This window comes from Sphingomonas sp. NFX23, assembly GCF_049887795.1.
Taxonomy (GTDB): Bacteria; Pseudomonadota; Alphaproteobacteria; order Sphingomonadales; family Sphingomonadaceae; genus Sphingomonas.
This window is the reverse complement of sequence record NZ_JAGEKH010000001.1, coordinates 801,299-857,816: the sequence shown is the minus strand read 5'-3', so window position 1 is coordinate 857,816 and position 56,518 is coordinate 801,299. Positions and strand designations below refer to the sequence as shown.

Here is a 56,518-nt window from a genome sequence, read left to right as displayed (position 1 = left end):
GCCCGACGCGACCGAGCTCCGCGATTCAGTGGATCCTGGTCCGTCCGACTCACGGGGGCCGGCCGTCATGCCAATCACGTGCATCCGGCTGGCTGGCTAAGCTCCGCGCTCTATATCGGAGTCCCGCCGACCCATGACGACGATCCGCACGCCGGCTGGCTGACGCTCGGTACGCCCCAGGCGGAACTGTCGCTTGATTTGCCTGCGACCCGATGCATAGAGCCGAAGCCGGGCCGCCTGGTGATCTTTCCGTCAACGATGTGGCATGGAACGCTTCCGGTCGCGTCGGGTGAAAGGCTCACGGTAGCATTCGACGTCAAAGAGCCAGTTTGAACGGACATGATGCAAACGCCTTCTGAATCGTTGACTGATGCGTTCTCCTGCCTCCGGAGCGGCGACCGCCTTGGCGCGCGAACGGCGGCGGAGAGGGCCCTGAGGGAGAATCCCGATGAACCATCCGCACTTGCCTTCATGGGGCTTCTCCTGTGTCAGGAAGGAATCCCGTCCGAGGCGATAGCCCATCTGCGGCGCGCGATCGCGTTGTGGCCGGACGATCTCGCGACCCGGATCAATCTGGCTACCGCGCTGGCCGAGGTAGGCGAACTGGACGAGGTCGAATCCGTCTGTGCCGGCGGTCAGGCCGGCGAGATAAGGTTGCGACGGCTCATGGGCTACGTTCATCAGCAACGCGGAGACCATATCGAGGCATGTGCCGCCTACGAGGCGGTCGTGGCCGCGTTGCCACAGGATTTCGAGAGCTGGAACAATCTCGGGAATGCCCGTGCGGCGCTCGGAAGGCATGATGAGGCGGTCGCGGCCTTTCGGATCGGCATTAGGCTGAGGCGCGACGTCCCCGCATTGCCGATCAACCTTGCCAAGGTGCTGGCGGAGGCGGATCGCGACCCGGAGCGGCGGGACGTACTGCGCGAAGCCGTCCGTCACCTACCAGCGAACGCCGAAATACAGATGGAACTGGGGCTGGCCGAAGCGGCGACGCAGGATAATTCCGCAGCCGAGCGCGCGTTCCGCAACTCCATTTCGCTGACTTCCGGCTTTACTCCGGCGTATCTCGAACTCGGCTTGCTGCTGGAAAACCTCAATCGGATCGATGATTTGAAAGCCCTCGTGGCGGAGGCAGGCCAGCGCGGCGTCGCAGCCGCGGAGATAGGGTTTATCCAAGCGTGGTCTTTACGACGCCAGGGGCGCTTCGCGGAGGCTATGGCGCTCGCCGAGGCCGTCCCTGAGACCATTTCACCATTGAGGAAGGCCCAGCTGATCGCTGAACTGAGCGATCGCCTGGGCCACAGCGATCGGGCGATCAAGTCTTTCGACGATATGAACCGTCTGTCGCTGGAACAGGCCCGGCCGGTTGTGGAACGCTCGAGCTTCGGCGATGACGTTTCGAAGGCGGCAAAGCTGATAACCAAGCGGAACATAGCTAGGTGGCGGAACGTCGAGGTCCGACCGACGCCGCCATCACCGGTTTTCCTCGTCGGCTTCCCTCGCTCTGGAACGACGCTACTCGACACTATGCTCATGAATGTTCCCCAGTTTCACGTGATGGAGGAACTGCCCGTGATGCGGCAGCCCGAGGTGAAACTTGGAGATACGGCGCGACTTGCGACCATCGGAACCGCGGAAGTCAATGCTTTGCGGGCGCACTATTATGAGGCCTTGGCGCATATTTCAGCTCCTCCGCGTAGGGGAATGACGATCATCGACAAGTTTCCACTCCATATGGCCCGCATGCCCTTGATCCATCGGCTGTTCCCGGACGGCAAGGTGGTCATGGTTGAGCGCCATCCGTGTGACGTCGTGCTAAGTTGCTTCATGTCGAACTTCACGCTCAACCGGGCTATGCGACACTTTACGACTCTTGAAGGTGCCGCACGTCTGTACGACACCGTTTTCGACGCCTGGACCCGAGCCGTCGAGAATCTACCGATTTCGGTCCACTACATACGTTACGAGCGAATGGTCGACGATCTCGAATCCGAGATGCGCTCGCTGCTCGAGTTCCTCGAACTTCCTTGGCATCCGTCGGTACTCGACAACCAGAGCAGTGCAGCGAAGCGTGTGCATATTTCGACTGCCAGCTACTCGCAGGTAACCGAACCTCTGTATAGAAGATCGGCCGGCCGTTGGGAACGGTATCGCGAACACCTTGCTCCAGTCTTGCCGATGTTGGAGCCTTGGGCCACACGAATGGGCTACACTATCTGACGTGGCCTACCCGTCGGGATCTCTACGATCAGTTGACGCCTTCGTAGACAGCATGCACGTCCGGCTCCTCGATTGGCGCGGCCGAGAGCTTCACCGCGATGATATACGCTTCCAGCTCCGCGGCCATAGCCTGCGCAGGCGCCGAGATCCTGTTCGAGCGCGGCATCTCTGTGTAGTTTGCCGCCACGCGGATGCCAACGGATTACAGTTGCCAGAGCCCCGCCCGGAGAGTGCGGCAAGATAAAACCAACAATCGCGCAAGAATCGGGAATGCTTGTAACGAAGTGATCATCAATTGAGATGATGCCTTACTGAAAATGGGGTAATCGCGGGAGCGAAGCCCTAGGCAGTGCAACACCCCTTACCGCTATGGCGTCTTTTTCGCCCGCCTCGACGGAATGGTTGTATGGACGCTAGCTAAGTGCCGGCTCTGCCAGATTGCCAAATCGCTCTGCCGCTGCATGAGTAGGCATCGTCATGGGAGACTGTTGCATTCTCAAGCTCGAAACGCCGCCTAAGGTCATCACCTTTGATTGCTACGGCACTCTGGTCCAGTGGCACCGTGCCGTGCGGCAGGCCGCTCACGTGATTCTGAATAGACACATGCCGGCGAGCCCTACGCATGATCAGGTCGTCGCGTTCGCCGATCGCTTGCGCGGCATTGCGGTTGAACATCAGCAGCGCCGCCCGTTCCGCGACTACCAAACGGTGCTGCAAGCCAGCTTGAACCTGGCGCTGTCTGAAGCCGGCCACGTGGCCTCAACGGCGGACCTGCGAACGTTGCTGGCAACCCTGAGCAAGATCGACCCTCATCCCGAGGTGCCCGACGTGCTTGCCCGCCTGCGAGAACGCTACCGGATCGCGATCATCAGCAACACCGGGGACGACCTCATCGCCGGCACGGTGAGCGCGATCGGCACGCCCATCGATTTTGTCATCACGGCCGAACAGGCTCAAGCTTACAAGCCGGATCACCGACTATTCCTTTACGCTTATGCCGCCATGGGCATTTCCAAGGACGAGACGATCCACGTGGGCATGGGGCAGTTTACCGACCTTAGAGTATGTCAGGAACTCGGCATCCAGTCCGTCTGGATTGATCGCGAGGGTGAACCCCTTGATCCTGCCTGGCACCCCGACGCGGTGATGAAAGACCTCTCCGGACTCTCGGACCTGCTGCTTCCTGGGTGAAGATGCCGGCCCGTGTCATCACCGCAGGTCCGAATCGTGAAGGGCAAGCGTAAACGCCGGATTTGTCTCGCATGGGAGCGGCTGGCAAGGAGGCATCGGCGTTCTCGAAATCGACCCGATCTCAGGGAGGCCCAGGATCCGATTAGAGTGGACCTACCGCTTTTGAGAAGGCGGGTGCTCGATAGCTGCGATCGAACAATCGCTGCCTCTACAGAGCGCATGGAGTTTCAGGGTTGCCAGATCCGGCAGGTCAGCGGCAAATCCTGACCTGCTTCTGGTGAACGGGAACTAGAACAGAGTTGGCACTGGACCAGGGACTGCATCGAACAGCTGTTCAGTTGCGGCTGGCATCATCGGTGCCATTCTGGTCTGCTTTGAAAAGCGCTGGAACTGCGGATGATTGCCCGTCAGCGCTGGCCATGGAGCTTCGCCGCGAATGAAACGAGCCCAGGCCGCTGTCATGCGACGTGAAATCCGCCGGTCGACCACAGTGTATGGTCTGTCCGAAGATCGGCTAAGAGTACCGAACACGTAGGGCAGCTCGGCGGAATGGAACGCTCCCCAACGTTGCGCCTCCGCGCCAGGAGGTACGCGCGCGAAGAGGTAGGCGTAAGTCGGCGACAGGCGTCCCTTCGGACGACCGCGCCACCAGTCGAGCACCGCCCTGACGCCGCACCAACGCGCCGCGGCGCGCCTTTGCATCCCGCGTGACCGTAGGGCGGCACCCGCACCGCCGCAGTTCGCTGGCGGAGCGCTTAATCGATCTCCAGGCGTGAACGCAGTAGCCTCGTCCGCATTCATCCCGACCAGCATCGGGACATCGATGGCCGAACCACTTTGCCAAGCTCGCTGTGGAGATACTGGCAGATCCGGCGACAGTCTCAGCCGCGATCCCGTCCCCGTAACGCCTGCCTCCGGCGGCAGACCACTCTGCGCGATCGCTCTGGCGAACAGCCCTTTCGCTGACGGCATGGCGAGCATGGCGTGCACCAGCATCGCCCCCGCCGACTGCCCCGCGATCGTTATCCGCTCGGGGTCGCCACCGAATGCCGCGACATTCCGCCTCACCCACCGCAGCGCGTCGACCACGTCATGCAACCCGACATTCGGCCGCGCACCCTTCCGCGTAGCGAAGCCGTCCTCACCCAAGCGGTAGTTGACCGTCACGACGATGACCCCGCGGCGGGCAAAGGCTGTTCCGTCGTAGACGGGAACCGATCCCGATCCCGCTACGAAGCCCCCGCCGTGTATCCAGAACAGGACCGGAGCGCGTCGGGGCTTCCGTGGTGTCCAGATGTTGAGGAACAGACAGTCCTGAGCCACGATGCCCGACGCAACGAACTCTGGGGTCCAGGGTCCAAAGCCGTGCGGATCGATCCTTTGCGGACAGTTCGGCCCGAACGATCCCCCTTGTCGCGCAATCTTGGTAGAACTGACGCCGGGGACACCCGCCCGACTTCCACCATCAGCAGGCGTCGCGTAGCGAATGCCCAGGTAGCGCACGATCTTCCCGGCTCGCACGCCCGTTACCTTCGCGCCGTCAGTCTCGACCGTCGGAGCGGCGGCGAGAAGCGCGGCAACGAGCGTCAGCAAGGATCGTCACCTCGACGGGAGCATCGATTACGGATGCAGACGCCCCTCAGCCATTTCGAGATTGGCGCTGAGGGCCCGGTCACCGGCGAACCGCGCGATCGTGACGGGGTAGTTTCCTGCCGCTACGTGCCAATCGTTCGCCTTGACGTCGAAATCGGCCAGCAGTCTCGGGTCGATGTCGATACTGACGCGCTGGTTTTCGCCCGGTGCCAGCACCACGCGCTTGAAACCTACCAGACGAGTGCTCCCCCCGTTCCGCTGCCCCGCCTGGACGTATGCCTGCGGCGAGTCCGCGCCCGCGACCTTACCAATATTCGTCACTGTGAAACTGATGCGCGGCGTCGCTCCAGGTTCGATGCGCAGATCGCCGTAGCTGAAGCGGGTGTAGGAGAGGCCGTAACCGAACGGGAATAGCGGCCGGACACCGTGCTTCAGATACGAGCGATAGCCGACATCCGCCCCCTCGGCATAATCCACATCCACAAGCAGCGATCGTTCGACCATGCCGTAGGTGCTTCCCTTCTGCTGCGCCCGATCGGCCTCCTTCATGGCGGATAGCCCTGGAACGACGGGACGTGGTGCCTGCGCCTCGCTGGCGGGGAACGTCATCGGCAACCGGCCGGATGGGTTGGTCGCGCCGAACAGAATGTTGGCGATCGCCTCGCCCCCGCGCTGCCCCGGATACCAGGCCTGAAGCACCGCAGGTATGCGCGCGAGCCAAGGCATCAGCACTGGCCCGCCCGTCTCCAGAACGACCACGGTGCGCCTGTTGGCGCCCGCTACCGCGCCGATCAATGCGTCCTGCCCGTCAGGTAGCGACATCGTTTCGACGTCCTGGGCTTCCGTGCGCCACTGCGAGGCGAATACGATCGCCAGATCCGCCTTTCGGGCGGCCACGGCAGCGGCGGCAGGGTCCGTGCCGTCTACGAAGCTGATGGCGGCGTTCGGCGCCATCCTGCGGATGGCCGCCAGGGGTGACGAAGCATGCCATGTCACGCGCGCGAAGGATGCGGCTGCGCCCTCCTTCAGCGGTATTTCGACGGGGGCGCCTCCGACCGAGCGCACCTGACTCGATCCGCCGCCCGACAGGACGCCGACGTCCGCATGAGAGCCGATCACCACGATCGATTTGACGGTGCGAGCCAGCGGCAGAAGGTTTCCTTCGTTCTTCAGGAGGACGCTACCCTTTTCGGCGACCTCCTGCGCGACGCGGGCATGGGCATCATAGTCGATCGACTGGGGGGCTGTCGGGACCGGATCGTTGATCAGGCCTGTGCTGACGACGCCCCACAGGATGCGCTGGTTCATATCGGTCAGCCGGGCAGACGATACCGTCCCGGCCGCAAGCGCGTCGTCAAGCGGCTTCCCGAAGAAAGGCCCCTTGTCTAATTCGCGACCGGACTGCTGATCCAGGCCGGCGTTGATCGCCTTGACGGTCGAATGAACGGCGCCCCAGTCGCTCATCACCCAGCCCTTGTAGCCCCAGTCCCGCTTGAGGACCTGGTTCAGCAGGACGTCGTTCTCGCATGCCCAGTCGCCGTTGACCTTGTTGTAGGAGCACATGACGGAACCGGGGCGGCCCCGCTCGATGGCGATCTCGAAGGCGAGCAGATCGCTTTCGCGCAACGCAGCCTGGTCGATGCGAGCATTCACGGTCGTTCGCAGCGTCTCCTGAGGATTGAGCGCGAAATGCTTGACCGTGGATACGATGTGGTTGGACTGGACGCCGCGTATGGACTCGCCGGCCATCACGCCGGAAAGCAGGGGGTCTTCACCGAAATATTCAAAAGTGCGCCCGCCCCATGGATCACGGGTCAGGTTCACGCCGCCCGCGAGCAGCACGTTGAACGTCTTGGCCCGTGCTTCGGCGCCGATCATCGCACCGCCCCGATAGGCAAGGTCGGGGTCGAAGCTCGCGGCGATCGCCAGGCTTGCCGGCAGCGCGGTGGCGACATCGCCCTTGCGCTGTTCGATCTGGTTGGCGACGCCAAGCGACGCATCGCTTTCACGCAGCGTCGGCACCCCAAGCCTGGGCACTCCCGGTACATAGCCGGCCGAGGGAATCATGTCCGCGGGACGGTCTTTGCTCATCGGCGGGAAGTAGCCGAAGACATAGGCTTGCCTCTCGGCAGGCGTCATCCGGCTCGCTAGCGCGGCAGCCTGCCGTTCCGCGGAGTTCTGCCGTTCGGGCCCACGTGTCGCTACGCTCGCGTCGGACGGATCCTGCGCGGCTGCGCCTTCAGCCGTGGCGCCTGCCCGCGCTGCAAGGAGAACGGTCATGACGGCGGACGGCGGACGCTTCATGGGATGTCTTCCGATCTTCAGGTTCGCAGCCGGCAGGATGCGAGGAGTGAGGTTCAGCCGGGTTTGAGAATGAGCCCGGCGATCCGTCGGCTTCGCTGCCGTCCGGATCGCACGTCGCGGGGCTCATTCGGAACGAAGAACTCGCCGCATCACTCTGCCAGAGCGCGCAGCGTGGGATCGGCGACGGTCTTCATGACGTCGTAGCCCCGTTTGTTGGGGTGGACGCCGTCATCCGTCAGTTCCCGCTTCATGCCGCCCGTCGGTGTCGCCATCGCGGCATAGTAATCGATGAACGGGACACCTTGGCTCTTCGCATAGTCGCGAAGCCAGCCGTTCATCGCTGCGAGCTGCGTTGCCGGGCGCATCGATGGATTCCACCAGAACGCATCCGCTGGGAGCAGCGACCCGAGCACCACCTTGATCCGGCGCGCACGGGCCAGATCCACCATCGTCCGGATGTTGTTCTGCCAGGACTCCGGGGTGATCAGCCCGGTGTTCCCGGCTATGTCGTTCGCCCCCGTCAGAATGTGAACCGCGCCCGGCTTGAGCGCGACGACATCCTGATAGAAGCGTAGCAGGATCTGCTCGGAAGTCTGGCCGCTGATCCCGCGGCCGAGGACCGAAGACGAGAAGAACGCAGGCTGATCGCGCTTCCAGAACTCCGTGATCGAGTCACCGATGAACACGATACGAGGGGAGGCGGCGACCTTCGTATTCTCGTCGGCGTAGCGACACAGATTGGGCCAGTCGAGCTGGCGTCGTGCGCCGTCCTGCTCAGCCTTGGCCTTCTGACCTACCTGCGCATCGATGCGCGCGCATGCATCCTCCGTCATGGCGGTCTGCGGCTGCGCAGTCGCTGCGGCGAGGGCAATAAGTGTCGCTAACATGACGTTCCTTCGATTGAGGCCTTAGGCGTTTGCGAACGAACCGGCATACCGATCGCGCAGAGCGCTCTTCAGTATCTTGCCGGTTGCGGTGTGCGGGAGCTCGTCGACGAAGACGATCTCGTCAGGGAGCCACCATTTTGCGACATGGCTCTGCAGGTGGTCGCGAACTTCGGCTGCCGACACCTCGCTGGCCGGACGCCGAACGACGAGCAGGATCGGCCGTTCTCCCCATCTGGGATGGATCGCGCCGATCGCCGCGGCTTCTGCGACGCCGGCACAGCCGACGGCGGCGTTTTCCAGATCGACCGAGCTGATCCATTCGCCACCCGACTTGATCATGTCCTTGGCGCGGTCGGTGATCTGCATCGTGCCGTCGAGATGCATGATCGCGACATCGCCGGTGTCGAACCATCCGTCGCTGTCCACCGCATCGGAATTCGCCGCGAAATACCGACGGATCACCCAGGGCCCCCGGACACGTAATCGTCCAGGTGTCACGCCATCATGAGGCAGACGCGCGCCGGCATCGTCGACAAGGGCCAACTCGATGCCGAACGGCGGTTTGCCCTGACGTGACGTGAGCGCAAGCCGCTCGTCCTCGTCCATCGTCGGCCAGGCCGCGGGCCACTGCCCCATCGTGCCGAGGGGCGACGTTTCCGTCATGCCCCAGATGTGGGCAACGCGGACGCCCGCCGCCTCGAACCGCGCGATCATCGACGAAGGCGCCGCGGACCCACCGATGCTGACGTGACGAAGCGCTTGCGGGAAGGTGTCAGTGGTATCCGCATAGGCCAGCAGGCTAAGCCACACCGTCGGCACCCCCGCCGAATGCGTCACGGCTTCGTCAGCCATTACGCGCGCCAGCAGCGCCGGCTCGTTGGTGGGACACAGCACCAGCTTCGCGCCTGCGATGGCGGCCGCAAAGGGCAGCCCCCAGCCGGCCGCATGAAACATCGGCACGATCGGCAGTATCACGGCAGCAGCCGAGAGGTCGAACATGGAGGGGGCAACGGCAGCCATGGCATGGAGCACCGTCGACCGATGGGTATAGAGCACGCCTTTTGGAGCACCCGTCGTGCCGCTGGTGTAGCAGAGCATGCATGGCTCGCGCTCGTCACCCTCGGACCAGTCATACTGCCCGTCCTGAGACTCGAGCAGGTCGGACAGGCTTCCTGATCCCGTGCCGTCGATGCGGATGAAGTGCTCGATCGTCGGCCAGCGGTCGCGTAGGCGATCAACAAGGCCTTCGAAGGCAACGTCATAGAAGAGCACACGGTCGGCCGCATGGTTGACGATGTAGATCAGCTGCTCGTCGAAGAGGCGGGGATTGAGCGTATGAACGATGGCGCCCATCCCGATCGCACCGAACCAAGCGGTGAGATGGGGCGCATGGTTCATCGCGAGGGTCGCGACGCGGTCACCGCGTCCGATGCCCATATGCTCCAATGCCTGTGCCAACCGCCGTGCATCTTCGGCGAACTCCGCCCAGGTGCGGCGCGTGACCGTCATATCCGGCCAGGCCGTCACGATCTCGGTGGTGCCGTGGTGACGCGCTGCGTGCTCGAGCAATTGCGGGACGCGCAGTTGGTGGTCCTGCATCGACGCGATCATCGCCGCGTCCTCATGACGGCGCGCGCCATTTGAACGTTACGGCAGATTGCCCCTTCAAGTGGAAGGTGAAGGCACCGTAGGGCGTCGAGATGATCGGATCATGGTCGGCGCCGTCGGCGTTGTAGGCGAGGAGGGCGACGGTCCCGTCAGGATTGGCGAACGCCACGGACAGGACGTTGTCGACGCGCTCGGTCGAGGCGATCCGCACGGCACCGCGCTGGACGAAGCGGCTGAGATGGCCAAGCGAGTAGTATTGGACGTTGCGGCTGTAGGTGCCGGTGATCGGCTCCACGGTCACGATGCCCGTGCAGGCAAGACAGCCGCCCTTGTGAGGACCGAATGTCGTATCGAGCGCGACGTTGAAGAACGCAACGCCGCGAGCCCAGTTGCGGGTGGTGCCGATGATCAGGTTCTGCATGTCGTAACCGAGGTTCGACGCCCAGTTGATCGCGGTCGCCGATCCGACGCATTCGGTGAAGAACACGTCCTTGAGAGGATACTGATTGTGGACGATCGACTGCTGCGAGACGTCTCCGCCGTAGCAGTGGAATGCGCTGCCGCTGACATACTGCGCCGCGCGCGCGTTCGCGAGCACCTGCAACGCCTGCGGGTTGAGGTCCCAATTGTGATCGAGTTCGAGAAGCTTCGTCTGCGGTGATGCCTCCGCAAGCTGCGGACCGACGTGATCGGCGAACAACGCGGCGCGCTGGTCCGGAGACAGCAGCATGCCGGGATAGTCCGTCGGTGCGAACGCCGGTTCATTCTGGATGCTCATGTAGTCGAGCGGGACGCCGGCCGCGGCATAGGCCTGGGCCGTCTTGGCCAGATACGCGCCGAAGACGTGGAAGCTGTCATCGCGCAGCGTGCCACCGATCAGCGATCCGCTGGTCTTCATCCATCCCGGGGGACTCCACGGGGTGCCCATGACGACGAGGTCGGGATTGAGCGCCTTCGCGGCGCGGACCGTCGGCAGCACGTCGGTGGTGGCGGGCGCGATCGAGAACTGCGCCAGGGCCGGATCCGTCTGTCCGGCTGGGAGATCATCGTAGCTGTAATGCGTCCTGGAGAAGTCGGACGCACCAAGGGTCAGCCGGGTCATGCCGAAATGGTTGCCGCCTGCGCCGAACAGATCATTCATCAGCGCCGCGCGCTGGGTGGGCCCGAGGGCATGCTGGATGAGGTAGGCGGACGCATCGGTGATGCTCGCGCCGAAGCCTTCGATCTTCTGATACCGGACGCTCGGATCGACCACGATCACGTTTCCGGCACCCGTCCCGTTGTAGAAGGGGATGGGCGCCTGGGGTGCGAGCAGCGACTGCTGATCCCCCGTCGTCAGCCACGCCTGGGCGACGAGGCCTGTCTGAGAACCGGCCAGTGCCGCTGGAGTAGGCGCGGGCGTCGGCAGTATGGCCGGTAGCGCACCGGAGACGGCCCCCTGCACGACGGTGACGAGACCTGCGGCGGTCTCATCGTTTGACGCGCCGTAGAGCAACGCGCTTGCGCTGGTTGCAAACAAGAGGCCCACTGAGGCCAAGCCCAAACGCTTAGACATTCTCATCCTAACCTCTCGATTGTTGATGCACTCGGATGGGGTGATGACGGCATCGCGCCGTCATCACCAAGCATCGGACTAGAACTGCGCGGTTACGCCTGCAAAGAAACGACGACCGATGATGTCGCCGAATGAAGCGGCAGGGTATTCGTTCTTGCGATCGAAGAGGTCGTTGACGCCAAGGCGCAAGGCGTATCGATCGGCAATCGTGTATTCGAGCGACACGTCGTGCCGGTAATTGGCGCGAACCTTGTAGAAGCCGTCGGTGGAATTCTCGACGGTTGCACCCTGTCCGGTCAATGAAGGCGAGAGGTAGTTCAGCGCGTAGGTGATGAGCGCCGGACCGATCTTGTATCGCGACTCGAAGTGAACCGACCATTCCGGCAACGCCACCGTTCCGTCGAGCTTCTGCGTCACTCCAAGGTAGACAACCTCTTCCAGACGATTGTGCGTCGCAGACGCCGTCAGTGCGAGCTGGCCCGGCAAGGATGCGGAAATGCTGCTGAGGGAGAAGCGGTAGTCGATGTTGTAGAGGTCTGATTTCAGCCGTGCCGATCCGGCGTTCACGGTCGTGGCGACGCCGCGGTTGATGTCGCCGTTGCTGTCGTAACCAAGAGTTCCGCAATAGACGTCCGACTGCGGCTGCTGGTCAAAGCAGGTCGACGCGAACTCGTTGACGCCGAACAGGGCCAGCGCATTGCCGATCTTCAGATCGAGACGATCTGCGGTGATTGTCAGCCCGCGAAGGAACGTCGGCTGGAACACGAACCCGAATGTCAAAGCGTTCGACACCTCGTTCTGCAGTTCCGGATTGCCCCTGGTCGTCAGCTGCACCTGTGAGGTGCCTGTCCCGACGAAGTTGGCGAGGCGGTTGTCGACCGTCGGTGCGACGCCGGCCGGCAAGCTGTTCAGTCCGTAGTTCGCGTTAGCGGTGAACAAGGCGACGCAGTTCGCCCGCCGCGCCGTCGGGTTGGGACCGCCATTGATCGCCGTGATCGAGCACGGGTTGCCTGCGCCGCTTATCGCCACCGAACCGGGTGCGCTCACCTGATTGATGCTGGGTGCGCGGAAATTGCGGCTGCGGTTGATGCGCGCCGTAAGGCCCGCGCCAATCAGCCAGCGGCCGCCGACGCCCCAAACGGAGTTGTTTCCGGCTAGGGTGCTGTTGACCAGGCGATACGAGCCGTCGAAGTCGAGCGCCTGGACCAAGGGCAGACGAAAATCGCCGCCGACCAGGGGGACTGCGACTTCACCGGCGATCTCGTCGGTGTTGAAGCCCCCACGACCGCCCACGGCCTTGATGCCTGCAAGGTAGATGCCGTCTAGGTCACCCTGCAAAGGATTGAACGACGCGCGCTGATCGCGATGCTCGTAGGTTGCGCTGAACTTCGCCATGCCTCCGGGCAGACGCACCACGTCGCCGCTTATCGTGGCCAGCACGTCGTCCTGCAGGTTCTTCACCGGGCCGAGCGTGCCGGAATCGGTCACGCCGCTCTTGCCGACGGCATAGTTCAGGACGGCCTGACTTGGCCGCTCGGTGCCGAAGATGTTGAACGGGACGCAGGACGCGTCGACGACAGTCGCCTGGTTGATCGCGCAGACGATCTGGCCGGCCGAGTTGCGGACGGCATTCGCCGCATTGCGGAAATTGGGATAGATGGGCGCGTACGCATCGATATCGGTATTCACCTGACCGTGCGAGTAGGACACCTCGTAGTCGAAGCGCCGCTTCCCAAGGTTGAAGTTGCCGTTCAACGCAGCCAGCGCGCGATAGGTCGTGGTCGTGAAGAACTGGTCGCCGCCATTCGGATCGACGTCGAGGAAGTTTTTCGAGAGATAGAGCGGCTGGCCAGCGGCAAAGCCCGGATTGGCCGCTGAAAGCGCTTGGACCGTGCTCTGCGACAGATACGGATTGTTGCGGGTGAAGGGCAGGGGCTGCAGGTCGGAATACGCGAACGACAGCACGGGGATGTACTGCTGAAGCAGTGCGCCTCTCTTCACGAGACGCGACCGCGTCCGGGCAACCAGCAGTTCGGTCGAGAACGTCAGGTTGCTGGTCAGATCGTAATGACCGATGAGCGATCCGATGGCTCGCTCTACGCCAGGAACGAGCGTCCCGTAGTCCTTGAAGGGCCAACGCAGATCGCTTCCCGTCGCGGAGGTGGCAACTCCAGGAACCGGAGTGCCCAGCCCCTTCAAGGCAATGTTGCCGTCTCCGTCGATCGTGACGCCGCGGCCACCCTGCTTCACGACGCCGTTCACGTCGTAGTTGAACGGTCCGGTAACGACGAGGCCGTTTTGATCCACGTACTGCGTGGCGTCGTTGTATGCGGTGGTGAACGGAATGCCATTGGCGCCAGCACCGGGCGTGAGGTTTAGACCGGCTCCCGAAATGAAGCGGTCAGAACGCTGCTTGAACACGAGCGGGTCGGTCTTGGAGTAATCCGCTTCGATGGCGATGTTGCCTCGCCCGCCCGCGAAGTTCCGGCCCGCCGTCAGGCGCACGGTATGGAGCGAATAGTCGCCATCGCCAGTTACGGTATTCTGCGCCTCGAGGCGCACGCCCTGAGCGTTCTTCTTCAGAACGTAGTTCACGACGCCACCGATCGCGCCTGATCCGTAAACGGCGGCGCCGCCGCCCTGGACCACTTCGATCCGGTCCAGCAGTCCGAGCGGGATGATGTTCGTATCGACCGCTTCGTCGCCCAGACCAAGCGAAGTGGAAACCGTGCGGCGCCCATTGACGAGAGTCAGAGTTCGAGCGGGCCCGAGGTTGAACAGGTTCGGAAAGTCGGCACCGGCTACCGCTTGCCCGTTCGAAACGTAGGGCTGCGGATTGCGCTGCGGCGTGTTGGAGGTCAGCTCGTTGAGTGCGTCGCCGGCCTGGTTGAAGCCGCGCTGCTTGAAATTGTCGGCGTCCAAGACTGCGACGGGAGCGGACGCAGTCTCGTCGACGGAACGCCGGATGCGTGACCCGGTGACGACGATCTCGTCCTTTCGAGCCCCGTCCTGTCCGTCGGCCGGGTTTTCTGCCGCATCTGCCGCCGGCGTAGCCTCGACAGGCGCCTGTTGAGCCCATGCTGCACCGCTTCCCGCAAATGCCAGCCATACAGCAGTCATGCACCCAACAGTGTGCCGCCGCGACGAGACCTTACGCATGCTAATCCCCCTCCTAAAGCGCCTCCTTTGCGGAGACAGAGCTGCTCTGCGGCCATCCGCAAGCGCCCGATTGAAAACCAACCTGATTCGGTGTATGAAATGTTATTGTTGTTACCGACAGTAACATTATAAAAATGACGTTGGCAAGCGGGATATGATGGGAGACCGTATGCAAACCGGAATGGGGCCCCATGCCGTCACCGAAGAGGAGTCGCCGTCCTCGTGGCCGCCTTCGCCGGGATCCCGGGTCGCAATGGCCACGCGAGTAGACTACGATGCACGAATGACGCCCGCCAAGGACATCGCAGCCCCGCTCACGAACAAGCCTCGCCGGACCCGCGCACCGGCCCGTACTCAGTCCGAGCGGCGAGAGGCGACCATCCAGGTCATTCTGGACGAGGCCGAAACGCTTTTTGCGTATCATGGTCGAGATGGCGTCACGATCAAGGCGATCGCGTCCGCTGCCGGGGTGACGCCGGCACTCATCAACTATTATTTCGATGGCTTGGAGAATATCTTCGAAGCCGTCTGGTCTCGTCGGGCATCCATTCTGAATCCGATCCGCATTCAGGTTCTGAACGACTACGAGGCACAGAATTCCAGTAAACTGGAAGCCGCCGGAGCGATCGACGCTTTTCTAAGGCCGATCTTCGATCATGTGTTCTCGCTAGGCGAAGGCTGGTCCAATTTCATGTCTCTGATAGGCATGACGAACACCACCCGATTCTGTGGCGCATTCTACATGGACAAGCATTTCGATGACGTCGTTCAGCGCTTCTTGGAAATCATGCGCCAGATAGGAAACGTGCCTGACGAAGAACTGTTCTGGTTTGCGCATCATCTTCTGGGATCCTTGACATTCTCAATGGCCCAGACAGGCAGAATCAACCGGATCTCCAAAGGAAAATGCAGCTCAGGAGATTACGACAACGTGCTGCGTTCGAGCGTTCAGCTGTTTTCCAGTGCTTACGTCGCGCTTGAGGCCAAGTACGCCAAGCCGGAGACGCCATCGATCGTATAGTCGGCGGCTAAGATCGAAGATCGGCTGACTATCAAAATTCTATGTGGAGCGACGCTTGCCACTGACATTTGGCACACCGTTTTTTGCTGACGTGATGACCGGTATACGGTTCGCTTGATGATCCGGCTAGATCCGGTCCAAGCGGGGCCGCTCTAACTTGCCTACTTCCATGCGAGGCTTCCTCTTGTGTTCGTCCAGCGCAGGCAACTCATTCTGCAAGACCAGCATGGAAGTGCCAGCGCCATACCGCGTTGTACCACGGTGCGCCGGACGTCCCCCGGCCGTCAGGTGGGTTCCTGCTCATTACCGAAGCGTCCATGCCCGCCTTCATAATGCCTTGGTCAGGCGTATCCCGATAGTCCGTGGCGGGCCGACGAGATAGGAGAAGTAGCTGGTCGCAGTGGTGTTGCCGGGCGACGTCGTGAATTCCTGGCCAAAGACCGGCACCGCGTCGAACAGGTTGGTGACGAACAGGTCGATTCCCACGCCGCCACGCATCGTCACCCCTGCCGAGGCGTCGACGAGCGTATACGCCGGACGCGGCAGCACCTCGCCTTCGCCGAACCCGCTGTTGGAGCCACCGACGTGACGCGCCGCGGCGAACAGATTGCCGGTCAGTCCTTCTGTGAGTGCGGTCTCGTACTCGCCGCGAACATTCCACAGCCAGCGCGGCACATCGAGCACGCGGGACCCTGCCGGCAGCAGAAGGTTGGGAACGTCGTTGCGGTAGGTCGCGTCGGTGAGCGATCCGCCCGCGTGAAGATCGAGCCCCCGGACCGGCGACACGGAAACCTCAAGCTCGCCGCCACGGCTACGAACCCGGCCGGCATTGACGGTGAAGGCGATGGTCGTCGCATTGTTGATCCCGCACGCCGTCTGGAACGCCTGCTGATAGTCCTTCCAGTCGATCGCATAGGCAGCACCGTTGATCCGCACGCGACCGCCCCAGAGGCTGGTCTTGGCGCCTATCTCGTAATTGTCGGTACGATCGCTGTCGTAGGGCGGCGGTACATCGGGAATGGCTGCCGCGCGACGTTCCGCGGCCGAGCAGATATCATCCGTCACGGGCGCATTGACGCCCCCAGTGCGGAATCCCTGCGAGTAGCTGGCGTAGAGCGTCGCGGCACGGCTTGGCTCATAGCTCAGCGTGAAGCGCGGTGTGACGCCGTTCTCGCGATTGCGCTCTTCATAGTCGTAGGCGAGATCGCCGCCTGCGACGCCACCGATGCCGTAGCGTCGGCTCGCTTCGCGCTGGCGATAGGCAAACACCCGGGCGCCAGCGGCGACCTTCACCTTCGGCACCACGGCATAGGTCAGCTCGCCGAACGCCGCGACCTCGCTCTCACGGAAGCGCACCGTCGTGTCCTGGATGACGGCCGGGCTGCTGGCACCAAGCGGCAGCGGCGTGGTGACGCCGAACAGGTCGGCGACGGTGATCGTGCGACCCGAGTCCTGATGAAGGTCGCGGTAGAGCGCGCCGAACACATATTGCAGCTGCCCCGGGCCATCGGACACCGCGCGCACCTCCTGCGTGAATTGTTTCGTGCGGCCGAAATCCTTGAGCGGCGTTGGGAATAGCTTGCCGCCTGGACCCGGTCCGACGATGTCCTCGACGATCGGAGAATCGAACGCGGTGACGTCGAACGACAGACGGTTGCGCCGGTCGAGCCAGGACGAATTGGACGACAGGGTGAAGCCACCGAGCGCATCGAACCGGTTCTCGATCAGCAGCGAGCCGATGACGAACCGATCCTTGGCATACGTGTCGGCATACCGCGCCTTCAGCCGCGCGCGCTTGCCAAAGGTCACGTCACTATGGGGACGGTCGGCATTGCTGTAGGCGTCCTGCCAGACCAGCGACGGCGTGATTGTCAGGCTCGGCGTGGCGTTCCATCGAAGCGCAGCGCGAACCGTGCCGGTACGCGTCCAGTTGACGTCCTTGCGGACCGCCGACGTTCCCGCATTCTCAGTCAGGTCGCCGGTAGTGGGTCGCAGATCGTCGATCCAGCCGCCCTGCCGGACAAACCCGCCCGAGACGCGCAGCGCCAGGGTGTCGGCGACGATCGGCAGATTGAGCATCGCCTTGGCGTCCCAGCTCGTGCCGCCATCGGTGATGGTCGAAACGCTCGCCTGACCCAGTGCGGCGATCTTGGTGGCATCCGGCTGGTTCGTCACGATGCGGACCAGGCCGCCCATCGATGACGATCCGAACAGCACGCCTTGCGGTCCGCGCAACACTTCGACCCGAGCGACGTCGAACAGCTGCGGGTCGGGTTGTGAAAAGCCGCGGAGCGCGCGGGTCTGAAGCGGGGTTTCGTCGAGATAGACGCCTGTGGTCGGCGACTGGACGAACCCGACCCCGCCGATCCCGCGAATGATGTACTGCGAGTTGCCGGGCCCGGTGGTCGCGAAGGCCAAGCCGGGGACAGAGTCCGCCACGCGGGAGAAGTCCTGCGCGTTGAGGCGGCGAAACAGGTCGGCGGAAAGAATGGTGACGCTTGCCGGCACGTCCTGAAGCGCCTGCGGGCGTTTCAGCGCCGTGACGATGATGTCGCCGGTTTCAGCCGGTCCAATGCCCTGCGCATTGGTGGCTGTTAGCTCGGACTTCGTGATGTGTGCTGCGTCATCCTGAGCGGATACCGAGACGGCGAGCAGGAGGCAGGGCAGGCACGCCCCCGCCAGCAGGTGGGATCGGATCATGTATGGGCCTTTGACCGGCCCCGCGAAAGCACGCGGGCCGTTGACGTGGTTGCTCCTGAAGGAGCGCGCGATCAGGTGGTCAAAGGACGGGCGGGGGGCCTCGAAGCGGAGGCCGAAGATGGCCACGGCGGACCGTTGCCGGTTGGATGGCTGGTGACAGCCCGATCGCCATGACGAAGGCGATCAGGGCGACGAGCTGAACGGGATCGATCGCACCGAGCGATGCGGCTGACAGGCCCGAAAAGGCGCACGGCATTTCAGCTTTGCCGTGGTCCTGCGACCTGCCGTGATCGGGCATGTCGCCGTGCATCTCTGGCATCGCCATCGTCACGGCTCGAGGAGCGACGCCGGAACAGAGCTCTATCGTGATCCGGCCATGCTCGGTACCGATCATGTATCCGGCCGGCACCAGCAGCTTGAGCAACAGCGTTGCCGCGCACACGAGCACGGCGAAGTAGCGTTGCGCTATGAGGCGACGAACGGCTAGCACCGAGACGCGGGTAGCGCAGGCCGGCAGTCCTGTCATCGTCGTATCGGCCTTCGCGGGCAGGACTGTTGACGGGATTCACCCGGGGAACGCGGCACCCGCGGCGTTCGCGGGCGAACTCGAAGAGCAGCGGGCGGGCTTGAGCCCGTCCGCTGCTTCACCCGCGCGCCTGCGCGACAATGATGGTCGGTCCATGGTTGCCGCTGCATGAAAGGCGGGTACACCGGACCATGGTCCGCGTGACCGGTCCGACGGCCGTTGACGCGCTCAATGGATCAAGGAGGGCCGCCGGTCTGCGACCTGGCGCATCGCGTAATCAATCTCCGCGTTGCAGATCGGCATTTTGAGCAACCGACGAGCCTCCTTCAGATCGAACGTGTCAAAGCCCTCCGTGAACTGGCGGTAGACGTCCGACAGGACGGCTCTCCCCTCCGAACCCCGACCGTCCGCTTCGAGGACGACGCAGAGACTCATCGCCGATCTGAGCGCCCAACTTCTCGAGCCCTGAAGGTTCGCCAGATCTAAACCGAGGCGGACCAGTCGTTCCGCCTCTGCAACCCCCGCTGCTCCGGTGCGCTGCAGATGGCGGAGGCCCCGCAGGCGGTAGACCTCCTCGCGGCACCAGATCGCATCGTCCCGATCCGCACGGCGGTCGATCCACGATCCGAAATGCGCCTCATGCGCCGTGCATCCCATCGCGCGGGCATATGGAAGGAACTCCATCTCGCGCGACGCGAACCTGCTCGGCGATTGCGACTCTCCATTCTCGCGCAGCGGCAGCAGCGCGAGTTCGAGGGCGTTCCCCAACATCTTCCAACGCTCCACGCGCAGGCTTTCAGCTTGAGCCTTCAAGATCGCAAGCATCCGATCGGCCATCGCCAGATCGCGCCGCCAGAGCGGCACCAATGCGCCGTTCACGAGGACGTGGCAGAGCGATGCCGGATGTCCGAGTTCCGATGCCTCCGCCAGCGCTCGTTCGACGTCCTCGCGCGCCTGGTCCGGGAATCCGCTGACCCAGTTCGAACGCGCCCGACTCGTCAAGGCGGAGATCCGGGGATCGATTTCGAAGGGCAGGGTTGGCGGCGGACCCACGATGCTGGCGGCACCGCGCAACATGCCATCCGCAACCACCTTGGCCTCAACCGACCGGCCAAGGAAGAACAGCGAGTGGGTCAGGTGCGACTGATGTTGAAGCTCTGCCTGCGGATGGCCTGCCCGTCGCGCCGCCAATCCGACCTGCGCCGCGTACGATGCCGCGACTTCGCACTCGAGATCGGCACCGCGGCTATGGAACAGCCCGAACAGCGCGAATAGCTCCTGCGTGGCGTCGCCCATCTCCCGCGCCAGCGTCAACGCCTGCAGGAGCGACGTCCAGAACAGCGGCGTGACGCCGTTCTCGAGATCCGCCAGCGCCAGGATGTTCGCAAGCCGCATCTGCAGGTTCGGATCCGGTGGGACGATCAGCGCTGCGGCGGCGGCAACGCGTTGCGCCCAGCCATGGAATTCCGAGATCAGCAGAAGGTCGATCCAGGTCGGGGCCGACGCGATGATGAGTTCACAGCTCGTCCTGATGTCGCCATCCGGCGACAAGGCCCATTCCAGGCTGCGACGCACGTCGTCGATGAGATGCCGCGACACGCCTCCGCTTCTCCATTCCGCCCGGTCCGCACCTGTGAGCAACTCGACGAGATGCCTTGCGCTGGACCGGCATAGCTCAGGAAGCTCCCCGGCTTCCTGAGCCTTCGCCATGCCGAACTCGCGGGTGGTCTCGGCCAGGCGGTAGATCGGCAGCGAGCCGCGATGCTCCACCGTCAGAAGGGACTTGGACACCAGACTCGCTACGAGATCCGCGACGTCCAGTTCGTCCGCATCCGGTTCCCCGGCGAGGGCGATGGCCATCTGCAGCGGGAACCAGCCTCTGAGGATCGATAGACGGCGAAGCGCCAGCTGTTCCTGACGATCGAGGAGGCCATAGCTCCATTCCAGCGTCGCCAGCATCGTCTTCTGGCGCGGGCGGGCGTTGCGGCGCCCTTGGGTCAATAGGGCAAGTCCCCGGTCGAGGCGGGCCAGCAAGGTGGTCAGGCCAAGCAGATCGACGCGGGCGGCGGCGAACTCGATCGCGAGCGGCAATCCGTCTAGCCTGCGGCAGATGTTGGTCACGAGCGGGACCTGCGCGTCGTTGAACTCGAAACGGTCGTTGTTCGCTCGGACGACTGCGAGAAACAGCTCGACTGCAGGGTAGGACATGGCGACCTCACAGGACATCGGTCCGTCGCCCGACGGAGCCGCGAGCGGCTCGAGCCTGACGACGCGCTCCCCCGCGGTGCGAAGCGGTTCCCGGCTCGTCGCCAGCACATGAAGCGTTGACACGGCTTGCAGAAGGTCGAGGATCACGTCCGCCGCCCCCGCGATCAGATGCTCGCAATTGTCCAGGACGAGAAGGACGGGTTTCGACCTGAGGTGATCGACGATCGTGGCGAGGGTGTCCGCGCTGTCCGTCTTCAGGCCCAGCACCTGCGCGATCGTCGTGCCTATCAATGCCGGGTCCTGCAGCGGTGCAAGGTCGATGAAGCGGCAACCTCCCTGGAACTCGGTGCTCAGACGTTTCGCGGCGACGAGAGCGACGGACGTCTTGCCGATGCCGCCTGGCCCGACCAGCGTCACGAACCGGTGCTTCAGGACTTTCTCGACGAGCGAGGATACCGCTTCGTCCCGGCCGACAAGCTGGACGAGCGCCGCTGGCGGGTCCAGAGGACGCGGCTCCGAGTGCTCCGCGGATGAAGCGGTGCTCACTTCGGCCACCACCTGAACGGGCGCGATGAAAAGGTAGCCCCGACCCGGCGAATTCGCGATGTAGCGCGTGCCGTCCCGTCCGTCCGAGAGTATCCTGCGCAACGCCGCGACGTGCACCGTGAGATTGCTCTCGATGACCGTGGTCGCCGGCCACGCGAGCTGCATGAGTTCGGCCTTGCCAACCAGCGTTCCCGCCCGCTCCACCAGCGCCAGGAGTATGTCGAACGCGCGGCTTCCCAGCGGCTGCCGCTCCCCGTCACGCGATAGGGTTCGTTCCACGACCGATAGACGGAAGGGCCCGAAGGCGTATGCGTTTCGCACTCTCTTCACCGAATCCCCTTTCCCACCAGAGGGCGACGACGACGAGCGGTCTCATACGCATCGTCCGGCACACCTGCCACAGTGACGTTCCTCAAACCATTTCACATTGCTTTCCTCGTCGAGGATTTGGAAAAGGCCCGTTCCTTGATACGGCGAAGTCCTCGGTTGTGCCGAGCGTCGACGCGCCGACACCTTGATCGATTTCGACCTGTTCGGTCATCAGATTCCCGCTCACCTGAAGCCGGACTGCCGCAGCGGTCCGGCACTGGCCAATCCAGTTGATGGTCGTGACGTTCCCGTTCCGCACTTCGGCGTCATTCTGACGATGCCCGTTTCGCAGATACTAGCCGCTCGCTTCGAGTCCGCCAGCATAGCATTCGTGATCAAGCCATACATCCGCTTCAAGGGTAGCCTGGACGTGCGGCGGTAAAGGCGTCCTCTATCATCGCGCCGCCGCCAGCGAAGCAGCACCCGCCGGACGCTTACAAATACCCGGACCTGAGACAGGGGAAGCCAACGCTTTAAAAGCCGAACAGAACAACCGCTCTTGCCGCAGCAATTGAACGCCCCTTTGCCGGCGAACGGAGGGCCAGCCAATAGCCCAGTTCGGTAGTTTAAGCACACGCTCCGGGAGCAGTCCCACCGCGCCATTAAGCACGTCGGAGCCTCTTAGGGCTATTGCCCATGCCCGCTCGGCGGGCACGATCCGGTCGGGGAAGAATTGCATCCTGTAAAGCGTCGAGTTTTCCGAAAAGCCGGCATCAACCATGGGGTTATTACCAAATTGCGCCTTCCGGATCGAGGCGTTTCCACGCACCATCGGCCCCCGGAGGTAGCCCTCAAAGACCTCCGTCGGTGTTCATCGCCGGTGATGGGGCAAAATGACATTCCATCTAGAGCACTCGCCTCGCTCACTGTTCGTTGTCGTATCGTTCTCGACATTGGTGGATGTTGTCGAGGTTGGCGATGGACCATTCCGCTAACATCCGGAGCGGTTGCGCGAGAGAGCGCCCGAGGTCGGTAAGGGCATATTCAACCTGCGGCGGCGTGCGGGTCACTACGGTTCGGCTGGCGAGGCCGTCGCGTTCCAATGTCTTCAGTGTGCGGGTGAGCATCTGCTGGGATATTCCAGCGACTTGCCGCTTGAGTTCGTTGAATCGACGAGGCTGATCGCGAAGCGCGACGACAACCTGGACGGTCCACTTGTCGCCGACCCTGTTCAGGATTTCGCTGACACCACGGCACCCGGTTCCAGCGGTAGAGACGCCAGTCACATCCATCTGCCTTGGTCCTCAAAATATGCGTTCTTGTCCGTTTCGGGTTTGGCGGATAGCCCCGGTCAACGAAATAGACCAGGCCACCCGAATGTCGATTGACGCGGGTTGGCCGGACGGAGGCCATCATGATCCTGTACTACGTTCCGGGCGCTTGCAGCCTGGCCGACCATATCGCACTGATCGAAACCAAGCTTCCCTATACGCTCGCAGTACTTAGCGGCGGCAAGGGCGACATGCGGACGGCGGATGGCAGCGACTACCGCAGCGTCAACCCGCGCGGCGCCGTTCCCGCGATCCGCCTGGACGACGGCACGGTGCTCACCGAGAACCTTGCCATTCTCGCACATATCGCAGACCGCAGCGGCGCCCTTCTTCCCGATCACGCCCTAGGGCGCGTTCGCGCTCTCGAGGCGCTATCCTATATGGCGACCACCGTTCACGGCAATCTCGGCCCATTCTTCAGAAAAGCTCCCGAGGAGGAACTAGGGAGGGCACGGGAAGCGTTGGAGAAAGCATTCAATTCACTTTCGGAACAGATGGACAGCAACGCCTTCATGCTGGGAAGCGTTATGTCCATCGCCGATTGCTACCTGTACTGGACGCTGCTGGCGGCTTTGCGCTTCAACATATCCTTACCAACGCAGCTACGCAAATTCTTCGATCGGATGAACCATGAGCCATCGGTTATCCAGGCTCTGGCCGAAGAGGGCCTATCCAATGCGGGCGGTTCGTCCCGGTAACGATTAAGGAGTGGAACAGTCGTCGGCCTTGCAAAACCTCGTTGTGATGCGGTCATGATAAGGCTTCTACCATTCGAAGTTCGCGCAGCCAGGAAAAGCGGCTTTGTCGATCATGCGTCTTATCATCCTGCAAGCGTGTCGAGACGTTGTCGCATCTCTGTATCGAATGCGTTGTCTACCGCGGCGACAAGATCTGTTCCGCCCTAAGTATCGCCTTGGCCGCCATCCGCACCATGACGCTGATACCGGGAATGACGATGCGCCGGGTGTTCATCATGAACTTCAACCAGCAGTTCGGCACTTGGACGACGCTCGATACAGCTGGACTCAGCCGTTCATATCCAGGTTCGATGGCCTGGCGACGACTTCCGCCCTTGCTCTGCTTTTCAATATCGCCAGCGAGGAGAGGTGGGCGCGCATGTAGTCAGACGCCTCCTGCCTGCGATCCGTCAGAAGGAGATCCACCATGTGGACGTGCTCACGGCATCGGCCCTTCGCCGTGTCCCGGTCGAGCATCTGCTTGTAGTCTATCAGCCTGCGCAACTGATCGATGCGCCTGAGCGAATCGATGAAGAAGGTGTTGCGGCTGCACCCGGCGATCGCCTGGTGGAGCCCGGTGTTCAGTTCGAACAGCGTGATGTCGCTGACATCGTGAATCGCGCCGTCGATCAGCCACTGCTGCTGCTGGCGGACGACCTGCAGAATCTCCGTGTCGAGCGCGAAGCGCGGCTCGAGGATCGCCGCCGGCTCGATCAGCAATCGAAAACGGTAGCTGTCATCATACGCCTCCAGCGACGTGAGGACGGGTAGGAATTCCCAGCCATTGCCCGGCAGCCGTGCGATCCATCCCTCTTCGACCATTCGTCTGAGGATATGACCGAGCTTGCCGCGCGTGACGGGATAGCGACGCAGGAACTCGCTTTCGGTCAGGCGATCGGGAAGCTTGCCGTTCAGCCGGTCGTCCGCGATCTGAAAATACACCTGCTCATCGTCTGCAGCAGGCGCTGCGATGATCGACTTCGGCATGGCGTCATTCGACGTTGGCGCGATCCGCGTGCTGCCGTCGTCCGCTTCTTCGACGAAGCCCTGCATGCGCAGTACCGACAGCGCTCCGCGCACTGGCGAGCGCGACACCCGCAGCCTCTCCGCCAAACCGCGCTCCGTTACGCGTTCCCCTACCTTCAATATGCCTGATGCGATCAGATCGGTGATCTGCCCCGCAAGCTGCGTCGATAATGCGGTGGTCTTCATCGGATGACCATCGCTGGTATTTTATGCTTGCGCAATACCACGTTCGTTTGTAGGTATAGTTTCGCTACATAATACCAGCCAATAGTATGTGGCCAGGTGCAACTCACTCGAGGATTCCCATGCAGCTCTCGATCAATCCGGCTTCCGGCGACGAACTCGCACGTCTGGAGGACCATGACCCCGCGTTCGTCGAAGCAGCGCTGACGCATGCGGTCGCGGCGCAGAAGGCCTGGCGTCAGGTTGCCATCGAAGACCGGGTCGAGTTGCTGCGTCGCATCGCTCGGGTGCTTCGCGCCGATCTGTCGCGCCATGCGGAACTGATCTCGCTGGAAGTCGGCAAGCCGATCGCCGAGGCCGAAGGTGAAGTCGAGAAGTGCGCGATGAACTGCGACTTCTATGCCGAACACGCGGCGGCCTATCTTGCCGACGAGACCATCGCATCGAGCGCGTCCGAGAGTCTTCTGAGCTATGAACCGCTGGGTGTGGTCCTGGCGATCATGCCCTGGAATTACCCGCTGTGGCAGTTCTTCCGCTTCGCCGCGCCGGCCCTTGCGGCGGGTAACGGCACGATCCTCAAGCATGCCAACAACGTCCCGCAATGCGCGATGCTCATTCAGGACATCCTGGACAAGGCGGAGTGCCCAGACGGACTTGCCAAGGTGCTGCTGCTGCAGCCGGGCGAGGTGGCCGCGCTGATCGCCGATGACCGGATCGCCGCCGTGACGCTGACAGGCTCGACGCACGTGGGAACGATCGTAGCGTCGCAGGCGGGCAAGGCGCTCAAGAAGCAGGTTCTGGAACTGGGCGGTTCGGATCCTTTCATCGTGCTTGCCGATGCGGACATCGCGACGGCCGCGGCGATGGCGGTAAAGGCGCGCTACACCAATGTCGGCCAGAGCTGCGTCAACGCGAAGCGGTTCATCGTCGATGACAGCGTTGCCGATGCGTTCGTCGCCGCGTTCAAGCACAACGTCGAGGCCTTGGTGATCGGCGACCCGAAGGATCGTGCCACGCAGATCGGCCCGATGGCGCGCGCCAACCTTCGCGACGAGTTGGACCGCCAGGTGAAGGACACGCTGGGGCAGGGCGCGACCCTGGTCACCGGCGGTGCCCCGCTCGATCGACCCGGCTTCTACTATGCGCCGACGATCATCGACCACGTCACCGAAGAGATGACGGCAGCCCGAGAGGAGACCTTCGGTCCGGTCGCCGCGATCATCCGGGTGAAGGACGAGAACGAAGCCGTAAGGATCGCCAACGACACCGAGTTCGGGCTCGGCGCATCGATCTGGACAGCCGACGCGGCCAAGGCGCGGACCCTCGCCAAGCGCGTCGATGCAGGAGCGGTGTTCATCAACGGCATCGTCGCCTCCGACCCCCGCCTGCCCTTCGGCGGCATCAAGCGCTCGGGCTATGGCCGTGAGTTGGGCATCATCGGGATGCGCGAGTTCACCAACATCAAGACCGTCTGGATCGGCCCTGCGCAGGGCTGACCTCGAGTCATCAGGAGAATGCCATGACGAATGCAACTCTAGCCAGACCGCTCCTGCTGCGTCCTTCGGAGATCACGCCGAAGGACCGGGGCGGCGGTGTGCGGACCTATCCGCTCGTCCGGTCGGGAATCGGCGCTACCGCCTTCATCAACGGCATCACCGAGTTTGACCCGGGATGCGCGGTGCCGCTGCACTATCACAACTGCGAAGAAAGCGTGATGTTGCTCGAAGGCGAGGCGATCGCGACGATCGATGGGATCGAGCAGCGCGTCGAACCCGGCGACACCACCTTCATTCCCGCGGGCATCCACCACTTCTTCCGCAACACGTCGGCGACCGCGAAGATGCGGATCTTCTGGGTGTATGGCTCCATCGACGCCGATCGCACTATCGTCGCTACGGGCGAGACGCGGCGTATCGACGATGAGCACGGCGGACGATGACCGTGGCTCAGCGCGATGCGTCCCCGGTCGTGGAAGCGGACGCTCTGACCCGTTTCGCAGCGCTCGTCTACGAGCGTGCAGGGATGACGCGCGACGACGCGCATCTGGCAGCGGACACGCTCGTCAAGGCGGATCTGTGGGGTCATCAGACCCACGGCGTCATGCGCCTGCCGTGGTATGTCGGACGGTTGGCGTCACGAGCCGTGATCGCGGACGCGGTTCCGGAGCTCGTGATGGATTCCGGCGCCGTCCTGGTTCTCGATGGCCACGACGCGATGGGTCAGGTCTCGACCGCCCGCGCGACCGAACTCGCGATCGACCGTGCGAAGGCGCACGGCATCGCCGCGGTGGCGGTGCGCAACTCCAACCACTTCGGCACCGCGATGTACTTCACGCTCATGGCAGCCCGGGCCGGATGCGTCGCATTCCTGTCGACCAACGCCAGCCCGGCGATGCCCCCGTGGGGCGGGCGCAGCAAGACCGTGGGCACCAATCCATGGTCATGGGCGGCTCCTGCGGGGGCCCTGCCGCCAATGGTGCTGGATATAGCCAATACGGGCGTGGCGCGCGGCAAGATATATCTGGCGCGGCAGAAGGGCGTTCAGATCCCGCTGGGCTGGGCCCTGGATGCCGACGGACAGCCGACCACCGATCCAGTCGCCGCACTGAGCGGCGTCACGTTGCCGATGGCTGGCCACAAGGGCTACGGAATCGCGGTCATGATGGACATGCTTTCGGGCGTGCTCAGCGGCAGCCAGTTCGGCACCCGCGTCAACGGACCCTATCAGACGGAAAAGCCCGGCGGCGCGGGGCACATGATGATCGCGCTCGATATCGAGGCGTTCCAGACCCAGGGCGAGTTCGCCGAGCGCATGGAGCAGATGATCGCCGAACTGAAGGCCACGCCGCTGGCCGCCGGCCACGACGAGATATTCTACCCCGGCGAACTCGAAGCACGCAGCGAGGTGCGGCTTCTCGAAACTGGTCTGGCACTTCCGCAGGATACGTTGACGGACCTTGCGACGTTGGCGAAGGACTGGGACTGTCTCGACGCGCTGCCTTTCGCGCCATGACGAAATTCCCGCTTTGCGCCCATCTGGGCTACCTGTTCACGGAACATGCGCTGCGCGATCGCTTTGCCGCGGCAGCGCGCTGTGGCTTCAGGTTCGTCGAACACCCGGCGCCCTACGCGCTGGCACCCGACGAAGCCTCTGACCTGTGCAAGCTCAACGGCCTGCACATGGTTCAGATCGCGACGCCGATGGGCGATCCCGGTGAAAAGGGTCTGGCCGCGATGGTCGGGCGCGAAGCCGACTTTCGCGCGAGCGTCGATGAGGCGATCGCCTACGCACTGGTCCTCGGCACCCGGTACATCCACCCGATGTCGGGCGTACCGACGCAGGGTGGAAGCGACGCGGAAAGTTGGGACGTCTACATTCGCAACGTCGCGTATAGCTGCGACCTGGCTGCCCGCGCTGGCCTGACGGTCAACATCGAGCCGATCGGGGCCGGCACGCTCGCCGGCTACTTCATGAACCACCCGGACAAGGCCACCCAAGCGATCGCCGCAGTCGCGAGGGACAACCTGTTCATGACCTTCGACGCCTTCCATGCCGCGCAGAGCGACGTCGATCTCGCGCAGTTCACGCGGGAATGGGGGAGGGCGTTCCGCCACGTACAGATCGCCGACGATCCCGGCCGGCACGAACCGGGCAGCGGCACGATCGACTTCCCCGCCTTTTTCGAGGCCTTGGCGACGGTCGGCTACGCCGGTGTGATCGGCCTTGAATACGTGCCTGCGGCCGGCACTGCCGAAGGCCTGGCCTGGGCCGACAATTATGATCGCATCACGCCACTGGAACCGACCATCGATCGGGAGACCCGCACATGATCCACGAAATCGCGCATATCAGGATCAAGCCTGACTCGAAGCAGGCTTTCGAAGCCGCGGTGAAAGCCGCCGAGTGGCATTTCAAGGTGGCCAAGGGCTGCCGCAGCTTCAGACTCGAGCGAACCATCGAGGACCCGCTCGCCTACCGGTTGGTGGTGGGCTGGGACAGCGTCGAAGATCACATGGTGACCTTCCGCGCGACCGAGGGGTTTGCCGAATGGCGTGCGCTCACCGCACCGCATTTTGCCGAACCCCCGGAAGTCTATCATGTCGAACTGGTGCTGACGGGATTCTGAGCCGGGGCATCTAGCCCCGATCATGCCGAACCGGGCCTGCGCAGACTGCAGGCCGATCCACGACCCTACACGACGATACGTCGACTTCGCATCAAGACGAAGACGGCGATCAGGAGAGCTTTGCCATGAAGATCGCACATTCGAACACGCTTCATCCTGACTTTCCACACCGGCGCGCGCGCCGCCCGCGTGGAGATCTGAAGGCTTTCTGCGGAGTTGCGGCGACGAGCCTCGTCGTCCTGGCTGCCCCCGCCTACGCGCAGAACAACGCCAACGACCGCAACGACCTCCTCGTCGTGGTCCGGGAGCAGAAGGATCTGCTGGCTCGACAGGCAGCAGAGCTCGAGACGATGAAGGCTCGCCTCGATGCAATCGAAGCCAATGCAGTCGAACATGCTGCGACTCGCCAGCAACCTGGACCTGCACCCGCTGCCATGACTGCTCAGGCACGAGTTGCCACGGAAGCTACACCGGCCATGCAGGGCCTGCCGGCCGGATCCGGGCTGGTCCCCTTCGCACCGCAGCTTGTCCCGCCGGGACCCGCCGATGCCTCGGTCGCGATGGCCCGCGCTCTCGCCGCTGCCAATCCGGCCGGGGTCACCACGAAATGGGGTGCAGGCGCGCCGATCTTCAGGTCGGCGGACGGAAGCTTCTCGTTCAAGCCCCGCGGCCGGATAATCGAAGATGTCAGCTCGACGGTCGGCTCGCGCTATGACGGACGCAACATCACGACCACCGGCGCGCGCGCGCTCCGCCTCGGCATCGAGGGCGCCGTCGGTACGCACTTCATCTACCAGTTCGAGATGGACTTCTCGGAGAACACCGCTGACGTCGTCACGGCCTATGTGGGGTGGCGCAACCACCTGTTCGACAAGCTGGACTACGACATCCGTTTCGGTCACCTGGTCAACGACCGCAGCTTCGAAGGCATTACCGGGTCGGACTCCACGCCGTTCCACGATCGCAACGTCGTCGCCAACGCCATCGTACCGCAACGCGGCTACTACGGGTTGGGCGGTCAGGTCAGGATCTTCGGACCCACCTGGCACTTCTCGACGCAGCTTACCGGCGACCGCATCGACGGCGATCAGCGCGTGGCCGATGGACGAACGGTCATCGTGCGTGGCCACTGGAATCCGGTCAAGAACGACGGAAACATCGTCCATGTCGGGGCCTGGATGTTCGACGAGCATCTCTCCTCCGCGCAACGCAACCTGACGCGCGGCACCGTCATCGGTGGCCGGTTCAATGGCGCCCTGCGTGTCCAGACGGGGGCGCTGGACGGTGGCACGGGAACGACGGGGTACGGCGCCGAACTCGGCGGGTATTTGGGTCCGCTCTGGATCATGGGCGAGACTGGCCATCGTACTGCACGGCGCCTGGACGCGCCCTCGTTCCAGACCAGGGCGTCGAGCCTGTCGGGTGGCTATTTTCTCACAGGCGAACTGCCGCCCTACAACCCTCGTACCGGGCAGTTCGATCAGCCCGATGTGAAGCGACCGGTCTTCAACGGCGGCACAGGGGCGATCGAATTGACCGCCCGCTACGAAACGCTGCGCTTCTCCAACATTCCCACCCCCGGCGAGGGGTGGGAAACGACCTTGGGCGTGAACTGGTATCTGAACTCCTTCACTCGGGTCATGTTCAACGCGACGCATTGGAACACCGACAACCAGGGCGGCGCCTACATCGGCCCCGACGACGGCGAGACCTACGCCACGCGCATCTCCGTCAGCTTCTGATGGCCGTGTTTCAGCACGTCCTGCCGACTTCACAGCACAGCATCGAACGGGACGACCCATGATCGAGCTTTGGACCCATATCCACTATGACTTCGCGAACCTCGGATCGGGCGCCGCTCTGGCAGCGTTCGGGCAGGTCATTCTCATCGACGTGATGCTGGCCGCGGACAATGCGATCGTCGTCGGCGCGCTTGCCGCCGGACTACCGCCGACGTCACGCCGAAAGGTCATCATGATCGGCATCGCCGCGGCCCTTGTTCTGCGCATCGTGTTCGCGCTTGCGATCACGCAGCTAATGCAGGTCGTCGGCTTGGTGTTCGCAGGTGGGCTGCTGCTCGTATGGGTGGCGTGGAAGATGTGGCGCGAATTGGCCTCCGCCGGCGGCGCCGCCGAAGACGAAGCCTCGATCAATCAGGACGGCGTTTCCGTTCCGAAGAGCTTCGCAGCCGCCGCATGGTCCGTTGCGATCGCCGATGTGAGCATGAGCCTCGACAACGTGCTGGCTGTCGCGGGCGCTGCCCGCGCGCACCCCGGCATTCTTATAGTCGGGCTGATGCTGTCGGTCGCTCTCATGGGTCTTGCCGCCAACCTGCTGGCGCGCGTGATCGGGCGTTACCGCTGGGTCGCCTACATCGGTCTGTTCGTCATCCTCTATGTCGCGGGCAGGATGATCGTCGATGGCTGGTACGCCCCCATCACCGGTCTCGGCACGCTGTTCTCATGAACGGGATCGGGCTGCTCGGTGGGGCCAAGACACTCAAAACACGCGCTCGGGTCGCAACCGGCCCGATCCGAGGAGATACCTCATGCTGACCGTCCTAGCGTATCTCATGGTGGCTGTTTTCATGGCGGCGATCATGACGAACCGTCTGTCGGCGCTCATCGCGCTGATCGTCATTCCCATTGCCTTCGCGGCGATGGCGGGCTTCACGCCGCAGATCCCGGACATGGCGATCGACGGGCTCAAGACGATCGTGCCCACCGCCGCCCTGATGCTGTTCGCGATCCTGTATTTCGGGTTGATGATCGACGTGGGCCTGTTCGATCCGCTCGTGCGGTTCGTGGTCCGCATCTGTCATGGCGACCCCGTGAGGGTGATCGTAGGTTCGGCGATCCTGGCAATGGTGGTCTCGCTCGATGGCGACGGTTCGACCACCTACATGATCTGCGTCACCGCGATGATGCCGCTGCATCGGCGGCTCGGCATCAATCCGATGATCCTACCGGCGGTGACGATGCTGCCGAACAGCATCCTCAACATCGCCCCGTGGGGTGGTCCGACCGTGCGCGTGATGTCGTCGCTCAAGCTGAGTCCGTCCGATGTGTTCGTACCGCTCGCCCCGACGGTCTTCATCACATGCCTCGCAGCGTTGGGCATAGCGTATTATCTCGGCCTCACCGAGCGACGTCGCCTCGGCCTGGTAGATACCGTGAAAGGCGGCTCTGCCCAGAAAGCCGGTTCCGACGAACTTGAGGACGTTCCGGTGCGTGCGGTCGTCGATCGACCGGTATGGTTGCAGCGCTTCAACCTTGCGCTGACGGTATCGCTGATGGCCGTCCTCGTTCTCGACATCATGCCGCTCGCCTTGCTCTTCATGCTGGCGTTGGCGATCGCGCTGACGGTCAATTTTCCCAAAGTCAGGGATCAGCGGGCGCGTATCGATGCGCATTCGTCCAACGTGATGAATGTCGTGTCGGTCATCTTCGCCGCTGGCGTGTTCACAGGCGTGCTGTCCGGAACGGGCATGACCGACGCCTTGGCAAAGAGCGTCATCTATATAATCCCCGACGGTGGCGGGCGCTTCCTGCCGCTCATGACCGCGTTCCTGAGCATGCCGTTCACCTTCTTCCTGTCGAACGACGCCTTCTACTTCGGGGTCGTCCCGGTCCTCGCGAAGGCAGCTCAAAGCTATGGCATCGGTGCCGATGTGATTGCCCGCGCATCTCTGCTCGGCCAACCGGTTCACCAGCTCAGCCCGCTGGTGGGCGCGCTCTATGTGCTGATCGGCCTGTCGAAAGTCGAGCTCGGCGCGCATCAGCGCTTCAGTCTCAAGTGGAGCGTCCTGTTATGCGCCGTCATGTTTGTATCAGCCGGCATTACCGGGGCCGTGCCTTGGTTCTGAGCGGCGTAGACGGCCGCGGTTATCGGCAGCGCCCACCCCGCTCTTCTCCACACTAGCCAAGCGTGCAGCATCTACAGCGATGCGTGTTTTGCCACCGTCATCTTCTGGCTATGGCAAGTGAACCCCGAGCCTAATTGTCCCCGGTTCGTGACCGCACGCAAAGCGTCGACGAAAACGCGGCTAGCGGGTCTGTTACGATCGTCATACCGTAGAAAGAACTCGATATCACCCAGATCAGGCAGGAAGCTGTCTTCGACCACCATAACATTTGCTGGCGCTTTTTTCATCAGGAGGCCGTTGATAGCGGCAAAACCCCAACCCGAAATGATCCCGGCGAATATAGTGGCCAGGTCTTCGCTCTCCATCGCTATGGCCCACGTCTGGTTTATGCGGCTGAGCGATTCCAGCATCACGTCGCGCAGCATTCCCGGCGCTGGAAATGCGACGAGCGGAACTGGCTTTGTCGGATCCGGAGTGACCGATTCTCTCCCGACCCACAGGATCCTATCCCGGAGCAGGACCTCTCCTTTGGCATTGCCCGGGCGCTGGATCCCCAAGACCACATCAAGCCGCGCCGCATTGAATTTATTGATGAGTACGTCGGTTCGGCCTGTTTCGACTGAGATCTCAATGTTCGGATCGACATCTCTTACGTGACTTAGAACGGTCGCGAGCGCGGAGGACGGGAAACTCGGTGCAAAGCCCACGCGAATTTTATCTGCGAGAGGGACGGTCGAGAACTGCTTTCGCATACGGTCGGAGATGGTCGCGATCTGCCGCGCGTACGCCAACATCACCTCCCCATCCCGCGTCAGTACGATGCCGTGGGCAGTGCGCTCCAGCAGTTGGCGCTGCACCAAGCTCTCCAGGCGCTTTACCTGAGCGCTGATGGCTTGCTGTGTGACGTTCAACCGATCGGCCGCTGCCGTGAACGTGCCTTCTTCGATTATGCATATCAGAACCTGAAGCAAATCGTAATCGATCTTCTTGTTGCTTACCATGTCACGTCATGCCCAGTCGATGATATTGCGCAATGTCATAATTTAGTATTCCCTACCGACATATGTTGGGAGATTATCCGAGCTAGGGAATGGCTTCGCCTGAATTGCCGCTAGTGCATCTAGAGTAAGAACACCTTATGAACGTGCCCGAAACTGGCAAAATAGGGAAATCTATATTATTTAGATCAGTTCTCTCTATTCTGATCGGGCCGCCAATGGCGATTCTCATAGAATTTTGGGTGAGCGCATTAAGCACCCATCGAGATGGTTTATCTTCACGAGGGCGTCGAGTTCGTGCTGATTGGTCGTCAAATATGCCAATCCGCGGCTGTGACGCGGTTCAGAGCTTGATCCCGTTCGGTTTGATCATCCGAAAAGCTCCATGATCCTGAATTTTGGCCGTTATTGAAGAAGATGGCCGAGCGGCGTGGATCGAACCTCCGAAGGCATGGCGTCGGTGCTCTCAGACTGATCCCACTGCTCGGTCGGGCTGATCGTGACGGCAGCGACTTCGACGGCGGCGATGAAAAGCCCGCCTGCCGACGTGGATGGACCGCTACATGTTCGCCGGATTGCGGCCGTCGCGTCGTCTGGGTCTGCAGGTCGCATGGCTGGATCCTCGAATTCGATGCTGGCGCAGTGCCAGCAAAGCCCAGGACACGAGAATTAAGAGATGCTAATTTTGACAAACCCACCGCGGTATCTTCCGCGTAGCCGCTCGCGCCGGACATGGCCGCGCATGGCGGCTTGCCATTCCTGGCGGCATATCGGGCGGTGCCGGCCATCTGTCCCTGGGCAGGTAGTGACCGCTATGCGGTGCACCTTTCGTTTCCTGCCGGCGTCGTCGTCATGCGAGATCATCCGCAAAGGTGGCGAGGGACTGCCGTCTCCGATCGACGATCAGGCGGGTTACGTCCGGTCTTGCATAGTGTCCGGCCAGATCCATGATCTGGCGCTCTTGTAGAACGAGGGAATGATCGAGCGTGGCTACTATGAGATTCTCCTGATCAACCACCGGTTCCACCATCCAGGTCCCGTCCGGCCCGGCAATGCACGAACCGCCGTTGGCGAGCACCTCAGGGCAGGTTTCGAGCATTGCGGCCATAGGTGAATCCAAGGGCACGTCGCTGCGGCGAAGCAGGCTGCAAACGGCCAAAACGAAGCTTCTGCCCTCCAGAGCGAGGAAGCGCGTCGTCCCCTCGGTATTGCGTACATTTCCGGGCCACAGCGCCACGTGCAGATCCTCGCCTTGGGCGTAGAGCGCTGCACGCGAGAGCGGCATCATGTTCTCCTGGCAGTTGAGCCCGCCGACCCGAAACGGCCCGACCGGATGGACCTGCAGCCCGTGTCCGTCGCCTGGTGCCCAACTGAGCCGCTCCTCATGGGTGGGACAGAGCTTGCGATGCACAGAGGCGATGATCCCGTCCTTGCCGATGTGGACTCGCGAACAATAGACGCTGTGTCCGCCGCGATCCTCGGGACGCTCGATGATGCCGACCATGACGGCGATCCCACGATCCGCCGCAATGCTGCAGATCGGATCCAGGTGACCGGCCTCCACCTGTACGGCCTGCTCAAGGTAGTATGCGTGCATGACCTTTTGCGGGAGCGAGTTGAACTTCGCCCCATCGGTGTGCTCGATCCAGAAGGGATATCCCGGGATGAGCGCTTCGGCGAACACGACCAGCCCGCATCCCGCGTCCGCAGCGCGGCCGATCCATTCGACCACCTTCGAGATGGTGGCGTCTCGGTCGAGCCAGACAGGTGCGATCTGGGCCAAACCAACGGTTAGCGAGCCTTGTGGAACCATGTCGCCCTCGGATGTGATGTGCCTTGTCACGGACTAGGGAACATGGGATCGCAAGGATAATTAATATCTCAGAGCGCTACTCATCATGTTTCCTAATGTGACTTTGACGCAGCTTCGCTGCCTCTGCGCCGTTGCCGACGAGGCCAGCTTCACCGCTGCCGCGGACCGCCTGCACCTCACCCAGTCCGCGGTGAGCCAGAACGTCGCGGCTATCGAGAGGGCCTTGGGGACGAAACTCGTACTTCGCACCCGCAGGGAGGTTTCGCTGACGGCGGCTGGAGATCGCGCGCTGGCGGAGGCTCGCTTGGCGCTTGCTGCCGTCGAGCGCCTTGCAGCGACTGTCTGCCCCGCAACGTCGCTACGGGGCGTTCTCCGCCTTGGAGTCGTGCAGAGCGCGGCGATCAAGCTCCTGCCGCGCTGGATTCGCCGTCTGCGGGCCGCCCATCCGGAAGTGACGGTGAAGCTCTACGAGGGGACGGACCCCGAAGTGCTCGACTGGGTTCTTTCCGGCGTCGCGGAGCTCGGCATCGCCAGCCGCAAGCATCCCCGTCTCGATGCGCAGGAGGTGTTCGCAGACGACTACGTGGTCATCGCCCCCGCAGGCCATCCATTCGAGCAGCGCGGATCTGTGGAGCTTCAGGAACTCGATGGCGAACGGATGCTGATGTCAGGAGGCGGTTGCGAGACGCTGATCGAGGAATTGCTCTCGGCGGCGAACTGTCGGCCCGACGTCGTCTGCATGGTGCGCGACAACGCGACCTTGTGCAGCATGGTCCAAGAAGGGCTGGGACTGACCATCATGCCGGAACTCGCCCTACCTGAGGATCGAGTCGGTCTGAGCATCATCCCGTTGCGTCCGCCACTCAGGCGCGTCCTGAACCTGCTCAGCGTTCCTGTAGAGGCCCTCGGGCCGGCAGCGATCGCCTTCGTTGGAATGCTGACCGACACGTCGTGACGGATCGTCGAGCGTTTCTTGTGCCGTCTCGACCTTTTCAGGTCGGTGATGGAAAACCCCCGGATCTCGGTTTCCGCGCAATTGGACAAGCGACACGGTTTGTCGAATATGCCAAGCGTCGTGGGCCGGCGAGAAGCCACCATCGCACGGTCTCGTCGCGGCCTCCCACCGCGTTCCTCCACACCAGCAAGCAAAAGCCCGACCGGCGCCCAGTACGGCGCATGGCGCATGGTGACGCTGCATCCGATGACGAACGACAGCATCGAGCTGATCGCGGCGGCCAGGCGTGGCGCTGAGGAGGCGTGGCGCGACGGCTACGCCTACACGAAGGCCGGCATCATGCCTGACGATCTCCTGCCCGAGGACGAACGGCCAAGCACGTTGTTCGAAGCCGATACGACGAAGCGGGACCGACTGATGGGCACGATCGACGCAATTAACTGAAGGTTCGGCACGTGGACGTCCGTGGCGCACCAATCGGCCGCCCCCCGCACTCTCCTCAAGTCGAAAATGCAACTGTAATGCAGGAGCGCAAACCCGATCAGGCTATTGATCTGAGGTGGGCGATCCGTGGAGATGCCTTGGCGGCAGCGCCTACCGCGAATGGCTTTTTCCCGTTCGAACGATCTTGCCGACACTAAACCCGCTTAGCCACGCGAACCGTTCATCCATAGCTTCATGTACCGTGAAGGGGCAGGCGTTCGGAAAGCCCTTTTCGAGACCGCTCCTCAGACCCGCGTCGTAGGCGGCGCGCAATGGGTCGGGTTCCATAAAGTCATAAACATACGTTAATCAGAAAAGGTGCCGTAAAAAGTGACTTTCGTTAAGCCGCGAAAATGGTCTTCCTCCTGGAGAGAGCATGATAGCGTCTTGCAATGACGATTATACAGCGGGCATTCGAGATCGCACGAAGTGGAAAAGCGCGGTCGGTAACGTAAATTCGCATGCAGTTGCGGCTGGAGGGCTTCGACCATATCCAATCGCATTTCAGCAGCAGCAGCAGCCTTCAAAAGCAGCTGCGCGATCTGATTAAGTCATGTGACGAAACGCGTTCAGCATCCGACTAGCGCTCTGCGTCGTTTGGTCGCGATCAGGGACCGTGTAGGGCGGTGCACGCCGTTTAAGCGGCGGTGAACCTTTTAGTCGCGTTCCCTTCAAGCACACGTCGACGACATTGGTGGATCAATGACGCGAACAGCGATACGCTTCACCGAAGCGGTCCGGGGGCGGGCGCCAACGAGGGTGGCTATGAAGAAACTCGCATCGCTGATGGGACGCTCGTTCCTACTCGTCGCGGTCATCTACTTCGTCACCGTCACTACATCGGCGATCATCTTCGAAATTGCCGAAGGCAAGTATGACGCGGTGGACTCGTTCTGGTGGGCATTCACCACAGCGACCACCACAGGCTATGGGGACATCTACCCCGTCACGAAGACCGGTCGGGCCGTGGCGCTCTTCCTCATGCACTTCGGTCCCGGTTTCGCCTTTCCGATGATGACGGCGATCATGTCGGCCAAGCTGATCGTGGACAGTGATGCATTCACCCACGGTGAGCAGGAGCAGTTGAAGGAAGACATCGCGGCGATCCGGGGAATGATGACGCCGTCCAAGGACGGGAGCTTTGCGGCGGCAGCCCGACTTGAGGCTGACATGCGGCGCTACCTGTACGATGAGGATTCGACCCGTCGCGCCCAATGCCTGGATGAGTTCCGACAGCGGCTGGCTCTGAAGCCTTGGGCGGAAGTTGGAGAACGTCCAGACGGCGATAGAGAAAACGAACTAGCCGACGGGAGGTGACGCATCACGGGACCTGGACGACGAAGCCCGCGTCAGAGTACGTAACCCAAAAGTGAGTTCGCATGCCCCACGCCAGCAATATCGTTCACTGCGACGGGCCCGACAGCCCGCATGCGTTCGACGTCGTGCCCCTTCAACCGCGTAATGGCAGCCTGGATGCCATGTGCCCGGTCTGCAAGGGCCGCGGGCAGTGGAATACCGAGATCGATCTCGTCAGCTTCCGATGCAAGCGAATGGCATGCGACCGATGCCACGGCGCCGGCTGGGTCGAAACGGGATCCGATCCGATCGGCCTGCCTGACATTGAAGTTTCGCCGGAAGGGTATCCCCGTTGGACGATCCGCTTCGAGCCCAGCGACACGGACGTGGAAGTCGATCCGACCCAACCTGGTCTGGCCAAAACCTGAGCCGGACCAAGCTGACCGTGCTTAGATCAATCGAGGCATCGGTGTGCGTGTCGGAAACACCGGCCCCCGTACTGTCATCCGATCCGCCGGATATGGCCGCTGCAGCGCTAGCACGTCGTCGTAGCTGCCGGTCAGCCACCGCTCGTGATCATCGGGGTGCAGGATCGTGATCATGGCTTTCGGATGCACCGGCGCGACGAGTTCGTTCGGGTCGCACGTCAGCATTGCAAACCAGCGCTTCGCACCGAGTTGCTGCCAGACGCCGGCTACCGCAAACACGTCTTGGTCAACCACGTTGAACCACATCTCGCCCTTGATCGGCCTTCCTTCACCCACCTTGAAGCTCTGAGGCGTCCATTCGCAGAACTCGGTCAGCGGGATCAGGCATCGTCCTTCCGGTTTTTCAAGCCGCGGACGCCAGCGCTTCGCGTCGCGGACATTCGTGATAGGGTAGGCTGCGCCATTGCCGAGAAGATCCCAGCTCATGACGTCGAGGCCGTTAGCCTTGCCATCGCGCCGGATCACATACGCCCGGCCGCGGGGTACCAGTTCGACAGGATTGAAGCGGTTGTCCATCGGCTTATCAGCAAGCCATTGCGCACTGAACCGTTCGATGATGGTCTCGGGCTCGCCGTCGAATCGGGCGCGATTACACACTAGAGATTCGCCCGACCGACAACTGCGCCGATTGCGATTACGGAAACAATGATCGCCCAGTCCTCCCAGGTTCGAGGCGACCAGTCGATCCCTACTGTCTTCGGCTGATACCATTCGCGCGGACTGCTCATGATCGTTCCGATACTGGCGAGAATGGTGGAGGTCCATTATCGTGGGGCTGCTTGATCTCGACGAGCAACCATGTTCGGAAAAGAAAAAGGGCCCATCCGGAGCTACGAGGAACGGATGGGCCCAGTGCCATCATCCCGACAATGGAGACCAGTCACGCCTTGAGGCTGCGTTGGTTTGGGCGATGGTCGCCGGCAGCGAAACGGGGGGCCGTGCTGCCGGCGTCTGCTCAACTAGCGCCATAACAGCGGCAGCTCTATTGACCCAAGTTTATACCAGTTAGCATATTCCAACGGGCTGCCCGCCAAACCTAACGGCCCGTCCTGCGGTTGGCATAGGACGGGCCGGCCAGTCACTTTCCGGAGATACCTGGCGTAGCGTCAACGCGGCAACCTCGTCCCGGTTTCGCGGTAACGGCCCGCCCCGATAGCCAGGAGAAGCACGCGACGGGCCGGGCGGGCACGTTGGAGAAAACCGCGACAACGGTCTGAACGACCGCCAGCATGATTGGGTCACTGTGCGCGTCGCATCGCCAATGGGAGAATCGCGTTGGGGACGAGTCGGAGGGAGTTTAAGCGGCGCGCCTGCCGTTCTCAGTTATCTGACAGCGCAGATCCGCGGACACGTTCGCCAAGCGTTGCAAAGATTGCCGCCTGGTCGAGATGCGCGCGCCGCTTTTCCGAGGTGGCCGAGCGAGCGGCAGCATCCAGTTCGGCGACAGCAAGCTTCTCAAAGTCGCGTCTCGGAAGGTTGTCTGACATTCCGGGATCCCGTCGTTAAGCAAGCTCTGGTTCGGTAGCGTTCCCGAAGCGTAATGCAACCGATACGACTGCATTGCTGACCTGAATTGGTCAGATTTCGATCCATCTTTGTCGAGAACGCGGTGAAACTGCCCGTGCTCAGCAGTCGCCATAGAGCCTTGCGGTAGCAAACGCATCCTGCCAGATGGCTCTCAGCAACGGCTCCCTCTGCTCGTCGTACGGGCAGTGATCCAACTGACCAGCTGGATCTCTACTCGCAGCGATTCCCTCGTTCCGCGCGATCTCCGCCTCGCGAGATACAGCATTCACGGCGACCCCCAACCTATCCACCCCAGGTTTGGGACCACCGTTTTCTCGCTAGGAAACTTGTAAGGATCAAGCCAATTCGAAACCAAAAGACCGGTCTGTGGCATTCAGGCTTTGATCCATACGCTCGCCTGAATGGGCGTAGCACCTTCGGATCGCACCGAATGCCCACTCGCTTCTCAGCCAACCAGCCCGCGCAGATCGAGTCTGACGACACGTCGGTCCGGCTCATTGGTCGAGCTTCCGGCCCTGCATCTTTCCTAACAAGGCGTGCTCCGGGTTTCCAACCCTCCGTTCGTGCTCTCGTACGGTCCGAGTAGGCAAGTCAAACTCGCCTTAATCTACTAGTCGCGCCCGTCGCCCCGCGTGATCATGCCCAAGGCCCCTTCTTTGTGACGGGCACCGACGGCCTGCCATAGCGGCCCTCGGCCTCATCGACGGTAGCGATCTTGCTTGGGCTGTATTCTCGCGTCGCATGCAGGCGGCGTAGGATCATCGCCAGGTCGCGCTCTGTCAGGCCAGACGCTGGATCGATCATTTGCCCTTCAGGCAACGGCTCAACCCAAGCAGCAAGACGGTTGCACGCCTCGCCGAGTTCGGGATCCGGGGAATCGTCAAATTGAGCCATAGTCGGGAACCTACCCGTTCCGCTTGCGTCCGCAAGTTCATAGAACGGCCGAAGGAAGAAGCGAGGATGGCAACGATCACCGAAGAGGCCCTGCGAGGCGAATGGTTCTACCTCGAGGAGGAGCAACCATTCGATCTGAGTAGCCCGTCCTTTTATATCCTGGCCGCCGGCCGCATCGCGCCGAACGATCGGCCCGGCGATATTGGGTCCTATCTGATCGAGGATGGCAAGGTGGTCATCCAGTTCCCGAGGTATTCTCGGGCTGCACTGACCATCGAACTGACGTGCGATGCGCCGACGTTTGGCGAGGGCACCGATCTGCTGACAGCCAACGCCTCCTACGAAATGGCCGCGGTCGACGAGCCGCTGCACTACTACGGAACCTTCGTTCGTCGCCGCGCCGACTACCGTTCGACGCCCGGCACATGGCGTCGGATCAGCTGAGGTTCTCGGCGACTTACCTTGAAACGGTCTGAAGGGTTGCGGCGCTGATTAGCCTCACGGTCCCCTCTGACGTCACCAGTTCGTTGGGCGAACCAAACGGACAGATTTCGATCGCCAGTCCTAGAAACGAGTCCAGCTTCCTCGGCCTGTACCCGAGGACCCGCTCCGTATCGTCAGCGAGCTGCTCCAAAGACCCTATGCGAAGTCGCCAGCTGATGACGTACTCGCCGCGTTGCGTAGCATGCACGAATGCCTCGCGCATGGTATCCCGTATCCCCATGCGAATTGTAATAATGCGCAGCGATATTCATCGCAATATCCGACGCGCGCTCGGGCCTTACCCTCTATGACGATCGGGCTCTACGGGCTCATCGATCGCGGCATGCTGTTGCAACCGAGCCAGTCCGCAGGCAGCGAGCAGCTTGTCGGATAGTAGCGAAGCCGCCTCGACGTCGAGCGTCGCGGCAAGACCCGGGGCCTCGACAAGCACCCGCCCCTCGAAGGCCGTGATCTCAAACGCGTCAGGTCGCAGCAAGCTGGCCATTGTGTGTTTCTCCCGCTGCCGGGCGACGGTCGGCACGGCAGAACGGCCCTGCACTGATGTGCCCAGTTAGGGAACGTCTGTTTCCTCCTTGACGCAGGTCAATTTACTGGATCGTCCCACCGTCTATTTTAGCGGGATGACGAGAACCCCTGTTGAGATCCGCGCGCATGCGGAGGCGTACCGGGAGTTGCACACTCACCTGCAAGGGCCGGTCCTGACGCAAGCCATCGAGGATGTCGCCATCGCGCTGGACCGGCTGGCGGCCAGGATTGAGCAGCAGGACGAGGCGGTACGGGACGCATCGAAGCTCGCGCTGAGCTTCAGCCTCTGATCGAGTTCTATCGGGTTGAGGAAGAACCGATGACCGAAAGCGGTAAGACGTCGCAATCAGAGGCCCCGTCAACTGCAGGTTGTCTGCGTCAATTCAGGTTGTTGACGCAAGGACCGCCGCAAAGCAGTTTCAGAGCGCCCGGTTCTCGAGCAGGAGAATGCCAGATTCGGAAGCCGCTGTTCGCTGCCGCTTCGCTATCCCTGTTCGTCGGGGCGCCCCCAATAGCTGCGCCTTGTAAGGGTGCCAAAGGTCGCTTCACGATGTGATGGACCTTGTGACGAGTCTGGATCGCCGAAGCTTGGAACCCTGAAGCTGTCGATGTATTGACGAGCCCTGCGCGCCTCGTCCCTTATGTGCGGCTATCACAATCTCCTGATGGCGGCGAAGCTCTACGGCTCGAGCAGAAGAACGCCAGTCCCAAAAGCATCTGCTAACCTCATTATTTCCAAGGAGATAGGCGGCGAGCATTGCATCGGTGGCACCACGTGCAACTGTGACGCGCGGTTGCGTAGCTGTCATCACCAGTCAACTGGTCGCCGCGCCCCAATTGTAAGCGCGGGGAGCGCAGGATTACCATGGCCCATCTCCTACTCTTTCTAGTCGTACCTAGTTGAGGCTGATATATGTCAATCTTAAAATCATCAGGGGGCACCATTGCCTGCAGCGCATTGCGTATCATCGCTCGAAGGAATCATACTGCAGGCAGACCAGGGCTTCCTTGATCTGCTGAGGCGCCCTGAGGAGGAAGTGATCGGGATATCCTATCGGCAGATCACCGATCCCCGGGACTTGAAACGAAGCGCCGACATGCTAGCGGCATTGACGGAAGGTGCCGCGCCCATCCGCTTGCAGAAGCGATACCTGCGGCCCGACGGCACCTCCATCGCGGCAAATCTACTAGTCACGCGCTTCTCACGCCCTGACCGTTTGATAAGCACCCTGTTTTGGCGCGAGAGCGGTCGGGACCCGCCTCCGGCCAGACTATGGGAGGCAGCCCTTCGGATACGTCATGTCCATGATGCTCGCATCAGGCTTTTCGGCGCCGATCTGAGCACCGATCCGATCGGATCGGTGCTCATCGGGATCTATCTGGCCGAAGCCGAGGGCCGTAGTATCGGCCTGGGGGAGATCGCGACATATGCAGGAATCGCAAGCTCAACCGCCGCCCGATGGGTCGCAGTGTTGCAGCAGCGCGGGATCGTCGAGTGGGAACAGGACGCAACGATCGACCTTCGACTGACCCAATCGGGAATGGACCGAGTGGAGGCAATGCTCGCTACGGTCTATGAGGCACCTGATGGGGCGATGATGCTGGCTTAAAGTCCACTTGGGAACGCACCGGCGCGTCTTACTGGGTCGAGCGAGCCGATTACAGCCTTTGCCGACGAAAATCGAAGGCGACAAACTTAACTCGGATTAGCCTTATATTAATAGCAGCGGCTAGGCTTCCCTGATCTAGATTGTGCCCGCTACGCGTCACGCCGCGCGTAAGGGCATGAGACAGGAGGCCAAAATAATGGCTCTTGAACAACACGACAAACTCAAAGCCCTTCTACTGGAAGCGCTGGCAATAGCCGATAGGATGGAGGGGCATGATGTTCTCGCCCTCTACATCGTCCAGGCACTGGATAACCTGACGCGCGACGTTCCGCAGTGAGCCGTACGACGAAAGCTGTCGCTGCCACACCAGGAACGAACGGGCTACGTGCCCTTCCATACCGAGGAAATCGCGTCCCCGATCAGCGTCAAGTCGAGCAGCCGCCGTCGATGCTACCCGATCCGTCTGCATCGCGGGTTTGAGGGGGTCGGGTAGCAAGCAGTGCCACGCTGTAGCCCGCCAACCACGCTTGGCAGGCTTCATAATTCGAGATGGGCCAGGGGCAATCCAATGGGGTCATCCCCGATTTTCCTGCCTCCATGCCTTGAGCGTGAGCCACAGAGATCGGGTGAGGGCTTGCGCACATCGCGTATCAATTAACATTTTCCCCATCGATCTCAATGTCGGTTGGGTTGGCTAGCTACTGTACTGCACCAAAAAGCTACCCGTCTGCTTTCTTTCCAACCCTGTCGTTCCCGAGATGCGTTCGATTCCGAGCACGCCGTGACCTTCTCCTCGCCCTCCCTTTGCAGCAACGCGCACCAGCTTTCCTGCTGCCCGCCGGACCAAGTCGTGAGCATAGTTCCTGCCCGCTTCCAAGCCGGCAGCAAACCCCGACGCATCTGCACTATGCCCTTGCTGATAGCGGTCAGTCTTTCCTCTCAGCCGCCAAGAGACGATCCGCGAGAATATGTTCGAGATCCTTGAGTGCCGCTGCCGCCGTGGCGGTCGGCCCCGATCCTCCCCCCATGGCTACGACATCGCCCATGAAATCGGTGGTGATCCGAATCGCCTTGTTATTGTCGGTGACGTGGGCGAGCGGGTCGGCCTGATCGAGGGCCTGGACGCCGACGCTGGCGCGTGCCGTCCCGCCCTCATACCAGATGCGGCCGACGAGCTTGGGTACCAGCCCTTCTGCACGCCATGCCGCAATCCGAGCTTCTGAGATCGACTGGATGCCTTCGACGGATACGTCCTCCATCGTCAGATCTGCATCCAATCCAAAGTTGGCGAGAAGCAGCAGCTTGCAGGCGGTGTCCCAGCCTTCGATATCGTTGCGCGGATCGCTTTCGGCAAAACCGGCATCCTGCGCTTCGGCCAACGCCTCTGCGAACCCCATGCCGCCCGACGACATGGCGTGCAGGAGGTGATTGGTCGTTGCATTGAGTATGCCCTCGATCCGCAGGATCGAGCAGCCCCGCAGCGCATAGTCCAGCAGGTCGATCGTCGGGAGAGCGGCAGCTGTCGCGCCGCTGATCTTGAGCCTCGCGCCCGACGCGCGCGCGAGATCGCGCAGGTGTCGTCCGCTATGGACGAGCGCGCCCTTGGAGATGACGATCGCATCCATTCCCGCCGACAGGGCGGACGCGATGTACGCCAGGCCAGGTCCTCCGGTGCGGAAGTCGCTGGGTCCGGCTTCGATCAGCACGTCTGCGCCACTTGCTAGAATGAAGTCGGGGCCAGATGCCCCCGTCTCAAACGAGTTCAGACTTTCCCATCCCAACCCGGCACGGTCGCTGATACCCGATCGCGATCCGCAGGCTGCAACCAGACTCACTTCGGTCCGGTAGAACTGGCGGTAACGCTCTCGACGGGACAGGAGCATTTCCGCCACGGCCCTGCCGACCCCACCGAAGCCCGCGATGGCGACCCGACACTCGCGCATATATCGTTCCCCAGCCTACTTCGCGAACAGCTTGGAAGGATCAGCGAAAGCCTTCATCTCGACTGCATTGCCGCTAGGGTCCTTGAAGAACATCGTCGCCTGCTCGCCGGGCTCGCCCTTGAAGCGAGTGTAGGGCTTGATAATGAAGTCGACGCCGGCTGACGTCAGCCGCTCGGCAGCGGCGTGCCAATCTTCCATCGGCAGGACGACGCCAAAATGCCTGACAGGGACGCCATGACCATCGACTGCGTTGGCCGATACGGCACCAGTCTCATGCGGTGCGAAGTGAGCGACGATCTGATGTCCGTAGAAATCGAAGTCGACCCAATCGACCGAACTGCGACCTTCGGGACAGCCGAGCAGGTCGCCGTAGAAGGAGCGTGCCGAGTTGAGATCGTCGACGGGAAATGCCAGGTGGAAAGGTGGAATGACAGACATCGGCAGCATCCTGATTGCGTGACGTCATTGCCATACCAATCACCCGGCATCATGAAAAACGGTATATCGTGAACGTGAGCAACGCGATATCTGATCAATCACGATGATCCCGGAACTCCGTACTCTTATCGCCGTGGCACGGAACGGCACGTTCGCCGCCGCAGGACAGCGGCTTGGTCTCACACAGTCGGCCGTGAGCGGACACATCCGCCGCCTGGAGGATGCTCTGGGCTTCCTCTTGTTCGAGCGCACAGGCCGATCGGCGCGCTTGAACGCTGCCGGCGTCCGTGTCTTGGAACGTGCCGAGGACCTCGTCGCGGCGTTCGACGCTTTGGCAGACCCTGCTCGCCACGAGGAGACGGGCAGGCATCTACGGATCGGCGCGATCGCCTCAGTTCAGACGACGCTCGTCGCGCGGGCTCTCGTATCTTTCCGAGCGCAGTTCCCCGCCTGCCGCATCCATCTGGTGCCCGGTGTCTCGCTGCAGCTTCTGGACAGGGTCGATGCTGGCGAACTTGAGCTTGCCATCGTTATCCGTCCGGCCTTCGATCTTCCATCGAACCTCGCCTGGGTCCCTTTGGTCACGGAGGACTATGCCCTGCTGGCGCCGCGGATGGTCGATGAGGATCAGGACTGGCGAACGATCGTCGCGACGTGGCCGTTCATACGTTACGATCGTTCCTCCTTCGGCGGTCGGCAGGTGGATCGCTTCCTTCGTCGGGAAGGTGTCTTTCCACAGGAATGGCTGGAAGCTGACGAGATCCAGGCGATGGTCGCGCTTGTGGAAAGCGGGATCGGGTGTGCGATCGTCCCCATCACGGAGGGGTTGGAGCTATCGCCGAACCGCGTTCGGCGTATCCTGCTTGGTCCCGACGCGCCCCGACGCGAGATCGGCGTCGTTCATCAGACGCCAGGATCCACGACCGAGGTAGATGCCCTGATCGGCCGTCTCGTGGACGCAAGACGGGACTGAAGCCGATCCCACTGGGCGACCCGCCGGAAGCAACCTGTCTCGAAATGCCATCCGTTGCAGGAAAGCGGACGGGCACGATCGACATGCCCGCCGCTGCCGCCAGCCGGATGAAGCGGCAATGCCGGCCAGTAGCCCCCGTCAACGCTCGTTGCCGTCCCGGTGACGCAGTCGCTTCATCCGAGGCCAGCATCACCCCAATAGCCCCCACTTCATCGGGCATGCCCAATCCCTTCAGCGACGTGTCCGATACGAGCGACTGCATCCCGGCGCCTCGATCGGGACCGCTCCCTGTCATCGGCTCCCATATCGGTGTCGCGATCGCAGCAGGGGGGCGCATTCCAGCGTGTGTCCGCCCGACCGGCACTGCGTCCGGATCGTCGCGGCATCCAGCACTTTATGATACGCAACCATGCGATCCGCCGTGACGGCCGGCCGTTCCATCTGCCGCCGCAGCTTCACGTCATCGACTTCATCCTGCAGCGGCAATAGAAGGAAAGCGCATAGCCGTCGGAAACCGCGCGAAGCTATCGGGCGACACGCTCTCGTGCCGCCGTTCGAAATCATTCAGTCGTCACCGCTCATGGGTTCACCTGCTCTGAAATTCCAGATCTCGTCGACGGTTTCGGACGAGGCTGCCGCGCAGATGAAGTCGTTCTACGACAAGGATCCATCGTTGGTTAAGGGGGATCCACCCAAGACCCAGGCGGACTGGGACAGGATGTCGGCAGAAGCCGATGCCGGAAAGAAACCCCAGAGCGACGCCTATGCGGAGAAGATCGGGGTGTCCGTCGAAAGGGATGCGCTGGGAGGCGTGCCGATCATCCGGATCAAGCCGCCCGGCCTGGCCGCCGATACGGGGCGGGTCCTCATCTACATCCATGGCGGCGGCTACGTCGTATATTCCGCTTCCGCCGAACTCGTGCTGCCGACGCTGATGGCGACGGAACTCGACATCGAGGTGGTCTCCATCGATTACACCTTGGCGCCGAGATCCGATTACGAGACCACCACCGACCAGATCCTGTCGGTCTACGATGCGATCGCCGACTCGGGCATCAAGGCGTCGAGCATCGCGATGTCCGGCGATTCCGCTGGCGGGGGTATCGCCTTGGCGTCGGTGCTGAAGATGCGTGATCGAGGTCTCCCGCTACCGGCGGCACTCTACCTGCAGTCGCCGAACACCGACGTCACGGATGCCGGCGACAGCCGGATGACCCTCGTCGACGCTGACCCGATCATCGCGATTTCGGCAGTCCAGGAGATGCGGTCGGCTTATGTTCCGGACGGGCAGTTCAAGAATCCCCATGCCTCCCCGGTGTATGGCGACTACGCGAGAGCATTTCCGCCGACCCTGATCCAAGGTGGAACGCGGGAGGTGCTCCTGAGCGATTTCGTAAGGCTCTATCAAGCGATGGCGCAGGGCGGGAACGAAGCGGTCCTCGATCTGTACGAGGGCATGTGTCACGTCTTCCAAGCCCGTTTTCCCGAAGTACCGGAGACACGAGCCGCCATATCCAGGGCGGGAAGCTTCATCCGCTCCAACCTTCGCTAGTTCGACCGAACACGTGGTCTGATCCCGCCGCGATCCTCGCCCGCCCTGCTCGGGTCGGCATCGAGGCGCGCCCGCAGCGGGATCGGACGATCGCTCCCATCACGGGATCCGTCGTCACGGCGCTAGGGAGGGCTGGCCGCCGAGGTCTTCGTCATCGCTAGGTATTCGTCGAGGACCGCCAGCCGCTCGGCGATCGCTGGGCGATACGACACGCCCTTGGGCGACAACGCAAGCGCGCGTGCCCAATACGGCCGCGCAGCGGCGAAGTCACCGCTCTGGATCAACGCCACGCCGAAGAAGAACGGAGGTCCCGGGTGTGCAGGTTCAAGCCGGATGGCCTGTCGGAACGCGAAGCGTGCGGCCGGTGACACCACCCCGCCATCATGCCTTTCATAGGCCATGCCGAGCCAGGTCCACAGGGCGGCGCTGTGGGGCGCGTCGTCGACGCCGCGCAGCATCGCACGCACCGCGGTCTGCGGGTCGCCCGCCCGCGTCGCCGCGTCGGCAAGCGTCATGTAGGCGGTATCGTCCGCGGACCGGCCGAACATGTCGCTGCGCAGTTCGATCACGTCCTGATCGAGCGCGATAGGGCGGGTGAACGCCCTTACCGGATGGCCAGGCATGCCCGGGCGGCCCTGTACCGCATAGCCGGTCGCGCCGAGCATCAGTCCCGCGCCGATGAAGCTCCACAACGCCCGCGCCACTCCGAGCAGCAGCAACGCGCCCACGACCGAGACCCCGATCAAACCCAACCCGATCCACACCATCAGCCGCATCACCTCTTGAAGCTCGCCCGCGCCACCCACAGGCCGAGCGCGACGAGTAGTCCCGGCGCGAGCCACAACGGCGCGGTCAACGGACTGAACGGAGGGTCGTAGGTGACGTAGTCGCCGTATCGCCGCACCAGCCACGCTCGAATCTGGTTCGGCGTTTCGCCGGCCTGGATGCGGAGGCGGACGAGCGCGCGCATGTCCCCGGCCATCTCCGCATCGCTGTCCGCGATCGACTGGCCCTGACAGACCAGGCAGCGCAAGCTCTCCATCAACTCCCGCGCCTGCGCCTCCTGACGCGCATCGCGCAGCTGCGTGTTGGCCATCGGCGCGGGTGGTAGCGCGCTTTCGGCAACGGCGGGGCCGGCAACCAGCAGCATGAGCATCGCAAGCCGTCTCATCTCGCCGCCTCGACTGCCGCGACGATGGCCGCCACCTCGTCCCCTCGGATCGCTCCGACGTGCTGGAGCAGGATCGTGCCATGGCCGTCGACTAGGAAGCTTTCGGGGGCGCCGGACGAACCGAGAGCCAGCTGCACCGCGCTCGTCCTGTCGTCGCCGATCGCGGAATAGGGGTCGCCTGCGCGTGCGAGGAATTCTCGCATCGCCGCCGGGGTGTCGCGGATGGCTATGCCCTCGATCGACACGCCCGCCTGCTTCAGCGCCATCAGCTGAGGTGCCTCGGCCGCGCACGGGACGCACCAGCTGGCGAAGACGTTGAGCAGCCGAGGCTTGCCGTCGGCGAAGTCCGCGCTGCTCACGCCCGGTTTGCCGGGGAGCAATGGCGGTGCGGAGAGCGCGGGCAGGGGCTTGCCGACCATCGCCGAATAGACCGTTCGGTCAGCAGGGTGGTACAGCGCGACCGCGACGATCGCGATGACGAGCGCGAACGCCGCGAGCGGTGCCCACTGCCTCATGCCCGGGCCTCCTGGTCGGTACGCCGGCGCACGCGCCACTCGCGCAGCACGCGACCGATCAGGGACAGCGTGCCGCCAAGCGCGACGAGCACGCCGCCCAACCAGATCAACGTCACGAACGGCTTCCACCACAGGCGCAGCTGCACGCGCCCCCGTCCGTCCATCTGTCCAAGCACCGTGTAGAGCTGGCCGTCGAACATCGTCGCGATCGCCGACTCGCTGGTGGTCGTCACCGGATTGGCGAAGAAGCGCGACTGCGGCCGCAGGACGAACGGGACGCCGCCGCCCCGGCGAGCGGAAAGATGCGCCTCCAGCGCCGACCAGTTCGGTCCGATCCTGGGTGTGATGCCGTCGAGCGTCACGGTAAAGGGCCCGACCCGTTGCGGCTCGCCCATCCGCGCCGCTGCCAAGGTCTGGCTGCTGAACGCGCTTTCGGAGGCCATGCCGGCAAGGCTCACCGCGATCCCGAGGTGCGCGACGACCATGCCCCAGGTGAACAGCGGGGTACGCGTCAGATGGCGCCCCCACAGCGGCGCGACGCTCGCGAGCGCCAGTCCCGCCGCCAGCGCCATGCCGAGCAGCGGCAACGGGCCGACACGGCCGCCGAACGCGAGAACGGCGCCCAGCGTCGCCACCGCGGCGGCGCCAGGCACGGCCAAGCGCCTCATCAGTGCGCGCGCTCCGTCCCGACGCCAGCGCAGGAGGGGGCCGGCCGCCATCACCGCCACCAATGCAAGTGCCACCGGCCCGACCGCCTTGTCGAAGAACGGCGGCCCGACCGATAGCTGCACGCCGAAACCGGCCGCCACGATCGGGTACAGCGTGCCGATCAGGACCACGCCCAGAATCACCGAGAGCAGCAGGTTGTTGGCGACGAGCGCACCCTCGCGGCTGACGGGATCGAACGTGGTGCCGACGCGCACCGTGCCGATCCGCGTCGCGAACAGCGCCAGCGCGCCACCGATGTAGAGCACCAGCAGGGCGAGTATGAACGTGCCGCGGGAGGGATCGACCGCGAAGGCGTGAACGCTGGTGAGGATGCCCGACCGCACCAGGAACGTCCCTATCATCGACATCGAGAAGGCGACCACCGCCAGCATCACCGTCCACGCGCGCAGACCGTCACGCGTCGCGAGCACGCTCACCGAATGGAGCAGCGCGGTCGCCGCCAGCCATGGCATCAGCGAGGCGTTCTCAACCGGGTCCCAGAACCACCAGCCACCCCAACCCAGCTCGTAGTAGGCCCAGTAGCTGCCGGCGGTGATGCCGAGCGTCAGGAAGATCCACGCGCCGAGGACCCACGGTCTCATGGCCCGCGCGAACGCCGGTCCGACGTCGCCTGCGACCAGCGCTCCGACCGCGAAGGAGAAGGCGACCGAAATGCCGACGTAACCGATGTACAGCGTCGGCGGATGGAACGCCAAGCCAGGATCCTGCAGCAGCGGGTTCAGGCCCTGCCCGTCGGCAGGGACCGGATCGAGCCGCGCGAACGGGTTGGAGGCGAACAGCAGGAATGCGTAGAACCCCAAGGCGATCGCTGCCTGCGCGCCAAGAGTCGCGACCAGCGTCACGCGCGGCAGCGTGCGCTCGAACACGGCGACCGCGCCGCCGGCCAGCCCGAGTATCGCGACCCACAGCAGCATGGAGCCCTCATGGTTCCCCCATGCGCCGGCGAACTTGTAGAGCAGCGGCTTTTCCGAGTGGCTGTTCTCGGCGACGAGCAGCACGGACATGTCGCTGCGCAGGAAGACGGCGATCAGCGCCGCCATCGCCAGCACGGCGAGCAAGCCCTGCACGATCGCGATCGGCCGCACCGCGCCGAGAATGTCGGCCGTCAGCCCGCTATCCGCTTGTGGTGCCGCCATCACGCGCCGCACGCCGATCGCTGCGAACGCAAGCTGCATCACGGCGAGCGCAGCGGCGAGCCACAGCGCGGCGAGGCCGAACTCGGCGATCATCGGGACACGCCCGGTTCCCTCTCGTCCGTCTTCGCAGGAGAACGGGGAAGGCGGTGGTCGACAAGGGACACGGCGTTCCCGATCCGCGCGCACGACGCGCCGATGGACATCCGCCCGGGTGCCGCTCCTGGCATGAATGCCGGCGCACTCATTCCTCGGGCATCTCGATTTCGTGCGTCATGTTCGCCATCCGCGGCGACATATACTGTTCACCGGGCTTGGCCAGCAGTTTGGACAAGTAACGCCTGCAGTTGGAAGGGGCGTGGTGTAGGTCGTCTGAAGTTTTGGATTAAAGGAGTGGAGGCTCACTGCTCAATTCATAGGGCAACAAAACCTCGTGATGATTAGAACAACGGCTGATTGTGCCTGAGCGTATTGTGCGATGATCCGCGCCGTCGTGAGGGGATAAGTCTATAATCGCGCTTGACGCCGACCATGCGTCCGCATGACGATCGCCATGCCGCTCAGTGCAGGCGATTGCGAAACCAAGGCTTCCAAGGATATCCAGATGGTTCCAAGACCATTCTCGCCTGTATGTCGGCCACCATTTCGTCGCGGTGCCATCGTCGAACGTCCGGCCTACGCATTCCTGGCCGGGCGTTCGATGCATCTGCCCTTCCCAAACCAGGCCACGTCCTCGACCACCATCATCGCCACTCGGCCATCGCGTGCGCTTATCCAGGCGACGCCCGCTGGTTTTGGATGCTAAAAATCAAGCATGACTGACAAATCCAAATCCTGGAGCCTCGGCCGACATGTCGCTCCGTGGCGTTTCATCCTGTTCGGGGTCGCGTTCGCGGTCGGACTGGCGGCGCTGATCCCGGTCCTCGGGGTCGCGCGTGGTACGATGGCGGCTTTCGATAGCGCCGCACTCATCTTCCTGATCGCGGTCCTGGCGCTGTTCCGCGACGGGACGCCAGAGCGGATACGCCGCACGGCCGAAGAGAACGATGCCAATCGGACCGTGCTGCTGGTGCTCGGCGCGCTGATCATGCTGGTGATCCTGGTCACGGTGGGAATGGAGGTGCATGGTAGGAAAGATGCGATCGCCGTCATTCTCGCGGTGGCGACCCTTGTGCTGGCGTGGCTGTTCTCCAACATGATCTACACGCTGCAGTATGCACACCAATACTACATCGGTGCCAAGAAATTCGGCGGCGAGGCAGGAGGAGACGCGGGTGGGCTCAACTTCCCGAAATGCGATGAGCCGAACTACTGGGACTTCGCGTATCTCGCCTTCACGCTCGGAATGACCTTCCAGACGTCGGACATCGAAATCACCTCGCGACGCATCCGCAAGACCGCGCTTGGGCAGTGCATGGCTGCGTTCGTATTCAACATCGGCGTGTTGGCGTTCACGATCAACACCCTTGGAAGCATGTGATGCACCTGAAGAGGCCGCTCTTGACTTAAGAGCCCGACCCAGGCTCTGGCCCGCGACAACGGCGGCCAGGTCGATGCCGACCGCAAGGTCGCCCTGCACCAGCTAGAGGCGCTGCATCGAAGGCTTTGCGATCTTATGTCGTCGGTCGTTCGACCGGCTTCGGCTGGTCAGGCAGGAGGCTAAGGTGGTGGTCGGCAAGGCCACGGCCGCACTCCCAGTCACGGCGTCGGCCATGACAGAGCGTTCGGGAGCGTCGGAGGCATCGTCGAGCTTCTCGTAGGCAACGTCGCCGCCGCGGTCGTCGCGGATGGACTGGTCGGAAACGCTTTTGAGAACGTCATCCTGAAGTTGGATGGCACAGTTAGCACGTCAGCCGACATTGAGCGCGCGATGACCACATCGAGCGCGTCCATCACCTGCACCGTGACGGCGTGGACGCGGTTCATCTGAGACAGTCGGACGAACCGGAATGGAAGGACGCGGCGGACCCGAGGTCTCGCCGAGCGCAGGCGGCCACTGGACCGCATACACGCTGCACCCGGCGTAATCATCTGCTGAGGCTATGATCCGCAGATCATCCGTCCGCGCCGGCTCGTGGCACGACCACGAATGGTCACTTTCAGATCGGCCGGGCTCCCGATCGCCTCGCTGCCCTCCTTGGTCCCAGACGCGACCGCCACGACCGAGACGCTGACTCCGTCGCCGGACCAGCGATCATGGGTGAACGGAAACATGTCGTGCGCGTGTGCTGCGGGACGAAGCCGCACGAGCCTTGAAGAGAGCCGTATCACCGCATGGTCGTCCGCGGCGGCGAAGCGGATCGGACCATTCCTTCCCAATGACCACGAACACCCGGTCCCCGAAGCCCCGGCCGCCTCGATCTGCGCTGCGGTCAAGGGCATCAGGCGTTCGGACGCCCCACCGCCCTTCGTGCCGACCGATCCGATCGCCACGCCGGGCAGCAGCATGGCCGCTGCCGCCATGACGCCACCCGCGACGATGAACCGTGATCCGTCAGACCTCCCGATCGCGCCACCACGGAGCCGTGCCGCTTGTCTCGAGCGCGATCCCATCAGAACGCCCCGCGCTTCGCCGGAGGCGCCAGGCGATCCGCCGCCGCCTTCACCGCGGCGGCGTCCGCGTCGCGGGCCAGTCGTCCGCGATTGCCGAGAATCTGCAGAGAGCGTGCAGACAACGTCGTCCTGATCGCCGGTCTGGTCTCGAGCGGGCTGCAGGGTCCTGCGCACCAGGCGCCGTTCGCAGCCGTGCCGTCCGTCGGCGTGCCGTATTTGGTCTCCAGCTGTCGGACCAGGCCCGCGGGATCGACGCGGTTGGTGGGGATCGTGAGGTTGAACTGATCCACGACCGGTCCTGCGGCGGTCTGGGCCATCGAGACGCGCAGGCCCTCGCCCGAAGGACCGTCGCAGAACAGATCCCCGACGCCCGTGCCCTGCGGCGGGAAGCCGAGCCCCGCTCCTCGGCGCTTCGCCACCTCGACGTCCACCAGCTGCTGGAACGTCTGATAGCCCTTCTCCGGGCGGCACCTGTAGGTTCCGGCCAGCGCCGCCTGCGCGTCCGCCAGCGACATGTCCAGGCGGACGCCCGCGACGTCCATCGCGAGCGGACCGCGGCGCGCCGGGGCGGCGGGAGCGGCCTCGCGTCGGGTCTGCGCCTTGCGGGAGGGCCGGGCATCGCCGGCGGTCACGCACGTCAGCGTCAGAAAGGTCATGAGGATCTTGAGCGGTCGTTTCGTCATGCTTGGTTCCTTTTCGGCGGCGGTCTCGGCCGCTGGGCGTGAGACCCGATCGGACAGGTCGATCGGGCGTTGGCTGTCCGTCGTCAGCGCGGCATCACTCGCCAGCCGTCGCTCTCCAGCACGAGCGGCAGCGTCGCCTCCTTCGGCTCCGCCATCCGCGCCTTGTCCTTGTCCGGCACGATCGAAAGGGGCTCCACGCCCTTGAACCGATACGTCACCTGGGAGACGCGGCGTCCGCCGAGGTCGGCCGGCTCGCTCCAGCGCACGATGTCGACGAGTTCGCCCTTCGCGGCGCAGACCGCGGGAAACGGCAGCATCCCGACCCCGGTCTTTCGATCGACGGACCGGAAATAGGGAGCGGCCTTTTCCGTAGGGGCGTATGTGAGCACCGTCTGCCGCGAAGCCGGACCGGATGCCCGTCGCTCCTTGACCGGCATCTCCGCCGCGGTCTTCGTCATGAACCCGGCGCGGGACGCGTCGTCGAGCATGGCGACCATCGAGGCGTAGGTCGCCGACCCGAACATCGGAGGCTTGGCGGACACGATCAGCGGGAAGACGGCGTCGTCGGTCGGTCCGTCAGCCGTCATGATCGGCAGGTCTATCGTCTGACAGAAGGCATCGTGGACCACGGGCTCTA

General features: G+C 63.0%; 54 protein-coding genes (1 of these 54 only partly in view). 26 read left to right on the top strand and 28 right to left on the bottom strand.

The window, feature by feature from the left end; all coding sequences use genetic code 11:
- Both J4O76_RS03775 and J4O76_RS03770 read left to right on the top strand, forming a co-directional pair.
- On the top strand, positions 1 to 333 hold the end of the coding sequence (locus J4O76_RS03775) for a 2OG-Fe(II) oxygenase family protein (protein WP_426280371.1). Its footprint begins 1,122 nt before the window's first position; 333 of the gene's 1,455 nt are visible here — the last part of the coding sequence; its start codon lies beyond the left edge, outside the window; it ends in the stop codon at positions 331 to 333.
- Positions 334 to 339: 6 nt separating this feature from the next.
- On the top strand, positions 340 to 2,223 hold the full coding sequence (locus tag J4O76_RS03770; protein ID WP_426280369.1) for a tetratricopeptide repeat-containing sulfotransferase family protein: 1,884 nt from the start codon (positions 340 to 342) through the stop codon (positions 2,221 to 2,223).
- A gap of 28 nt (positions 2,224 to 2,251) precedes the next feature.
- Here the strand turns inward: J4O76_RS03770 and J4O76_RS03765 are convergent, their stop codons facing one another.
- Entirely contained in the window at positions 2,252 to 2,389 is a 138-nt protein-coding gene (locus J4O76_RS03765; protein WP_426280368.1) for a hypothetical protein, read from the bottom strand.
- 311 nt (positions 2,390 to 2,700) lie between these two features.
- Between J4O76_RS03765 and J4O76_RS03760 the strand changes: the two genes are divergently transcribed.
- A complete protein-coding gene (locus tag J4O76_RS03760) occupies positions 2,701 to 3,414 on the top strand; it encodes a haloacid dehalogenase type II (protein ID WP_426280366.1) in 714 nt (237 codons plus the stop codon).
- Between the two features lie 288 nt (positions 3,415 to 3,702).
- Here the strand turns inward: J4O76_RS03760 and J4O76_RS03755 are convergent, their stop codons facing one another.
- The 6 genes from J4O76_RS03755 to J4O76_RS03730 all read right to left on the bottom strand — a co-directional run bounded on the left by J4O76_RS03755 (position 3,703) and on the right by J4O76_RS03730 (position 14,481).
- Positions 3,703 to 5,007 (bottom strand): carboxylesterase family protein, encoded by a 1,305-nt coding sequence (locus J4O76_RS03755; protein ID WP_426280364.1) that lies wholly within the window; start codon positions 5,005 to 5,007, stop codon positions 3,703 to 3,705.
- 27 nt (positions 5,008 to 5,034) lie between these two features.
- On the bottom strand, positions 5,035 to 7,311 hold the full coding sequence (locus tag J4O76_RS03750) for a beta-glucosidase (protein ID WP_426280363.1): 2,277 nt from the start codon (positions 7,309 to 7,311) through the stop codon (positions 5,035 to 5,037).
- 149 nt (positions 7,312 to 7,460) lie between these two features.
- Positions 7,461 to 8,198 (bottom strand): SGNH/GDSL hydrolase family protein, encoded by a 738-nt coding sequence (locus J4O76_RS03745; RefSeq protein ID WP_426280361.1) that lies wholly within the window; start codon positions 8,196 to 8,198, stop codon positions 7,461 to 7,463.
- 21 nt (positions 8,199 to 8,219) lie between these two features.
- Entirely contained in the window at positions 8,220 to 9,809 is a 1,590-nt protein-coding gene (locus J4O76_RS03740; RefSeq protein ID WP_426280359.1) for a long-chain fatty acid--CoA ligase, read from the bottom strand.
- Between the two features lie 10 nt (positions 9,810 to 9,819).
- Entirely contained in the window at positions 9,820 to 11,361 is a 1,542-nt protein-coding gene (locus tag J4O76_RS03735; RefSeq protein WP_426280357.1) for a glycoside hydrolase family 30 protein, read from the bottom strand.
- A 78-nt stretch (positions 11,362 to 11,439) separates the two neighbouring features.
- Positions 11,440 to 14,481 (bottom strand): TonB-dependent receptor plug domain-containing protein, encoded by a 3,042-nt coding sequence (locus J4O76_RS03730; RefSeq protein ID WP_426280355.1) that lies wholly within the window; start codon positions 14,479 to 14,481, stop codon positions 11,440 to 11,442.
- Positions 14,482 to 14,803: 322 nt separating this feature from the next.
- Here J4O76_RS03730 and J4O76_RS03725 point away from each other — a divergent pair, with 322 nt between their 5' ends.
- Positions 14,804 to 15,541 (top strand): TetR/AcrR family transcriptional regulator, encoded by a 738-nt coding sequence (locus J4O76_RS03725; RefSeq protein ID WP_426280353.1) that lies wholly within the window; start codon positions 14,804 to 14,806, stop codon positions 15,539 to 15,541.
- A 327-nt stretch (positions 15,542 to 15,868) separates the two neighbouring features.
- Here J4O76_RS03725 and J4O76_RS03720 read toward each other — a convergent pair whose 3' ends face one another.
- The 3 genes from J4O76_RS03720 to J4O76_RS03710 all read right to left on the bottom strand — a co-directional run bounded on the left by J4O76_RS03720 (position 15,869) and on the right by J4O76_RS03710 (position 21,800).
- A complete protein-coding gene (locus J4O76_RS03720; RefSeq protein ID WP_426280351.1) occupies positions 15,869 to 18,241 on the bottom strand; it encodes a TonB-dependent receptor in 2,373 nt (790 codons plus the stop codon).
- Between the two features lie 79 nt (positions 18,242 to 18,320).
- On the bottom strand, positions 18,321 to 18,767 hold the full coding sequence (locus J4O76_RS03715; RefSeq protein ID WP_426280349.1) for a DUF2946 family protein: 447 nt from the start codon (positions 18,765 to 18,767) through the stop codon (positions 18,321 to 18,323).
- A gap of 228 nt (positions 18,768 to 18,995) precedes the next feature.
- Positions 18,996 to 21,800 carry an ATP-binding protein gene (locus J4O76_RS03710; protein ID WP_426280347.1) on the bottom strand — a complete coding sequence of 935 codons (2,805 nt, stop codon included), beginning with the start codon at positions 21,798 to 21,800 and terminating at the stop codon, positions 18,996 to 18,998.
- Positions 21,801 to 22,035: 235 nt separating this feature from the next.
- On the opposite strand from J4O76_RS03710, the gene J4O76_RS03705 reads away from it, so the two are divergent.
- Positions 22,036 to 22,272, top strand: a complete 237-nt coding sequence (locus tag J4O76_RS03705; protein WP_426280345.1) for a hypothetical protein — start codon at positions 22,036 to 22,038, stop codon at positions 22,270 to 22,272.
- A gap of 12 nt (positions 22,273 to 22,284) precedes the next feature.
- Here J4O76_RS03705 and J4O76_RS03700 read toward each other — a convergent pair whose 3' ends face one another.
- On the bottom strand, positions 22,285 to 22,662 hold the full coding sequence (locus J4O76_RS03700; RefSeq protein WP_426280343.1) for a hypothetical protein: 378 nt from the start codon (positions 22,660 to 22,662) through the stop codon (positions 22,285 to 22,287).
- A gap of 91 nt (positions 22,663 to 22,753) precedes the next feature.
- Positions 22,754 to 23,122 carry a winged helix-turn-helix transcriptional regulator gene (locus tag J4O76_RS03695; RefSeq protein WP_426280341.1) on the bottom strand — a complete coding sequence of 123 codons (369 nt, stop codon included), beginning with the start codon at positions 23,120 to 23,122 and terminating at the stop codon, positions 22,754 to 22,756.
- A 122-nt stretch (positions 23,123 to 23,244) separates the two neighbouring features.
- Here J4O76_RS03695 and J4O76_RS03690 point away from each other — a divergent pair, with 122 nt between their 5' ends.
- Positions 23,245 to 23,859, top strand: coding sequence for a glutathione binding-like protein (locus tag J4O76_RS03690; protein WP_426280339.1), 615 nt, complete (start codon positions 23,245 to 23,247; stop codon positions 23,857 to 23,859).
- A 327-nt stretch (positions 23,860 to 24,186) separates the two neighbouring features.
- On the opposite strand, the gene J4O76_RS03685 is transcribed toward J4O76_RS03690, so the two are convergent.
- Positions 24,187 to 25,110 (bottom strand): GntR family transcriptional regulator, encoded by a 924-nt coding sequence (locus J4O76_RS03685; RefSeq protein WP_426280338.1) that lies wholly within the window; start codon positions 25,108 to 25,110, stop codon positions 24,187 to 24,189.
- Between the two features lie 119 nt (positions 25,111 to 25,229).
- Here J4O76_RS03685 and J4O76_RS03680 point away from each other — a divergent pair, with 119 nt between their 5' ends.
- The 8 genes from J4O76_RS03680 to J4O76_RS03645 all read left to right on the top strand — a co-directional run bounded on the left by J4O76_RS03680 (position 25,230) and on the right by J4O76_RS03645 (position 33,098).
- Complete coding sequence (locus J4O76_RS03680; RefSeq protein ID WP_426280336.1) at positions 25,230 to 26,603, top strand: NAD-dependent succinate-semialdehyde dehydrogenase; 1,374 nt, start codon at positions 25,230 to 25,232, stop codon at positions 26,601 to 26,603.
- Between the two features lie 23 nt (positions 26,604 to 26,626).
- Positions 26,627 to 27,046, top strand: coding sequence for a cupin domain-containing protein (locus J4O76_RS03675; RefSeq protein ID WP_426280334.1), 420 nt, complete (start codon positions 26,627 to 26,629; stop codon positions 27,044 to 27,046).
- Positions 27,043 to 28,119, top strand: coding sequence for an Ldh family oxidoreductase (locus tag J4O76_RS03670; protein ID WP_426280333.1), 1,077 nt, complete (start codon positions 27,043 to 27,045; stop codon positions 28,117 to 28,119). The genes J4O76_RS03675 and J4O76_RS03670 overlap by 4 nt, the downstream gene beginning before the upstream one ends.
- Positions 28,116 to 28,937, top strand: a complete 822-nt coding sequence (locus J4O76_RS03665; protein ID WP_426280331.1) for a hydroxypyruvate isomerase family protein — start codon at positions 28,116 to 28,118, stop codon at positions 28,935 to 28,937. The genes J4O76_RS03670 and J4O76_RS03665 overlap by 4 nt, the downstream gene beginning before the upstream one ends.
- A complete protein-coding gene (locus J4O76_RS03660) occupies positions 28,934 to 29,233 on the top strand; it encodes a putative quinol monooxygenase (RefSeq protein ID WP_426280329.1) in 300 nt (99 codons plus the stop codon). The genes J4O76_RS03665 and J4O76_RS03660 overlap by 4 nt, the downstream gene beginning before the upstream one ends.
- A gap of 125 nt (positions 29,234 to 29,358) precedes the next feature.
- A complete protein-coding gene (locus J4O76_RS03655; RefSeq protein WP_426280327.1) occupies positions 29,359 to 30,975 on the top strand; it encodes a porin in 1,617 nt (538 codons plus the stop codon).
- 58 nt (positions 30,976 to 31,033) lie between these two features.
- On the top strand, positions 31,034 to 31,699 hold the full coding sequence (locus tag J4O76_RS03650) for a YjbE family putative metal transport protein (RefSeq protein ID WP_426280325.1): 666 nt from the start codon (positions 31,034 to 31,036) through the stop codon (positions 31,697 to 31,699).
- Positions 31,700 to 31,781: 82 nt separating this feature from the next.
- Positions 31,782 to 33,098, top strand: coding sequence for a CitMHS family transporter (locus J4O76_RS03645; protein ID WP_426280323.1), 1,317 nt, complete (start codon positions 31,782 to 31,784; stop codon positions 33,096 to 33,098).
- Positions 33,099 to 33,169: 71 nt separating this feature from the next.
- Here J4O76_RS03645 and J4O76_RS03640 read toward each other — a convergent pair whose 3' ends face one another.
- The gene (locus tag J4O76_RS03640) at positions 33,170 to 34,099 is read right to left on the bottom strand and encodes a LysR family transcriptional regulator (protein WP_426280321.1); all 930 of its coding nucleotides are present in this window, start codon (positions 34,097 to 34,099) and stop codon (positions 33,170 to 33,172) included.
- 847 nt (positions 34,100 to 34,946) lie between these two features.
- Complete coding sequence (locus J4O76_RS03635) at positions 34,947 to 35,879, bottom strand: carbon-nitrogen hydrolase family protein (protein ID WP_426280320.1); 933 nt, start codon at positions 35,877 to 35,879, stop codon at positions 34,947 to 34,949.
- A gap of 127 nt (positions 35,880 to 36,006) precedes the next feature.
- Here J4O76_RS03635 and J4O76_RS03630 point away from each other — a divergent pair, with 127 nt between their 5' ends.
- The 4 genes from J4O76_RS03630 to J4O76_RS03615 all read left to right on the top strand — a co-directional run bounded on the left by J4O76_RS03630 (position 36,007) and on the right by J4O76_RS03615 (position 39,071).
- Positions 36,007 to 36,864 carry a LysR family transcriptional regulator gene (locus tag J4O76_RS03630; RefSeq protein WP_426280319.1) on the top strand — a complete coding sequence of 286 codons (858 nt, stop codon included), beginning with the start codon at positions 36,007 to 36,009 and terminating at the stop codon, positions 36,862 to 36,864.
- A 228-nt stretch (positions 36,865 to 37,092) separates the two neighbouring features.
- The gene (locus tag J4O76_RS03625) at positions 37,093 to 37,308 is read left to right on the top strand and encodes a hypothetical protein (RefSeq protein WP_426280317.1); all 216 of its coding nucleotides are present in this window, start codon (positions 37,093 to 37,095) and stop codon (positions 37,306 to 37,308) included.
- A gap of 804 nt (positions 37,309 to 38,112) precedes the next feature.
- Entirely contained in the window at positions 38,113 to 38,664 is a 552-nt protein-coding gene (locus J4O76_RS03620) for an ion channel (RefSeq protein ID WP_426280315.1), read from the top strand.
- Between the two features lie 62 nt (positions 38,665 to 38,726).
- The gene (locus J4O76_RS03615; protein WP_426280313.1) at positions 38,727 to 39,071 is read left to right on the top strand and encodes a hypothetical protein; all 345 of its coding nucleotides are present in this window, start codon (positions 38,727 to 38,729) and stop codon (positions 39,069 to 39,071) included.
- Between the two features lie 21 nt (positions 39,072 to 39,092).
- Here the strand turns inward: J4O76_RS03615 and J4O76_RS03610 are convergent, their stop codons facing one another.
- The 3 genes from J4O76_RS03610 to J4O76_RS03600 all read right to left on the bottom strand — a co-directional run bounded on the left by J4O76_RS03610 (position 39,093) and on the right by J4O76_RS03600 (position 41,552).
- Positions 39,093 to 39,728: an SOS response-associated peptidase family protein gene (locus tag J4O76_RS03610; RefSeq protein ID WP_426280311.1), complete on the bottom strand. Its 636-nt coding sequence runs from the start codon at positions 39,726 to 39,728 to the stop codon at positions 39,093 to 39,095.
- A gap of 722 nt (positions 39,729 to 40,450) precedes the next feature.
- Complete coding sequence (locus J4O76_RS03605) at positions 40,451 to 40,618, bottom strand: hypothetical protein (RefSeq protein ID WP_426280309.1); 168 nt, start codon at positions 40,616 to 40,618, stop codon at positions 40,451 to 40,453.
- Between the two features lie 676 nt (positions 40,619 to 41,294).
- Positions 41,295 to 41,552 (bottom strand): hypothetical protein, encoded by a 258-nt coding sequence (locus tag J4O76_RS03600; RefSeq protein WP_426280307.1) that lies wholly within the window; start codon positions 41,550 to 41,552, stop codon positions 41,295 to 41,297.
- Between the two features lie 66 nt (positions 41,553 to 41,618).
- On the opposite strand from J4O76_RS03600, the gene J4O76_RS03595 reads away from it, so the two are divergent.
- Entirely contained in the window at positions 41,619 to 41,996 is a 378-nt protein-coding gene (locus J4O76_RS03595) for a hypothetical protein (RefSeq protein WP_426280305.1), read from the top strand.
- Positions 41,997 to 42,333: 337 nt separating this feature from the next.
- On the opposite strand, the gene J4O76_RS03590 is transcribed toward J4O76_RS03595, so the two are convergent.
- Positions 42,334 to 42,540, bottom strand: coding sequence for a hypothetical protein (locus tag J4O76_RS03590; RefSeq protein ID WP_426280303.1), 207 nt, complete (start codon positions 42,538 to 42,540; stop codon positions 42,334 to 42,336).
- A gap of 136 nt (positions 42,541 to 42,676) precedes the next feature.
- Here J4O76_RS03590 and J4O76_RS03585 point away from each other — a divergent pair, with 136 nt between their 5' ends.
- The 3 genes from J4O76_RS03585 (at position 42,677) to J4O76_RS03575 (ending at position 44,528) form a co-directional block, all read left to right on the top strand.
- Entirely contained in the window at positions 42,677 to 42,871 is a 195-nt protein-coding gene (locus J4O76_RS03585; protein ID WP_426280301.1) for a hypothetical protein, read from the top strand.
- A gap of 654 nt (positions 42,872 to 43,525) precedes the next feature.
- Entirely contained in the window at positions 43,526 to 44,191 is a 666-nt protein-coding gene (locus tag J4O76_RS03580) for a helix-turn-helix domain-containing protein (RefSeq protein ID WP_426280300.1), read from the top strand.
- 196 nt (positions 44,192 to 44,387) lie between these two features.
- A complete protein-coding gene (locus tag J4O76_RS03575) occupies positions 44,388 to 44,528 on the top strand; it encodes a hypothetical protein (protein ID WP_426280298.1) in 141 nt (46 codons plus the stop codon).
- 589 nt (positions 44,529 to 45,117) lie between these two features.
- Here J4O76_RS03575 and J4O76_RS03570 read toward each other — a convergent pair.
- Together J4O76_RS03570 and J4O76_RS03565 are read right to left on the bottom strand one after the other, a co-directional pair.
- Positions 45,118 to 46,134: a homoserine dehydrogenase gene (locus tag J4O76_RS03570; RefSeq protein WP_426280296.1), complete on the bottom strand. Its 1,017-nt coding sequence runs from the start codon at positions 46,132 to 46,134 to the stop codon at positions 45,118 to 45,120.
- Between the two features lie 15 nt (positions 46,135 to 46,149).
- A complete protein-coding gene (locus J4O76_RS03565; RefSeq protein WP_426280294.1) occupies positions 46,150 to 46,572 on the bottom strand; it encodes a VOC family protein in 423 nt (140 codons plus the stop codon).
- Positions 46,573 to 46,675: 103 nt separating this feature from the next.
- On the opposite strand from J4O76_RS03565, the gene J4O76_RS03560 reads away from it, so the two are divergent.
- Together J4O76_RS03560 and J4O76_RS03555 are read left to right on the top strand one after the other, a co-directional pair.
- Positions 46,676 to 47,545: a LysR family transcriptional regulator gene (locus J4O76_RS03560; protein WP_426280292.1), complete on the top strand. Its 870-nt coding sequence runs from the start codon at positions 46,676 to 46,678 to the stop codon at positions 47,543 to 47,545.
- Between the two features lie 421 nt (positions 47,546 to 47,966).
- Entirely contained in the window at positions 47,967 to 49,097 is a 1,131-nt protein-coding gene (locus tag J4O76_RS03555; protein WP_426280290.1) for an alpha/beta hydrolase, read from the top strand.
- A 122-nt stretch (positions 49,098 to 49,219) separates the two neighbouring features.
- On the opposite strand, the gene J4O76_RS03550 is transcribed toward J4O76_RS03555, so the two are convergent.
- The 4 genes from J4O76_RS03550 to J4O76_RS03535 are packed head-to-tail and all read right to left on the bottom strand — an operon-like array spanning position 49,220 to position 52,741.
- A complete protein-coding gene (locus J4O76_RS03550; RefSeq protein ID WP_426280401.1) occupies positions 49,220 to 49,873 on the bottom strand; it encodes a tetratricopeptide repeat protein in 654 nt (217 codons plus the stop codon).
- Complete coding sequence (locus tag J4O76_RS03545) at positions 49,873 to 50,268, bottom strand: cytochrome c-type biogenesis protein (protein ID WP_426280288.1); 396 nt, start codon at positions 50,266 to 50,268, stop codon at positions 49,873 to 49,875. Before J4O76_RS03545 ends, J4O76_RS03550 begins: the two co-directional genes overlap by 1 nt.
- Positions 50,265 to 50,783, bottom strand: a complete 519-nt coding sequence (locus J4O76_RS03540) for a DsbE family thiol:disulfide interchange protein (protein WP_426280287.1) — start codon at positions 50,781 to 50,783, stop codon at positions 50,265 to 50,267. Before J4O76_RS03540 ends, J4O76_RS03545 begins: the two co-directional genes overlap by 4 nt.
- Positions 50,780 to 52,741: a heme lyase CcmF/NrfE family subunit gene (locus tag J4O76_RS03535; RefSeq protein WP_426280286.1), complete on the bottom strand. Its 1,962-nt coding sequence runs from the start codon at positions 52,739 to 52,741 to the stop codon at positions 50,780 to 50,782. The genes J4O76_RS03540 and J4O76_RS03535 overlap by 4 nt, the downstream gene beginning before the upstream one ends.
- 445 nt (positions 52,742 to 53,186) lie before the next feature.
- On the opposite strand from J4O76_RS03535, the gene J4O76_RS03530 reads away from it, so the two are divergent.
- A complete protein-coding gene (locus J4O76_RS03530) occupies positions 53,187 to 53,450 on the top strand; it encodes a hypothetical protein (RefSeq protein ID WP_426280285.1) in 264 nt (87 codons plus the stop codon).
- A 9-nt stretch (positions 53,451 to 53,459) separates the two neighbouring features.
- Entirely contained in the window at positions 53,460 to 54,125 is a 666-nt protein-coding gene (locus J4O76_RS03525; RefSeq protein ID WP_426280283.1) for a DUF1345 domain-containing protein, read from the top strand.
- A gap of 560 nt (positions 54,126 to 54,685) precedes the next feature.
- On the opposite strand, the gene J4O76_RS03520 is transcribed toward J4O76_RS03525, so the two are convergent.
- From J4O76_RS03520 to J4O76_RS03510, 3 genes are all read right to left on the bottom strand, one after another.
- Positions 54,686 to 55,198, bottom strand: coding sequence for a hypothetical protein (locus tag J4O76_RS03520; protein WP_426280281.1), 513 nt, complete (start codon positions 55,196 to 55,198; stop codon positions 54,686 to 54,688).
- The gene (locus tag J4O76_RS03515; RefSeq protein WP_426280279.1) at positions 55,198 to 55,881 is read right to left on the bottom strand and encodes a hypothetical protein; all 684 of its coding nucleotides are present in this window, start codon (positions 55,879 to 55,881) and stop codon (positions 55,198 to 55,200) included. Before J4O76_RS03515 ends, J4O76_RS03520 begins: the two co-directional genes overlap by 1 nt.
- 83 nt (positions 55,882 to 55,964) lie before the next feature.
- Complete coding sequence (locus J4O76_RS03510) at positions 55,965 to 56,468, bottom strand: hypothetical protein (protein ID WP_426280277.1); 504 nt, start codon at positions 56,466 to 56,468, stop codon at positions 55,965 to 55,967.
- Positions 56,469 to 56,518 lie beyond the last annotated feature (50 nt).

Bases quoted from the DNA above. Each gene is read 5' to 3' on its own strand.
- J4O76_RS03550 (WP_426280401.1), bottom strand. From the start codon at position 49,873: ATGCGGCTGATGGTGTGGATCGGGTTGGGTTTGATCGGGGTCTCGGTC.
- J4O76_RS03655 (WP_426280327.1), top strand. From the start codon at position 29,359: ATGAAGATCGCACATTCGAACACGCTTCATCCTGACTTTCCACACCGG.
- J4O76_RS03565 (WP_426280294.1), bottom strand. From the start codon at position 46,572: ATGTCTGTCATTCCACCTTTCCACCTGGCATTTCCCGTCGACGATCTC.
- J4O76_RS03770 (WP_426280369.1), top strand. From the start codon at position 340: ATGATGCAAACGCCTTCTGAATCGTTGACTGATGCGTTCTCCTGCCTC.
- J4O76_RS03535 (WP_426280286.1), bottom strand. From the start codon at position 52,741: ATGATCGCCGAGTTCGGCCTCGCCGCGCTGTGGCTCGCCGCTGCGCTC.
- J4O76_RS03675 (WP_426280334.1), top strand. From the start codon at position 26,627: ATGACGAATGCAACTCTAGCCAGACCGCTCCTGCTGCGTCCTTCGGAG.
- J4O76_RS03560 (WP_426280292.1), top strand. From the start codon at position 46,676: ATGATCCCGGAACTCCGTACTCTTATCGCCGTGGCACGGAACGGCACG.
- J4O76_RS03730 (WP_426280355.1), bottom strand. From the start codon at position 14,481: ATGACTGCTGTATGGCTGGCATTTGCGGGAAGCGGTGCAGCATGGGCT.
- J4O76_RS03620 (WP_426280315.1), top strand. From the start codon at position 38,113: ATGAAGAAACTCGCATCGCTGATGGGACGCTCGTTCCTACTCGTCGCG.
- J4O76_RS03615 (WP_426280313.1), top strand. From the start codon at position 38,727: ATGCCCCACGCCAGCAATATCGTTCACTGCGACGGGCCCGACAGCCCG.
- J4O76_RS03750 (WP_426280363.1), bottom strand. From the start codon at position 7,311: ATGAAGCGTCCGCCGTCCGCCGTCATGACCGTTCTCCTTGCAGCGCGG.
- J4O76_RS03735 (WP_426280357.1), bottom strand. From the start codon at position 11,361: ATGTCTAAGCGTTTGGGCTTGGCCTCAGTGGGCCTCTTGTTTGCAACC.
- J4O76_RS03585 (WP_426280301.1), top strand. From the start codon at position 42,677: ATGACGAGAACCCCTGTTGAGATCCGCGCGCATGCGGAGGCGTACCGG.
- J4O76_RS03665 (WP_426280331.1), top strand. From the start codon at position 28,116: ATGACGAAATTCCCGCTTTGCGCCCATCTGGGCTACCTGTTCACGGAA.
- J4O76_RS03645 (WP_426280323.1), top strand. From the start codon at position 31,782: ATGCTGACCGTCCTAGCGTATCTCATGGTGGCTGTTTTCATGGCGGCG.
- J4O76_RS03545 (WP_426280288.1), bottom strand. From the start codon at position 50,268: ATGAGACGGCTTGCGATGCTCATGCTGCTGGTTGCCGGCCCCGCCGTT.
- J4O76_RS03515 (WP_426280279.1), bottom strand. From the start codon at position 55,881: ATGACGAAACGACCGCTCAAGATCCTCATGACCTTTCTGACGCTGACG.
- J4O76_RS03700 (WP_426280343.1), bottom strand. From the start codon at position 22,662: ATGGTGCGTGGAAACGCCTCGATCCGGAAGGCGCAATTTGGTAATAAC.
- J4O76_RS03695 (WP_426280341.1), bottom strand. From the start codon at position 23,122: ATGGATGTGACTGGCGTCTCTACCGCTGGAACCGGGTGCCGTGGTGTC.
- J4O76_RS03725 (WP_426280353.1), top strand. From the start codon at position 14,804: ATGACGCCCGCCAAGGACATCGCAGCCCCGCTCACGAACAAGCCTCGC.
- J4O76_RS03765 (WP_426280368.1), bottom strand. From the start codon at position 2,389: ATGCCGCGCTCGAACAGGATCTCGGCGCCTGCGCAGGCTATGGCCGCG.
- J4O76_RS03575 (WP_426280298.1), top strand. From the start codon at position 44,388: ATGGCTCTTGAACAACACGACAAACTCAAAGCCCTTCTACTGGAAGCG.
- J4O76_RS03570 (WP_426280296.1), bottom strand. From the start codon at position 46,134: ATGCGCGAGTGTCGGGTCGCCATCGCGGGCTTCGGTGGGGTCGGCAGG.
- J4O76_RS03660 (WP_426280329.1), top strand. From the start codon at position 28,934: ATGATCCACGAAATCGCGCATATCAGGATCAAGCCTGACTCGAAGCAG.
- J4O76_RS03715 (WP_426280349.1), bottom strand. From the start codon at position 18,767: ATGACAGGACTGCCGGCCTGCGCTACCCGCGTCTCGGTGCTAGCCGTT.
- J4O76_RS03530 (WP_426280285.1), top strand. From the start codon at position 53,187: ATGACGATCGCCATGCCGCTCAGTGCAGGCGATTGCGAAACCAAGGCT.
- J4O76_RS03605 (WP_426280309.1), bottom strand. From the start codon at position 40,618: ATGTCAGACAACCTTCCGAGACGCGACTTTGAGAAGCTTGCTGTCGCC.
- J4O76_RS03595 (WP_426280305.1), top strand. From the start codon at position 41,619: ATGGCAACGATCACCGAAGAGGCCCTGCGAGGCGAATGGTTCTACCTC.
- J4O76_RS03740 (WP_426280359.1), bottom strand. From the start codon at position 9,809: ATGATCGCGTCGATGCAGGACCACCAACTGCGCGTCCCGCAATTGCTC.
- J4O76_RS03680 (WP_426280336.1), top strand. From the start codon at position 25,230: ATGCAGCTCTCGATCAATCCGGCTTCCGGCGACGAACTCGCACGTCTG.
- J4O76_RS03745 (WP_426280361.1), bottom strand. From the start codon at position 8,198: ATGTTAGCGACACTTATTGCCCTCGCCGCAGCGACTGCGCAGCCGCAG.
- J4O76_RS03540 (WP_426280287.1), bottom strand. From the start codon at position 50,783: ATGAGGCAGTGGGCACCGCTCGCGGCGTTCGCGCTCGTCATCGCGATC.
- J4O76_RS03510 (WP_426280277.1), bottom strand. From the start codon at position 56,468: ATGACGGCTGACGGACCGACCGACGACGCCGTCTTCCCGCTGATCGTG.
- J4O76_RS03760 (WP_426280366.1), top strand. From the start codon at position 2,701: ATGGGAGACTGTTGCATTCTCAAGCTCGAAACGCCGCCTAAGGTCATC.
- J4O76_RS03670 (WP_426280333.1), top strand. From the start codon at position 27,043: ATGACCGTGGCTCAGCGCGATGCGTCCCCGGTCGTGGAAGCGGACGCT.
- J4O76_RS03690 (WP_426280339.1), top strand. From the start codon at position 23,245: ATGATCCTGTACTACGTTCCGGGCGCTTGCAGCCTGGCCGACCATATC.
- J4O76_RS03640 (WP_426280321.1), bottom strand. From the start codon at position 34,099: ATGGTAAGCAACAAGAAGATCGATTACGATTTGCTTCAGGTTCTGATA.
- J4O76_RS03525 (WP_426280283.1), top strand. From the start codon at position 53,460: ATGACTGACAAATCCAAATCCTGGAGCCTCGGCCGACATGTCGCTCCG.
- J4O76_RS03685 (WP_426280338.1), bottom strand. From the start codon at position 25,110: ATGAAGACCACCGCATTATCGACGCAGCTTGCGGGGCAGATCACCGAT.
- J4O76_RS03650 (WP_426280325.1), top strand. From the start codon at position 31,034: ATGATCGAGCTTTGGACCCATATCCACTATGACTTCGCGAACCTCGGA.
- J4O76_RS03590 (WP_426280303.1), bottom strand. From the start codon at position 42,540: ATGGCCAGCTTGCTGCGACCTGACGCGTTTGAGATCACGGCCTTCGAG.
- J4O76_RS03720 (WP_426280351.1), bottom strand. From the start codon at position 18,241: ATGATCCGATCCCACCTGCTGGCGGGGGCGTGCCTGCCCTGCCTCCTG.
- J4O76_RS03520 (WP_426280281.1), bottom strand. From the start codon at position 55,198: ATGGGATCGCGCTCGAGACAAGCGGCACGGCTCCGTGGTGGCGCGATC.
- J4O76_RS03600 (WP_426280307.1), bottom strand. From the start codon at position 41,552: ATGGCTCAATTTGACGATTCCCCGGATCCCGAACTCGGCGAGGCGTGC.
- J4O76_RS03625 (WP_426280317.1), top strand. From the start codon at position 37,093: ATGGTGACGCTGCATCCGATGACGAACGACAGCATCGAGCTGATCGCG.